The sequence below is a fragment of the Streptomyces sp. NPDC107559 genome (genome assembly GCF_055657365.1).
Genome location: NZ_JBVKBD010000018.1, coordinates 109,490 through 156,956, shown reverse-complemented (window position 1 = coordinate 156,956; position 47,467 = coordinate 109,490). Strand labels below are relative to the sequence as shown.

The window sequence follows — 47,467 nt, the reverse complement described above, 5'->3', positions numbered from 1 at the left end:
CGGGCCCGGCGCCCGTCGCCGAGCCGCCGTCCGACGCCGAGGCCCTCTCGGGCGCGCTCGACAGTCTGCGCCTCGTGCTGGACAACCTGGCCGACGTCGTCGGCCGCCGCTGAACAACGGTCCGCCCCCGCCTGTTCCACGGGGCCTCGGGATTCATCATCCGGGGCGGACACCATGCGTTCCACCACCACGGTGCGCAGCAGCCCACGTATCCCAGGGGGGATCATGAACGACAACACCGCCAGCCGGAAGCCCATCTACAAGCGCAAGGGCTTCTGGGTCGGCGTCGCCGTCCTCGCGGTCATCGGGACCGTCGCCAACAACAGCAAGGACACGGTCAGCCCCGACACCGAGGCCAAGCCCGCCGTGACGGTCACCGCGACCCCGTCGGCCGCCGACGCCTTCGACCAGCTGCAGAAGGACAACAAGCAGGGCCAGGACGACCTGCAGAAGGAGATCGACGAGGCCTCGGAGGCGGCCGAGGCCGCCAGCAGCGACGTGCCGGACGTGGTCGGCATGACCAACGCGGAGGCGATCCCCGCCCTGCACGCGGCGGGCTTCATGGCCAACGAGGAGGACGCCTCGGGCCAGGACCGCTGGGCCATCGACAACTCCAACTGGAAGGTGTGCCGCCAGGTGCCCGGCCCCGGCAACCACCCGGCCACCCTGCGCGTCGCGATCTACTCCGTGAAGCTCGACGAGTCCTGCTGACCCTGTAACACCCCCGACGGCCGCGCCCACCACAATGGGCGCGGCCGCTGTTTCCCGCCTAGGAGAACCATGAGCACCCAGACCCTGCCCGACCGCGTCACCCGCGTCCTGGGCGCCGCCGACGTCCCGGCCGCGAACATCGTCGAGGACGAGAGCTTGGACGCCGGATTCCGCGTCGCCGCCGCCGGGTTCTACATCGCCGCGAGCGGCCGGAAGTACGTCAACGTCGCCATCTTCGGCTGCAGCGATCTCGCCGACGCGCCCCGGCAGGCCGAGCGGGACGGCATCATGCAGACCGCACGCGCCGCCCTCGCCACCGACGGCCTCACTGTCCGGGTCAACGAGTACGGCCACATGACTGTCCTGGAGGCCTGACCATGTCCCTGCCCGAGAACCTGAAGAAGGGCGACCCGCTCGTCCTCGACTCGGACGATTCCAGGAGGGAGCCCCGGCGCGTCACCGTCTCCCGGGTCGGCCGCGCCTGGGTGTACGTCTGCTACGAGGGCCACACGAGCGAGGCCAGCGAACCGTTCAGCCGCACCACCGGCGTCTCCAAGGAGAACCACGGCTATGCCCGGCGCCTGATCACGCCGGAGCAGCACGCGGAAGCGACGGAGCGCGAGCAGCTGCTGGCCGACCTGAAGGAGGCCGGGGTCGACATCGACCACCGGCATCGCGACACGATCCCTCTGGCCAAGCTGCGCGGCCTGCTGGCCGTCATGAAGGAGGACGACCGTGCCTAAGCTCGACGGCTCCGGCTGGCGCTACGACGCGAGCTACGAGAAGGTCCCTGGCTTCCTGGAGGGAACCGCCTACCAGCCTCACGACCGGGACTACCACTTCGACCACGAGGGCATCCAGCACCAGGGCGACCTCGGCCAGTGTGAGTCGTGCGCGAGCAGCCGGAAGCTGACGTGACGCCGTGACTGACCATCCGGTCTGCGGCTCCACGAGGTGCACCCGGCGGCCGCACAAGCACGGAGACCACGAGAACGAGGCTGGCGACAGCTGGCCGAGCTACGAAGGGGAGTACGACGAGATGCTGAAGCTGACGACCGGCGACCTGCGCGAGCTGCTGGCGAGCCAGGCCATGGAGCCGGTGCTGTACGTGGCCCGGGACGAGGACACCGGCGAGCTGGTCCGGCTGGAGGTGGCCCCCCAGGCCCATGTGGACGATGGCGACATCATCGTCCGTCAGCACGAGCTGGTCGACGCGCTGGGCGGCCCGAACCACCCGGACGGCGTGACCCAGAACGCCCTGGAGCACGCCCTGGAGCCCTACCAGGCCGAGATCGACGCCATGGAGGAGAACAGCGAGGTCGGCGACGGCCCGGACGGCGTGTACGACGGCGAGATCCGCTGACAATCCTGCCTGCAGGTGGCCCGCCCCTTCACCGGGGCGGGCCTTCGTGTTTCCCGAACTCGTAGACACGCAACACGTGATGCCCTAGAGTGAAGCCACGCCTAGAGATGAGGAGCACCGCATCGTGAGCATCGACTTGACCGCCTTCGCCGAGCTGGCCGCCGCCGAGCCGGAGTGGCGGCACCGCGAGGGTCGCGAGCAGATCGCCCCGGACCGCTGGGGCAAGGACCACTGGAGCCTTCTCGGCTACGTCGAGGGCGTCGAGGTCGACCACAAGGGGCGCATCGACTGGCGCCGCCTGACCCTGTCGGCCCGGAACTGGCCGATGCTGTGGACCGCGCGAGACAACGGTTACGCCCTGGGCCGCTTCACCTCCGATTTCGGCAGCGAGGACGCGGCCGACAAGTATGGCCTGCGCCTGCGGCGCGTCAACGACGAGCCGGTCACGCTGTACGGGCACTGCGAGGCCGACGCCCTGATGGACATGGTCGACGCCGGACTCGTCACCATCACCATGCCGGGGGTGAGCGAGGACGGCGCGTACTTCCTGAAGCCGAACGGCCGCCCGCTCGACGGCGAGGACGACCCCCGGCCGGGCCTGATGACCGGCCTCACCGAGTGGCGCCTGATGCCGTGGGCCCGCTTCCGGCTCACCGAGAAGGGGCGCGCCGTCGCCAACGAGCTCCGCGCCCACAAGGCCAAGGACGGCGCCACCTGGTCGAACTTCGAGCCGACCACGCTGGATGGACGCTGATGTTCATCGTCCCCATCCCCGAAGGCTGGGAAGCGGCCGAGCACGGCTGGAAGCCCGCCACGACGAAGATCGAAGGATCGGGAGAGTACTGGCTGCGGTACGCGGTGCCGCTGCGGTTCCCGGCGTCGCTGGCCATCTTCCGCAGCCCGGCGACCGGTCAGCTGGTGGCCTGGTATGGGCCGCTGGCCACGCAGGACGCCGACAAGCTCCCTCAGCGCGTGCTGTTCGCCGAGATCGGCATCACCCCGGCCGACTGGAGCCCGGAAGACCGGCGGCCGGAGAGCCAGCGGTCGGAAGCGGCCGAGTTCGAGGAGCTGCTGGAGGGCAGCAGCCTGGGTGCGCCGCAGGCGAAGGCGCTCCGGGAGTCCACCCCCATCCCTCCCGAGGTGAAGAAGCGTCTGGAGCAGGCGCGGAACGGCAAGTAAAAAACGGATTTCCATTAATCCATCGACGGCCGCGCCCTGACCGCCATTGGGCGCGGCCGTCGTTCACCCCCTGATCCGCAGCAGGAGGTATCCCATGTCCCAGATGACCGCCAGTGTCGAGCCGCTCGTCCGGCTCGGCGGCACGATCCGCCTGACCGCCCGGCGCAGCGACGGCTGCAAGATCGAGCTGGAGCTGACCCGGGGCGCTACGCGGGGGCACGTCACCCGCGCCGTGACTGGCGAGGACGGCCGCCTGGTGTCCGTCGAGGCGCGCTCGTGGCCGCTGAGCGGCGTGGAGCCGCCGCTGGCCGCCAAGGTCGCCGACGCAATCCAGATCGCCGAGAACCGGCTCACCGAGGACGTCTCGCGCTAGCCTCGAACTGCCCCGCCAGGCACTCACTGTTCCGACTCACCGCCAGGAGTCCTCATGGCCAAGAAGATCTCTACCCGCAGACTGACCACCCCCGAGCGCCAGGCCATCCTGCACGCAGAGGGCGTCCACGGCCGGGTCAACGCCTCCAGCTTCTCCGTCCGCCAGGACATGCGGGAGAAGGGGTACGCCGAGTTCACGAACCGGGGCCTGTACCTGACCGATTTCGGCTGGCAGCTGCGCGCCAAGCTGAAGGAGGAGCACAAGCCCTTCTGCGTCGCGGACGTGCCGTGGTCGAAGGTCGAGGAGATCACCGACCTGTACCTGCTGGCCGGGGTGGACATCGACGAGATCTCCCGGCGCACCCGGATAACCGGTGACGATGTCCGCGCCGTGCTCGCCTTCCGTCAGGTCCTGGTCCTGCCCGACGCAGCCTGATCCACCCTTCCTCCACTGCATGGCGTCGAGTGATGCGATACGGTGGAACGCTTGTCATACGTCACCCCCTGGAGCCCGCCATGCGTTTGTCCGATCTGAAGCCGCGAGAGTTGTACGCCACGAAGGCACAGCGCCGGGAGGCCGCTCGCCGGTCCACCGGCCCTGCGTTCCTGCTGGACACGCGACTGTGGGACCTGACGCCGGTCTCCGGGGGGCAGACGATCATGCCCGCGCCGCCGGACACCCGGTCGGCGATGCTGAACCGCGACACCGGCGCCCGCCGAGGCCTGCTCGTCGTCCAGGCGACCCCTCTTGCCGCCGCCACCAAGGGGTTCGACGAGCAGGCGGTGGCCGAGGATCTGGCCTCCCTCGGCCCGGAGAAGACCATCGAGAAGTTCTCCCGCCTCGTCCGGCGCGACGCCATCGAGCGGACCCTGGACGAGCTGCGCGAGGAACTGCCCTCGAATCTCATGGTCAACGTGGTGCTGCTGGACTCCCTCATCCATCACTGGGAGTCCGCAGCGCAGTACCGGTGCCCCGAGGTCACCTGTACGGAGAAGGTCGGTCTCGACTCGGCCAGCCGGGTGCGGCCCCACGACAACAAGCGCGGTAAGCGGTGCGCGGCCAGCATGGCGTACATGCCCGTCGAGGCCCAGAAGATCAGCCGCATCACCCCGTAGACACGCGACACGTGATGCCATAGAGTGGGGTCACCGCCAAGGGAACGAAGGGGAACACCTTGACCACCGACCGCACCACCACCGACTACGACGGCATGAGCGACGAGGAGCTGTGGGACAGCCCTCTCGGCCACCGCCTGCGCCGCTACGCCGACAAGCTGCTCGCCGCCGAGTACGACCGCATCTTGCTGGTGGCCAAGCGCAAGTGGCAGCAGGACAACGCCAGTGGCGTCAACATCGCCAGGGACACCCTGTCGGCCGACGGCACCCTGGAGGAGCGCAACGACGGCGGAGACGGCGACCCGTGGGCCTACTGGAGGAGCCCCGAGATCCTGGGCCTGCAGGAAGTCATCAAGGGCACTGACGGCACCCCGGCCGCCGCCCAGGCGGCCGCCAAGGCCTACATCGCCAGCCTTCAGGGCGAGGAGCGCCCGGCGGTCGATGAGTCCCAGGGCGACGGCGAGGAGCCGGAGGCCACGCCCCTGGACGTCGCGGGAGCCTTGAGCTACCTCCTCACCGGCCACGCGTTCTCCGACAAGGGCCCGTTCGCCATCCACGACGCCGACGGCTTCCACGACGAGCCGTACGTGATGCTGTCCCTCGACTCCCTGCGCAAGATCCTGGACGAGATCCCCCGGAGCCGGTGGTGACGATCGTGGGCACCGCATCGCCCGCTCCCACCGTCACCATCCAGGTCCTCGGCCTTCCCGTCACCCTGCGCGAAGTCAGTCGGCGTTGTCTCCAGGGGGGTAGCCGTGCTGACCTGGTGCTGTACCACGTCTTCCTCGCGGACACCCACATCGGAGAACTCGACTCCGACTGGGTGCTCAGAGAGGACGGCTCCCGGTCCACCGAGAAGGAGTTCCTCGGCGCCTACCCCGGGAGTCGGGACTTCGGTCCGAGCGGCCGCCGCATCGACGTCCTCGAAGACCTCGTGCGCCATCATCTGATGCAACAGCGCGACGACCTGCGCGCCGAGCGCGCCCGGCTGGAAGCCGACAAAGAGGCTGCGCTGCAGGCACTGTTCGAGATCCAGCGACGGATTACCGACGCGGACGCCTGCCTCGACTCCATCACCACCACGCTGAAGGAGAGCTGACCCATGAAGAAGTCCGACCTCGACGCCTGGAAGAACGGCGAGCGGCTGGGCAGGTTCGGGCGATGAGCAAGTACACCGACGACCTGGCCGAGGGGCTCAAGCTCGACAACGTGATCGACATCGCCCGGCGCTACAAGTGCCCCGTGATCTCCTTCCACACCGCGCACATGCACGCCATGGGCCGAAGGGACCACCGGACCGAGGTCTACATCTGCCCTGAGGACAAGCCGGGGTACAGGGTCAAGACCCTGCGTGCTACGCCGAGGGGGCACCTGAAGGACAGCCGTGACGACAACCTGGAGCTGGCGCAGAGCTGGGTCGCTGACCACTTCGGCATCGCCAAGGAGGACTGGGTGCCCACCGGCCTGCCCAACTCCTGGATGCCCGGGGAGGCGAAGGAGCGCATGACGGCCGATCTGAAGGCTTGGCGTACGGAGCAGCAGGCCAAGAAGGAGAGCGACCAGTGAAGATCCCCGTCGCCTTCCTGATCACCTACGCCAACGGCCACACCGTGGTCCAGTCCGGAGAGGACGTCCTGGAGCAGACCTCGTCCAACGTCTCGCACGGCTTCGCAACCCGTCGGGACCTGGACTGGGGCGCCTTCGAGCTGACGTCCACCGAGGACGGCCGCACCCGCCGGTACGAGCCGGTCACCGAGGAGGCGCCGAGCCACCGGCGCTTCCGCGAGACGGTCACCGACGACGGTCTCGACTTCAAGGACCTCGGCATCGTGCCCGCCAGCTCGGCCGCCCGGCACTGCGCCCGGGTCGTCAACCGGGACATGGGCAGCCTGTGGTACCTCACCAGCGGCGCCATGGTCGTCCTCTTCAGCAGGTTCAACGTCCTGCGCTACGAGCCGGTGGCCTGACATGTCGGAGCAGTACGCCGCGATGCTGGCCTCGGAGCACAAGCAGGGCCTGCACTACGACACCCCGCACAAGATGTGCAGGGAGTGCCACCCGGCCGAGGCCGAGCTGCTCGGCCAGCTGGAGACGCCTCCGATGAACATCCGTATCGACGTGGACGCCGCAGCGATCAACATGCGCTGGACGAACGAAGCGCCCGACGGGGAGTTCGTCTTCCGCACCCTGAAGGAGGCCAAGGCCCGCGCACTGAGTTCCGCCATCTCGGAGCGGGACGCCTGGGCCGACTGCGTTCGGCACATCCGCAGCTTCACCCTGGACGAGATCGCCGAGTCCTGGGACTGACCGGCCGGGCAGCCCGCCAACTGCCCTGCCTCGTCACTTACTTACAACTCCATCAGCCCCCCTCGACCCGCCACGAGGAGAACATCGTCATGAGCATCACCATGTCTCGGCCCGCCCTTGCGGTCGCGCTGGGAACTCTCACCACCTCCTTCCTGCTCGGCACGGCCAACCCGGCCGAGGCCGCCACGCTCAAGCAGCGGGCCCTGAACATCGCCGCCGCCCAGAAGGGCAAGCCGTACCAGTGGGGTGCGGCGGGCCCGAACCGCTTCGACTGCTCGGGGCTCATCTCGTACTCGTACCTGAAGGCCGGGAAGAAGATCCCGCGCACCGCGCAGGCCCAGTACAACGCCAGCCGCCACATCAGCCGCAGCGCCCTCCAGAAGGGCGACCTGATCTTCATCAGCGACGGGCACGTCTACCACGTCGGGATGTACGCCGGGTACTGGTCCGGCAGGACCTGGATGTGGAACGCCAACCGGGGCAAGTACCGGGGGTACAAGGTCGTGCTGGCCCCCCTCGACGAGTACGTGAACCGCAGCTCCCACGCGCTCTTCGGCCAGGTGAAGTGATGCTGGCGACCGCTAGCGCCTACCTGCGCCTGAACCCCATCACCCGCCGCGCCGAGGTCATCCACGGCTCCCAGGTCGACTTCATCCTCACCGAGGTCTTCGAGGACGGCGCCGTCCAGCAGCAGGCTGGCGGCGGCTTCATCACCATCGAGCAGCCCGGGGACTTCGAGGACTCCGAGATCAAGGAGCCGGTCGCCACCCAGTACGTGCCGCTCGCCGAGAACCAGGACATGCGCAAGCTCGCCGACTCGTACCTGCACTGGGCCGCGCCCGACGGCGGCAAGCCGGTCCCGCAGACGGAGCCCATGAGCGGCAAGAGTCTGGTGTTCCTCGCCCATCGTGCGCCGGGGAAGTTCTACGTCACTCGTCGCGGTGAGGTCGTGCACCTGCAGCGGGGGCGAATCGTCGAGCAGTTCAAGCCGCTGTCGGCCGCCGATATGGCCCAGGCCGCGTAGAGTGTCCCCCGGAGCCCCGCCCCTAGCATCAGGGGGCGGGGCTTCCGTCATGTCCGGCTCTGGCCTGCAAAAGTCACTGAGTGTCAGTTTCTTGCATATGCCTGGACCGGCGGGTACGCGCGTGTAGAGTGATGAGCGCAGGCCCGCCAGCCCGCAAGATCAACTTTCTTCAATCTCCACCCGCCAGGAGATCATCCATGCCTTCATCTGAGTGCGCTGTGCCCTCGAAGCCGCGCGTGTCCGTCGAGCCCCGCAAGGAACTGGTCGACGACTACACCTTCACTCCGGACCTCGCGCGCGAGTGGCTGGGGCTGACTCAGGATGAGATGAGGACCCTGGTGCGGAGGTCCCGGCGGAACCGGGATCGTGGCCTTGTCGGCCCCCTGGAGCTGGTCAACGGTGGACAGAGCTTCACCCTGCGCTCCGTGTTCGACTACCGCCGCTACCTGACGGCAGCCATCACTCTCTGAACCTCCAGAAAGAGGGCAACCCGCCATGCCCGCACAGCCGCAAGACCTGTTCGCCGTACGTGATGACCTGAACCTCCCGGAGAGGGCGACCCACCGTCTCGTGGCCATCGCCGCGATCGACGACATCTCCGCCCGGGACCGGCCGCAGTGGCAGTGGACTCACCGACAGCTGGCTCATCTGATGGGCGTCTCCCAGCCGTTCGTGTCGCTGGTCGACGGCTACCTCGACTACCGGCGCAACCAGCGCAAGATCGGGACCGAGAAGGGCATCCGGCCTCACGGTTCCCGTCACGCGCAGCTGTTCCTGTACGGGAAGGAAGACCACCCGCTGGACATCCTGAATCTGGGTACCAGCGGCGACAAGGTCGAGCAGATGGCGAAGCTCCTGAAAGAGGCCACTGCACGCAAGGTCCGCGTCGAGCCCGATGCCGTCCTGGACGTCGAGCGGACGCTGGGCCGGATGTGCGGCGAGCCCTGGCAGACGATCGTCGACACCGCCCGGCGCCAGAAGGCCGCCCGCGACAACATCACTCCCCTTCACACCACCACCACCACCGCCATGGGGGTCAAGGCAGCATGACTGACACCGCCACTTCCACCAGCCGCATCCTCTCCGAGGGGATGACGGTCACCCTCTCCTACTCGCCGCCGGGCACCTCCCTTACCTACAGGAAGCACTTCCGGGGGCTGACCGACGCCGACCTCGTCGTCGTCACCGCCGCTCTCGCCGCGCGCCGGGTCTCCGATCCGGAGCTCCACGAGGCCGACATGGCTCATCTGCGGCAGTCGCGCGAGCGGCAGCTGCAGTGGTACTCCGACCATCTGGCGGAGGGCCTTTCGGAGGGCATGGGCCGCTGGTTCAGGTGGGCGCCCCGTCGGGTCCGCCAACGCGCGCTCGCTCTCGTCATGGACTGCGTGCGGGACTTCACGGCCACTCTGGTCAGCGAGCTGATCGCCCTGCACGCCGAGATCAACCGTACGGACGCGCGGCTGCGTGCCCAGCGCCTGCGCCCCGCTCCGCCCGCCGAGCCCCAGGTCCCCTGCCGCTGCTGCGAGGCGACGTTCGAGCGGGCCGACTTCCTGCCCGAGGGGTGGACGGCGGACGACGACGGGTGGCCGCGCTGCCCGAAGCACCGGGTCGCCGCGATGGTGAAGGAGTCGGCGAAGTGAGGTACACGGCTGGTGCGATCGTCGGCGGGGCGACCGCCGGGATCGCCGATTACGCGGGCATGGGCATGGGAGTTGCCTGTCTGCTCGGTGTCCTGGCGGCCGTCGCGGTGTGGTGCCGCGTGGCGGACGCACTGTGGGACCTGGTCTGGCTCATCTTCGCCTGGGCGCTCGGCGGGGGTGACGACTGATGCGCAGGTTCGTCGGCGCCGCCGCCGGTATATCCACCGGCGTCGCCGCCTGGATCGTCAAGGACGCCAGTGCTGGCGTCTTCGTCGGGACGCTCGTCTCGATCACCGTCTGGTTCTGGGCCTGGGGCAACATGCCGGGAGCGCGTCGTGGCTAAGGCTGTCAACAAGGTGTGCTCGCGCTGCGGTGTCGTCCACTTCGAGGTGGAGACCGAGCGGGAGGGCGATCTGGTGTTCTTCCAGGTCGTGGTGACGAAGTGGCCCTGTACGGAGCCGGTCACCCGCGAGCGCCCCCGGCTGGCCGACGTGGTAGCCACGGAGCTCGTCGGCAGCGCGGCCGCGTAGAGCCTGTCCCGCTGCCGGTCGGCGGCCCCATGGGGTGGAGAAAGGGGCCACCACATGCTCGCCGACTGGCAGATCGAAGAACGTATCGAAGCGGGAGATCTTGACATCTCTCCGTTCGACCCGGAGCGGGTCCAGCCCGCTTCGGTGGACTTGCTGCTCGATCAGTACGTACGCACTCTCGCTGGGCCGAAGTGGGCCGAGATCGACGTCGCGGACATCAGGCCTCGGCACACCACGCTCGGTGAGATCGGCGAGGACGGCTGGCTGCTGGATCCCGGGGGCTTCCTCCTCGCCTGCACCGTCGAGCGCGTGACTCTGCCGCCGGACCTGGCGGCCAGGGTCGAAGGCAAGAGCTCTCTGGGCCGGTTGGGGCTGACCGTTCATGTGACGGCGGGCTTCATCGACCCGGGGTTCAGTGGGCAGATCACGCTGGAGATCGCCAACCTGTCCGGCAGGCCGATTCGGCTCCGGCGGCTGATGCCGATCGCCCAGCTCTGTCTGATCCCCATGTCGGCCGTTCCCTCGCGGCCGTACGGGCACGCAGGCAACCACTACCAGAACCAGTTCGGTCCTACCGAATCGCGCTACGAAATGCGTTGATCTTTGCGTTTCGTTACGGGTTTTCTCTGGTCTGGCAGTGGTTGTCAGTGGCCGCCACCACAATGCAACTCACCGCCACCGTAAGGAGAACACCATGGCGAAGCGGAGGCCCTTTCAGCCTCTCCCGGACACGGTCTGGTACAGCGGAGGACGGATGAAGTCGTCCGACGTCCTCCAGACGATCCGGGAGCGCCTGACGCAGGATCCGTTCGTGCACTGGAGGGAGTTCACCCCCTCCGACAGCCCGAACTGGTGGTGGGGGTTCGACACCGCCTGGCACACGCCGGACGGCGCCCGGGTCAAGGCCCGGCTGGAGCTGCAGCCGGACAGGACGGTCGTGGGCCTCATGGGGCTGAGTAAGGCTTCGCTGGACGCCGGAATGGTGGGTGTCGAGGTGGCCTGGAGGCTGACGGCCGAGGCCGACAGTCCCTGGGACCTGAACTGGCCGTCGCCGATGGCCGTCTTCGGCGGCACGCGTCCGTACGACTGGGTCACCGGGTCCCTGCCTCTGATCGACTACTCCATGACCTCGAACGCGCCTGCGGAGCACTACCAGGAGATGTTCTCGTCGCTGTCGGCGGCCTCCTGGTACATCACGGTCATCACCCACGACAAGCGGCCGTTCGAGGAGGTGGAGACCGAGAAGGAGCCCACGCTCATCAAGTACCTGCCGCCCTCCCTGTCCGGGCGGGTGCTGGAGGTGCGTGTCTTCGGGAACCAGGACCAGCTCGTCAACACCCCGAGCGTGCTGCCGGACAGCAGGCTGCGGCTGATCCGGGGCGGCGCGCTGATCCTGCCGACGGCCCCGCGCCAGGAGTCGTGGTCCTGTGGCGACTACTCCGTCCGGCGTCCCCCGGGCGGCGACATGGACCAGCTCCTGAAGGAGACGGCCGAGGCCGTCGTCCGGTACGCGGCGATGCAGCCGCACCTCGGCGCCGAGGCCCGCTGGTGCGTGAACGACCTGCGGGAGAACTGGGTGCTGCCGGAGATCCAGGTGGCGCCCACGCGGGTCCTGGAGGAGAAGGACCGGGCCATAGGTCGTGCCCAGGAACTGCAGCAGGCGCTGGACGACCTGCGGGGCGTCCTGGACGAAGAGCGGGCGGTGGCCGAGCAGACCCAGGAGGCCCGGGACGCCGCCGAGAAGGCCCTGCAGGAGATGCGGGCGCATCCTCTGGCCCGGCAGGCGAAGGAGGCCGTGCAGCAGGCCCAGGAGGCGTGGAGGTCGGCCAAGGCGTCCGACAGCGAGGTGGAGCGGCTCACCGGTGAGGTGGGGTGGCTTCGCCGTCAGCTGGCGCAGGTGCCGGGCCGGTCGTACGGAGAGCAGGTGCCGGAACCGGCGAAGGGGCCGGAGAACTGGCAGGAGCTGCTGGAGCTGGCGCCGGAGCTGCTGGAGCATGTGCAGATCCTGGACTGCGTGCAGGACTCACTGCAGAAGCTGTACGGGCACGCGTCGTCGGCGTCGTGGATGCGCCGGACGTGGGAGACGCTGGAGGCGCTGGACGCCTACGTCGCGGCGAAGAAGGTGGAGGGCTCGCAGGTGCTGCCCCACTTCGCGACGTACCTGGAGTGGCCGCAGGCGAAGACCCTGATCCCGAGGACCTGGTTCCGTCCCTCCGAGGTGAGCCTGGAGCGCACTGGCAGCAGCTTCAAGCGGACCCGGATGTTCGAGGTGCCGGGCCTGGGCGAGGTGTTCATGGGGGCGCACGTGCGGATCGGGCAGGGCAATCACGGCGCGCCCCGGCTGCACTTCTACGACGACACCTGCGGACCCACCGGGAAGATCCACGTCGGATACATCGGCCCGCACCTGCCGAACTGGAAGGGCCACTGATCTAGTCCCTCTTCCTGTCTCACCCCTCCTTCGGCCCCCTCAAGGGGCGGAAGGAGGGGTGATTTGCATGTACGACGCTCGACACGACGCGCCGGACGACCTGTGGACGGACGAGTCCTGGGCCGCCGAGGAATCCACGCGCGAGCCGATGCGTCCTGCTGCGCGCGGCGCACGCCGCAACCCCTCCCGCGAAGACCGTTCCGTACGCCGCCGGATGCGCCGCGCGGGCGCGCAGGAGGAGAACAGCATGCCCAGCCCTGATCGCACCGAGCTGCTCACGCGGATCGAGCGTGCCGCATCGTTCGACGAGCAGCTCAAGCTCGTCTCCCAGCTCCACGAGTTCGACCGTGCCGCACGGCGCACCGCCGCGCTGGACCGCGAGGCGGACCTGGCCGACACCTCGATCCGTGAGGCGTTCACGCCGGTCGTCTCCGTGACCGCGCGGGGTACCGGCGCGTCCGACTGGCTGGACACCGAGGTCGCGGACGCTCCGTTCGACCACGGCCAGCTCATCGCGCAGGCCGCGCTGTGGTTCGGCGGGGTGCCGGACTTCGTCAAGGCCGACAGCGAGGAGTTCACGGAGCAGGCCGTCGGCAAGGCCCGTCAGGTCGCCGCGAGCCTGGGTACGCAGGCGCGGACGGCCGAGGACGTCTTCGTCGGCTACGCGACGTTCCTGCGGGCGCAGGCCGTCACGGTGGAGGCCGCGTCGGGCCTGGACCAGGTCCAGCAGACGACCGCGCCGGACGGTGTGACGAACAAGCCGACCCCGCTGCCTCCGGACGTGTTCGACAACTTCGCGCCTCCGGTCGCCGACATCAACACCGGCGTCAGCGGTACGGAGACCTCCAGCGCGGCCCCGGCGATCCAGATGTCGCAGCAGGGCGGCGGGAACTCCAGCCCGGAGGTGCCCGGCGGCCACGACTCCAGCGGTCAGCTGACCGGCCCCGGCGCCGAGCCGTCCCTGTCCGGCGGTGGCGGCAGCTCCTCGCCGGAGCAGGCGGGCGGTCACTCCATCTCCGGGGGCGTCCCGGCCCAGGGCGGCAACAACGCGCCTGCGCAGGCCGATCCGGCGCAGGAGGAGACCGAGCAGACCCAGGAGGCCGGTGACGTCTCCCAGCGGCCGAAGACGGCCGCCTCGGGCCTGGAGCAGGTCCAGCAGTCGGTCGACGTCCACGACCAGCAGCACGCGACGCCGCTGCCGACCACGGTGGCGTTCCCGTGGACGCTGGACGAGGGCGGCGAGGCCCACGGCATGACCGGCGACGCCAAGTACGACCAGGGCGGGCAGGTCTCCTCCGGCCACCAGGCGCACGCCTCCATGCAGCGCCGGGCCGACCAGTGGACGCAGCCCCACCAGTTCGCCCAGCCGAACGTCGCCAACTCGCCTGCGACCACGCCGCCCAGGAACGTCGGCGAGGCCGGGAACGGGGCGGCCGACGCCCGCAACCCCGAGGCGCAGCCGTCGTTCGGTGACGCGCACGCCGCTCCGGCGTACACCCAGGGCTACACCTCCGCTGCTCCGGCCGCGCCCGCTCAGGACGTGCCGGTGTCGATGGGCGGGGACAACGGCACGGGCCGGATGCACCCGGCGTTCGCCTCGCGCAAGGTCGCCTCGCGCGAGGACATGGCGCACCCGGACTTCCGGCGCGGCTACAAGTACGCGGCCCGCTGGATGGAGGGCACCCCGGTGGTCCGGCCCGGCTCGCCGGAGCTGGAGGCCGGTATCTACGCCGGGTTCACCGACAACCCGCACAGCCGTGGCGCGTGGCTGTCGGCGCACGCCGCGCTGGCCAAGGTCGAGCCGTCTCTGGGCCGCCGGATCGCGGCGCACCGGGAGCTGACCCACCGGGTGGCGGCCGCGCAGGCCCTGCCGACCGACGGCACCTACCTGCACATCGAGGCTGCCACCGGCATCGACCTGGACACCACCAACCCCTCGACGTCGCCGTCGCCGTCCGGTGACACCCCGATCAACGGCCCCGGCCGTCCCGGGCCTCTCGCGGGCGGCATGGACGCGGCCGCCCCGGCCGGTGCCTCCCCCTACAACGGAGCCGAGCCGATGGGGCAGCCGGTCGTGCCGTCCTCGGCGTCCGTGCCGCAGGGCCAGAAGGTCACCGTGCCCGACTCCGGCATGGCGTCCGCGTACAACTCCGGATCCGGCCTGTCCCCGACGACGGCCGCGTTCCGCCGGACGGTCCAGGCGGGCCTCCTCTCCGAGAGGAGCGGCCAGTGAGCACCGATCAGGTCCTGGACGACCTGGAGGAGGCGTGGGGGCGCCTCGCCTACGCCAGCCGCAAGGCCGAGGCGAGCGAGCGCATCGTCGTCCTGCGCCGTGAGGACGGCAGCGAGCAGTCCCTGTTCCTGTCCACCGACCCCGACGAGCCGCCGCGCTACCTCGAACGCACCGGCGAGGCCATCAAGGCCCAGGCGGAGCTGCTGGAAGAGCCCGAGCGCTGCCTGGGCCTGCTGCGCGCGGCCGAGCGCGAGAACGGCCTGCTCCTCCCGGAGGCCGTCGAGGCCATCCGGCGCCATCTCACGGACAGCGGGCGCCAGGCACCCGAGGTCGAGCTGTGGGAGATCTACGAGAAGAAGGGCGCCTGAGCCTCATGGACATCGCATCCCTGATGTGGGACGAGACCGGCCGCGACATCGACCACGAGCGTCGTGAGCTGTCCCGTACGGCGGCGCTGGCCGACGCGGAGCGTATGGTCGGCCAGTTCCTCTACCAGGCGTCCAACGACGTCGACCTGATCAACCGTCTGGCGCTGGCGGACCCGCAGCTGCAGGCCATCGCCACTCAGCGCCTGTACCCGCTGGCCGACCTGACCGGCGACCTGACCGAGCGCTGGCAGCTGCTGTCCCAGGCCCGTACGGCGACCGCGCAGAAGACGGCCGCCCAGCGGAAGGTGACGGCCGCCGCCGAGCAGGCCATGGACACGGTCGCGGCGAGCCTGGCCGCCGTGGCGGCCGAGCAGAACCCGAACGTGCCGATGGTCGAGTGCCTGCGGCTGGCCACCGAGGCCGTCCGCAAGCACGCCGATGCCTACCCGCTGGCGTACGAGTCGTTCCCCCACTCGCACGACGGCCCGATCACCGACCGGGTCAAGAACTTCACGCCGGGCCCGATGCCGAAGGGGCTCCCGGAGAGCGCGACCGGTCTGGCGGGCGACCCGGGAGCCAGCGGCGGCTCCGGCACGTTCGACTCGGTGCACCACCGCCTGGACGAGATGGAGAGGGGTCTGGCGTCCGCCGCGACCCTGGAGCCGACGATGGCCGGGTTCTACGAGCGGCTGAAGAACTGGTGGCACGGCCCGAGCCAGGAGGCCGCTCCGGCCGCTCCGGCGACGCACCCGGCCCCGGCTGCCGAGGAGCGCGCCCCGTATATCGCGCCGACGAACAACGCGGCCTCCGATCACGTCGATGACGCGGTCGAGCGTCACCACGACCAGCAGGGCCGCCGCGAGTTCGACGACATCATGAACCGGCTCAACAGCGACCAGGCCGAGATGAACCACAAGTGGGACACCCCGGCCCGGGACCGGTTCGAGCACCCGGAGCAGGTCGCCAACTACCTGCAGGGCGAGAACGACCGGCATGCCGACGACATGGGGCACCGTCTGGACGAGCTGGGGCGCACCCCTTCGAGCATTCCGTTCTCCCACGCGGAGCCGGGCGAGCGCGGGACGGGTGAGCCGCCGGTGCGGTCGGCGGTGACCGACTTCTCCCACCCCGGCACCGGAGCGCCCGCCGGTGGCCAGCAGTCGCTGCCGACCGACCCGGCCGGGCACGGCTTCTCCCACCGCGCCAGCCTCGACCACTCCCTGTTCGACTAGGAGCAGCCATGGACCCGAACCTGGCCTGGGGAGTCATCCTCGGCACCGCGTTCCTCTACGAGATGTACGGCGTCTTCAACGGCAAGCTGGGCGACACGCTCTCCGAGCGGGTCCGGGCCTGGTTCCACACCAGCACCAAACCCGGCAAGGCGGCCTTCGTGATCGCCTGGCTGGGCCTGACGGCCTGGTTCATCCCGCACATCATCTTCGGAGGTCAGTAGGTGTTCATCTACTCGGCCACCGTGGAGAAGGTGGTGGACGGCGACACCCTGGACCTCCTGCTGGACCTGGGGTTCGGGGTGTCCGTCCGGCAGCGGGTGCGCCTGCTCGGCATCAATGCTGCCGAGCACGGCACCGAACTCGGCGACAAGGCCACCGCGTTCGCGAAGGCGTGGGTGGCCGAGCACGGGCCGGTGTTCACCGTGCGGACCCAGAAGGACAAGCGGGAGAAGTACGGCCGCTACCTGGCGACGGTCCTCGCGGACACCGCCGAGCTGGGCCAGGCGCTGATCGACGCCGGGCTTGCGGTGGCCTACGACGGTGTGGGACCGAGGCCGGTCCCGGTCGCATAGGCTTTCTGCTACGCAACGCCCCTTCGGTTCGGGCCCGGAGGGGCGTCGTGCTGTCCGGGCCCGCTCGCGCCGCCGTAGGGGGTGGAGGTGAGCGGTATGACGCTGCGCGTAGTGGTGGCGCATCAGTCCGGCGACGGGATCACGATCGCGCACTGCCCGTTCTGTGGATCGGGGCAGGTCATCGGCCGCTCGGACGGCAACACGGAGTGCTCTTTCTGCAATCAGTCGTTCCTGGTGCGGGTGCAGCCGATGTACTCGGCTTTCCCGCAGTCGATCGACGGGATGCCGGTGCAGATCCCCGGGATGCCGCCCCCGTCCATGCCCGGGATGCCGCCGGGCGGTGACCCCAACGACCCGAACGCGATGCCGCCGGGTGCGGAGGGGCCGCCCGGGGCCGAGGGCGGTGAGGACGGCGGCGGGCCTCCGTTCGGTGGCGACGGGAGTGACTCGGGCTCCGACGGCGGTGGTTCGGACGACTCCGGCGGCGACGAGGACTCCGGCGGCGGCAACCCGTTCGGGAAGAAGGAGTCCGTCTACCGCGCCACCGGCGGCCGGACGCTGGGCCGGGCCGACTATGTCGACTACCTCGCCGGGCTCCTGGGAGGTCAGCGGTGAGCATCCCCATCAAGGTCCTGGTGACGCTGGAGCTGGACGGCGTCGTCTACGTCACCGGTGAGGTGGCGCAGCTCCCCGAGGGCCAGGAGGCTCGCGCGGCCGAGCTGGCGTCCTACGGCTACGCGACGGCGTCCGTGGCCGAGCCGGTGAAGGCCCGGCGCACCCGCAAGTCGTCCGCCTGATCTGTGCTGGCCCTGTCTGTGGCGGCCCGCCCACACCCAAGGGGTGAGCCACCACAGGAGGATTCATGGCACAGCGGGCCGCGAGCGGGCCGAACTACGACGGCGAGCAGTCGAGGATCGACCGGCTGTTCCGCCGGTTCTCGTCGCGGCCGGGCGAGTCGGGCGAAGAGGCGGAGATGCGCGCCAACCGGCGCGTGGCTCGCCGCAAGACGGGGGCGGCCGGGTTCACGGGCGGCGGCCATGCCGGTCCGGCGGTGGACTTCGCCACGGTGCGGCCGCGTGACCCGCTGTTCTATTGGCGGCAGAACAACCTGCCGTTCCAGTTCGACGATCCGGCGCAGATGGCGCGGATGCGGGCGTACTGCCGACTTCTTTACATCTCGCACCCGCTGGTCGGCTCCTGCGTGGACATCTACTCGAAGTACCCGCTGCTGGGTCTGAAGATGACCTGCAAGGACGAGCGGCTCACCGAGTTCTACACCGACCACTTCCTCGCCGAGGACGGCCTGGACTACCAGAAGTTCCTGGTCAAGATGGGCCGGGAGTACTGGACGGTCGGTGAGGCGTGGCCGCTGGGGACGTTCAACGAGGACCTCGGTGTCTGGGACGACGAGGAGCTGCTGAACCCTGACGACGTCGAGGTGCAGCCGAGCCCGTTCCTGCGCGAGCCCCGCTTCCTGATCCGGCTCCCGCAGAACATGAAGGAGCTGATCCGTACCCGGCAGCCTGCCTGGGAGTACGAGAAGCTCATCGCGGCGTACCCGGAGCTGACGTACTACGCCGACGACAACGCGCTGATGCCGGTGTCGAACATCCTGCTGCGGCAGATGAAGTTCGAGGCCGACACCTTCAACCCCCGGGGCATCCCGCTGCTGTACCGGGCGATGCGCTCCCTGGTCCAGGAAGAGATGCTCAACTCGGCCGTCGACTCGATCGCCGACCGGCTGTACACCCCGCTCATCCACGCCAAGCTCGGCGCCAGCGCGTCGGACCTCGGTACGAACGTGCCGTGGATCCCGACGATGGACGACCTCGCCGACTTCGAGGAGGCCGTGGACGCGGCCCTGGCGGGCGACTTCCGCATCATCATGACCCACTTCGCGGTCGAGATGGAGTCGGTGCTGGGCAAGGAGGACATCCCCGACCTCTCCGGTGACTTCGAGCGGATCGAGGGCCGGGTCCTGCAGACCTTCGGCCTGTCCAAGACGATGCTGGCCGGTGCGTCCTCCGGTGAGACGTACGCGGCCGACGCCCTCAACCGCGACCTGGTCACGCAGATGCTGACCAACTACCAGGGGTACATCAAGTCCCACTACCGCCAGCGGGCGCTCGTCGTCGCCGAGGCCCAGGAGCACTTCGATTACGAAGAGCGAAACGGCAAGCGGTACGTGAGGATGGAGGAGGTCTACGAGATCGACGAGGAGACCGGCGAGGGCCGGATCGTCGAGCAGCCGAAGCTCCTCATCCCTGACCTGCAGTTCAAGACGATGTCGCTGCAGGACGAGTCCGCGCAGAATGAGTTCTTCGAGGCGCTGCGCGAGGCCGGTGTGCCGATCTCGATGAAGACCCGTTTGCACAACGTGAACATCGACTTCGACGAGGAGATCGAGAAGTCGAGGGACGAGGCCGTCGATCTGGCGGTGGCCGAGCAGGAGACCCGCAAGGCCATCTACGTCGCGCTCAAGGACAAGGGCCTGCCGATCCCGAGCGACCTGCGGGGCGACTTCGAGCCGCGTGCGCTGCCCGAGGACCAGGACATGATGCAGATGCCGACGCCGCCGCTGCGCATCCCGATCCTCGGCATGGACCCCATCAGCACCTCGCCGACGATCGCGCCGACCATGCAGGACTTGTCCGCGATGCCCGCCGACGGCGGCGTGGCCGACCCCACCGGTGTGGCGGAGCCGGTCGACGCCGACCAGGGCGCGGGCGGCGCGGAGCAGCGGCCGGACGAGTCCGACGAGGCGCGCGCCGACATGCCCAAGCAGTCCGCATACGCGGCCCGGCCCGCGCCGGATGACCCGACGGGCCTGTTCCTGAACCACGAGCGGATGAAGGCCCTGGCCGACACGCACCGGCCGAAGCTCAAGGTCGACCCCAAGCCGGACGCCGAGGACGAGTCGTCGGAGCCCGAGGCGATCCAGCGCAAGCAGGCTGTCGGCCTCTACCAGGGCCCGCGTCACGTCGGTATGCGCCGCCACATCAAGGAGACCAAGATCAACGAGGAGCTGCAGGCATGACGTTCACTCTGGTCCCGGTCACCCGGACCTACCTCGACGAATCGAACGCCCCCCGCACCGGAACGGTCCGGCTGCAGCTTGTCGGTGTGCTCTCCAACGCTGGAGAGATCGCCGACCGAAGCCCTCACACGGCGACGCTGGACGGCGCCGGGAAGATCTCCCTGAGTGTGCAGGCCACCAACGACCCGGGCACGCTCCCGGCCGGGGGCGGCACCTACGAGGTCACCGAGACGCTGTCCGGGCTGGCCACGCAGACGTACTACATCGCCGTGCCGTACGACGCCGTCTTGGTCGACCTGGCCACTGCGCCCCGGCTGGCCGAGGCTCTCGCGCCGGGCAACTTCTTCCAGCCGGTCAACCAGCGTGGCCTGCCGGGCGGTTACGCGGGCCTGGACGGCTCCGGCCGCGTTCCCTACAGCCAGCTGCCCACCGACGTCGGCTCCGGCGGCGGTGGTGGCGGTGGGACCACGCCGATCAGCGGCGACAACACCGACATCCAGGCGCTGGGCACCCGGGCGGCCGGAGCCAGCGGCAAGGCGGCCGACGCCCGGCACGTCCACCCGATGCCGCTGCTGCACCAGGTGGGGCTGCCGACGGCGAACGTCCCCCTGAACGGCAAGCGGATCACCGGCGCGGCCAACGGCGTGGACCCGCAGGACTACGCCACGGTGGCCCAGCTCGGGCAGTCCGTCCTGGGGTGGCTCAACGTCAAGGACCAGCTGTACGGGGCCAAGGGTGACGGCACCACGGACGACACCACGGCGATCCAGGCCGCGATCGACGCCTGCCCGGCCGGTGGCGTCGTCTACCTGCCTCAGGGCGTGTACCGGACCTCGGCGACGCTGTCTGTGAAGCCGGGCGTCGTCGTCCAGGGCACGCACGCCAACCTGATGTCGGGGCCTGGCCTCACCGACCCGGGCTGCTACATCCAGCCGCTGGCCAGTTTCACCGGCACCGCGCTGATCACCTTCAAGGACCAGGCTTCCGGCGGGTACCCGAGCATCTCTGCCGAGCAGCGGCTGAACGACCTGATGCTCGACGGTTCCACGCTGGACGGCACCAAGCCGGTCGACGGCATCTACGCGGCCGGGAACGTGCAGAACGTCGTGCTGCGCAACGTGACGATCCGGCGGATGTCGAACAACGGCATCGTCACGGCCGGGGTCGTCAACGTCTTCCCGTACAGCTGGCGCATGCACTCGGTGATGGTCGACAACTGCCGGGGCAACGGCATCCTGATCACCCGCATGAGCGACCTGACGATGGTCGACGTCCAGGTGATCGGCTGCTGGGCGAGCGGCTTCAAGCTGACGAACGTCGCGAACTCCACGCTGTCCGCCTGCCGGGCGGAGTGGAACGGCAACCACGGCTTCTGGATCACCGGCAGCTGGGGCAACGGCGCCGGGTCCGGCGGTGCGATCCTGTCGGCCTGCTCCACCGACCGCAACGGCTGGAACGGCGTCCTCGTGGACGGCACCGGCAACGGGCCGGTCACCCTCAGCGCGCTCACCACGCGCCGCGACGGCCGTAACGGCGGCTCCGGCGGCGGAGGCTACGCGGGCCTGGCCGTCAGGTCGGCCAGCCTGCCGGTCGTCGCCGACGGTGTCACCTGCTACCCCGGCCCCGACGACGACGGCACCGGCGCGCCGTCCCCCGACTACGGCGCCGTGGTTTCCGGCAGCACCAGCGTCGTCCTGCACGCCGCCTACCTCCACGGCTTCCTGGACGGCCTCAACGACGACGGCACCAACACCTCCCTGCACGTCGCCTCGGGCAGCACGCTGGTCAGCGGAGCGACCACCAGCCCGACCCGCACCGTCAAGCCGGGCGTGGTGGACTGGCTCAACGCCAAGGACCCCAAGTACGGAGCCAAGGGCAACGGCATCGCCGACGACACGGCCGCCCTGCAGGCCGTGGTCAACGCGGCGGCCGCCGCCAAGACGACCGTCTACCTGCCGTCGGGCACCTACCTGGTCAGCGCGCCGATCGTCCTCCCGGCCGGTCAGGGCTACTCGATCGTCGGCTCCGGCTGGGGCACGTCGGTGAAGCTCAAGGCGGCCTCGAACTGCTACGTCTTCGCCATGACGGGCGCCGACACCCGGGTGACCGTCCGCGACCTGACCATCGACGGCAACAGCCTGGAACAGGGCGTCTCGGGCACATCCGGCGGCCTGGACGGCTCCGGCGCGGTCGCCTGCCGCATCGACAACGTGCACTTCATCGCCTGCCGGGACAACGGCCTGTACCTCGGCGGGATGACCGGCGGCGCCTTCGGCCACAACAACCGGGTCGTCGGCTGCCTGTTCGACCAGTCGATGACGTCGACCGGCCCCGGTCGCGGCATCCAGATGAACAGCAGCGACGAGAACCAGATCATCGGCTGTGACTTCGAGTACCTGGGCGGGTCCGGCGGGTCCGGTTCCACCGCCGCGTCGATGATCTTCGATCAGGCGGGCACGCAGTTCATCACGAGCTGCAATTTCGTCAACGGCGGCCATGACGTCGTCGGCGTCCGCGTCCAGGACGCCAAGTCGACGAAGATCGTCAGCTGCAACTTCGACGGCCTGGCCGGTACCGGCATCTTCCTCGCCGCGCAGCGGTGCATCGTCACCAACAACTCGATCTTCTCGGTCGGTCACGCGGGGACGGCGGGCGCCGCGTCCGGCATCCACCTGGAGTACGCGAGCGCCGACAACATCATCGAGAACAACGTCATCGCCTCGGACCCCACCAACGGCGTCTCGCGGGGCGCGATCCGGGAGGCCTCCGACGGCGGGGGCGGCCACAACAACATCAGCCACAACACGATCGTCACCAACGGCACCTGGAGCTACGGGGCCCTGGACCTGTCCGGGACCGGCTCGCTGGTGCGCAGCAACATGGGCGGCGGCGCGCTGGGCCGTGGGCGGGCGATGCCCGGCTGCCGGTACGTGGCGTCCTCGACGGCCCCTGCGGCGGACCAGATCATCGCGGACTGGGTCTGCGACGGCACGGCCGACAACGTGGAGATCCAGGCCGCGATCGACGCGGTGCAGGCCGAGGGCGGCGGCGTGGTGCTGCTGTCGCCGGGCAACTTCAACATCGCCGCGTCGGTGACGATCAACGGCACGCTGGACGAGAACAACCCCAAGACGGTCACGGTCCGGGGCTGCGGCCCGCAGGTCACCGAGCTGACGGTGGCCGCGAACGTCGTGGGCATCCTGATCAGCAACTGGGCCCAGGTCAACCTCGACAACTTCGGGATGTTCATCTCCGGCTCGGGCATCGGCATCAAGTCGGTCGGCGTGAACAACGTCGCCAACTCCAACAACATCTCGTTCTGGCACAGCGCCTGGAGCAACCTGCGCTTCAACGGCGGCTTCGTCGCCACCGACACGGTGTGGGCCATGGAGCTCGGCATGCCGTGGCGCTCGACCTTCGACAACATCGAGGTCGAGGGCTGCCGCAACGGCATCAAGATCATCAACAACTCCAGCATCCAGAACGCGGGCGACTGCATCTTCAGCCGGTTCTTCGTCGAGATCGTCGGCACCGGCGGCTACGCCCTGTACGTCGATTCGCAGACCGGCAACATGAACCAGAACACCTGGGTGGACTTCGAGGCCGGGGCGAACTCCACCGGCTGCACCGGCATCTACCTGGGCGGCACCGCCGGTACCGCGAGCCAGAAATTCATCGGCAACCTCAACCTGGAGCAGTTCCAGGTCCTGATCAACGTTGCCAACGGCAACTCCAACGTCTTCGACTGCAACTACATCACCGCCGACACCGGACAGGCGGGCAACAAGGCGTTCGTCACCGGCGCGAGCGCCTACAACAACACCTTCCGGTCGTCGTGGGTGCAGGTCGCCACCGGCGACTCCCTGGTGATCATCGAGGACAACAACAGCAACGACTCGATCCCGAACTACTACGAGAAGATCTGCATCCACAACGCGACCGGCGGCAACATCACCTGGACGCAGGCGGACACTTCGATCTTCCGGGACATCGTCGCCTTCAACTCCGGCACCATCCAGGCCGGTCTGCTGCAGCTGCCGCAGGCGCTCAAGGAGCTGGCGACCGCCACCAACCGGACCTCGACGTCCACGACCCTGGCCGACATCTCCGGCCTGGGGCCGTGGGTCTACCCGGGCACCTACCTGGTCGAGGTGGAGGGCTTCGCCCAGACCTCCGCGACCACGGCGTACCCGGTCTTCTCCCTCGGCGGCTCCGCCACCTGGGGCACGGGCAGCGGCGTGACCCTGGAGGTCGGCACCTCGCCGACCGCCGTGGCCATCGCCCGGTCCACCGCCAACGACGGCCTCTCCGGCAACGCCTCGATCTCTGCGACCGCCACGGACGTCCTCGTGCGCGCCCGGGGCACCGTCGTCATCACCGCCGCTGGCACCCTGCGCCTGCGCTGGAAGGCCGCAGCCGCCGGAACGATCACGCTCCAGCCCGGCGCCTACATCCGGGTGAAGAAGATCCTGTAGCGCCCGCCCCGGGGCCCCTGCTGTCCGGCCGGGGCCCCGGGACCCAAGGGGTGAGATCTCACCACCCCTTGGGAGGGCACCCCGTGACCACGACCCCCGACTGGCGCCGCCTGGTCGACCACGTCCAGTCCATACCTGAGAAGATCTACGAGACCTGGAACAGCCGCGACGGCTGGGACAACCACACCATCTTCGGCAAGGAGTATGGGTGGGACGGGGTCGCCTGGTGCGCGATCTTCGGCTGGGACATGTACCACGACGTCGGCCTCGACGCGATCGTCCCCAAGACCGCGTCCGTCGCGGGCTTCACCGCCTGGGCCAAGCAGCAGGGCCAGTGGTCCGAGTACCCGTCCGTCGGCGCCATGGTGAACCTGTCCAACTCGGGCCACACCGAGGTCGTCGTCGGCTTCGACGAGACCTGGGTGTACACCAAGGGCGGCAACTCGATCAAGACCGGGTCCGAGGACAACGGGCAGGGCAACGGCGTCTGGAGCCACGTCACCGCCCGCCGCGCCACCAAGGTCGTCGGCTACTTCGCCCCGCACTTCCCCGACAACGTCTGCCCGCCCACGGCTGACCCCGCCGACCCGCGCGGCGGCAAGGCGGTCGCCTCCTGGCGCTGGGCGCCGCTGGAGGTCCCCAAGCCGCCTTCGGTCCCGACCACCCCGACCCCGAGCAAGCCGAAGTGCCCGGACTTCCCCGGCCGCGAGTACTTCAAGCTCGGCGCGAGGAACAAGTACGCGCTGCAGCTCCAGAAGTGGCTGGCCAAGGGCAACTGGGGCCCGAAGTACGTCGTCGGCCCGTCCGACACCATGACGCAGAAGGACCTCGACAAGGTCAAGGCGCTGCAGCAGCACTTCCTGTCGGCGCTCGGCCCGGCCGACGGCGGCGTCGGCCCGAAGACGTGGCAGTACGCCTTCGAAGTCGCGAACGGGCTGCGCAAGAAGTGACACTCGCTGTGAAGGCCCGGGTCGTGATCGCCACGATCCGGGCCTTCGCCCTGTCTGCGGCTTGTGCGATCACCTTCAAGAGGTGAAGCCCCCCCCACACCACCACCCGATTGCAGGAGTTGCGCCCATGAGCCAGACCGACCCCGCGACGTTGGGCGACCTGTGGCGGATGATCGAGCGCGACTCGAATCTCACCCGCGCAGAGGTCAGGCGCGAGATAGACGACGTGAAGGACCGCCTGCAGAGCTTCGTGACGCGCGACCACTTCGAGGCCGAGAAGCGCCTCCTGGAGACCCGCATCGACCACCTGGAGGAGGTCGTCAAGCGCTGGGAGGAAGAGGCTGACGAGCAACTCCGGTCGAGCGCCGCACAGGCCGACTCCCGCAGGCAGAGCCGCCGCGAGTTCGTCTACAAGGGGATCATCCCAGTCCTCGCCCTCATCATCGCGGCCGTCTCCATCATCGCCTCCCGCTGAAGCGCCCTTGCTGTCGCCCCACCGGCGGCGAGCCCCAAGAGCTGAAGGAATCAGGCCGTTGAGGGAGGCGCCGGTGGGCGGCAAGTTCGAGCGCAGCGAGCGTCTGGAGCACCAGACGCTGGGGGTGCAGCGGCTCGCCGTGCACTCCGAGGACTACTGGGAGTACAAGCCCGAGCAGCGCGTGCAGACGATCGACGGTGTGACCGGTGTCGTCAAGCACGTCGAGGACGGTCCCGTCCCCGGCTTCGAGGAGTACGAGGTCGTCCTGGACCGAGGACTCGGCGGAGGCCGGTACACGGCCTCCCAGCTCAGCCCGGCGCCAATCACGGCCGAGGCCATGGAGCAGACGGCGGCCGTCGACTACCCCGAGCTGTCGCAGATCCTCGTCGAGCGGCCGGACCCGGCCCGCCAGTACGTCACGGCGGGCAAGAACCCCTTCGCCGACAACGACGAGGACGACGACTCCGACGACGCCCCCGACGACTCCTCTGACGACTCCTCTGACGACGGGGACGACTCCGACGAGGACGACGAGAAGTCCAGCAAGGACGACTCAAGCTCCTCGGACGGTGACGACGAGGACGACGACTCCGACGACGCGCCGCCGTGGGCGAAGAAGGCCTCCTCGCTCTTCTCCGACCTGGTCGTGAAAGCGGCCGCCGATATAGACTTCCGCTTCCACATCACGGCCGCCTGGCGCGACGTGGTGGCCAAGGCCAAGCGGATCCGCTCCGAGGGCCGCCTGCGCGTCACCCTGGCCTCCGACGGCTACGTCTTCGGCGAGGTCAAGGGCGACCACCACGTCTACGAGACCGGCCTGCAGCGCCTGCCCGGCAAGACGGCCGCGCACTCCTGGTCCTGCGGCTGCAAGTGGGGCGCCTACCACTGGGGCGCCGACGACGACTTCTCCCGGTTCGCCGGGCGCATGTGCTCCCACGCGCTGGCTCTGCAGTACGAGGCCCAGTCGAGGGGCATGTTCGGCCGAGAGGTCCACGTGGACGAGCACAAGCCCACCTGGGTGCCGCGCAACCTCGTGGTCCGCTACGACATCGACGCCGACCAGAACCGGCTCGCGCCGTCCACAGCCGCCGCGCGGCCGACCGGCTCCGCCGCGCCGCTCTCTCTCGTCGCTCGGGCGGCCGTGGCCGCCGGTGAGGACCGGGAGGAGCTGCTGCTGGCGCTGAGCGTAGCGGGCATCCGGCCGCTGGCCATCGCCGACTCGCCGTTCGGGGAACCGGCGGGGACGTCGTACCTGCTGCCCAAGACGCCGGGCGCCACGGCGCCGAGGAAGCCCTGGGAGAACCCGGCGTCGGCCGGGCCGCTCTCGGGTGCGGACCCGGCGGGCTGGAACCGTCAGCTCCCGCTGCAGTCGTACGCGGCCCACGGCGGCCTGGAGGCGGCGCTGTTCGAGCCCGGTGGTACGGAGGCGGAGCTGCACGACGAGCCGGAGGGGGCGCTGCCCTCGACGGACGGCTCGGTGCCGACGGACGAGGCATCGGACCTGACGCCGTCGATGACGGCGGGCCTCAAGCGGCAGGCGCTGAAGGACTTCTCTCTCGCTGAGCAGCAGGCGCTGATCAACGAGGGCGAGGGGGTGCGGGCGGCGAACCTTGACCGCCTGGACATCAAGGGGACCCACTACGCCGACCTGGAGCACGTCCTGGCGGCACAGGAGGATGACACCACATGGCTGGCCTGATGAACGACGACGTCGAGCCCGTCGCCGAGACGGAGGGCGACGACGTCGACCCGAAGTGCCCCTTCCGAGGTGACAGCCAGCGCTTCACCTGGTCGCGTGACCTGCAGATCGGCCAGTTGCAGGAGGAGATCACCGAGGCGCTCGGGCCGGACGTCCGGCTCGCGGCGTTCTTCTCGCTCGATGCCCAGGATGCGCCGGTCGCGGTCAGCGCGCAGACTCCGGTGACGCTGTACGTCACGCCGTCGTCGGCGGATCTGGCGGGCGTGAAGCAAGTGCTGGCCGCGCACAGGCCGGATCCGTACTTCGGGATGACGGACGACGAGAAGGCGGGCGCGCAGTTGCGGGAGAAGATCGCCTCGGGTCAGACGCTGACTCCGGAGGAGACGACGGCGGCCCTGCAGATGCTGCTCGCCGGGTGAAAAACTAAAAACCGTTGAGCCGTCTTTCCATTGAAAGGCGGCTCAACGGCGTTACGCGTGCAGCGTCGAGGTGAAGCGCCGGTTGATCAGATCCATCTGCAGCGAGCTCTGCATGGCGTGCCCGACCGGCAGCAGCTTCGAGGTGGTCGTGAACAGGTCCTCCGTCGCCTGCAGGAGGACCTCGAACTCGCGCTGATCCCTGCAGGGCTCCTCGTAGCCCTTTTTCCGCTGGATGGCGGTGTGGAGGAGATAGGCGGTCACCGAGTACGAAGGCAGGCCGAGCTCGCGAGTGACTGTCTCGACCCGCCCGCGCAGGTCGGTGGGTACGTAGGGGGCGAGGTGGAGAGAGGCGTCGTGGATCTCCTGGATCCGCTTACGCAGGCGCAGGTCGAGGTGCTTCCAGTTCCAGAAGTCGTACAGGCGGTCCAGGAGATCGCGGGTGCGGGTGGGGCGGCGGTGGGGGACCTGGTCGTCGTAGATCACCTCGGGGACCGCCCGGGTCAGGGTGAGCCACAGCGGGCGCAGGTCGTTGATGGCGGCGTGGGCCTTGACGAGGTGGTCCATGCGCTCCAGCATCGGGGCCGCCGCGCCGCCGACGATGAGGAGGACGGCGCTGACGAGAGCGAAGTCGGAGGTGACGTCCACGAAATTGTCGCCGCCGAGGAAGGGTTTGCCGAAGAGGCGGGTGATCAGGTAGCTGGAACGCAAGACGCCGTAGAACGTGCCGATGTTGCATCCCAGCGACATGGCCTGCATGCCGCCCTTGAAGGCGCCCTTGGCTGACGGCTCGCGCGCCGTGGCGGAGCATGTCATGGAGGCGCAGACCAGGCCGAAGACCAGGTAGGAGTAGAAGAGCAGCATCTGCAGACTGCCCCAGAGGTGCCCGGCCTGGACGAAGATGAAGTCCGAGTCCTCCTGGTTGCCGGTACGCCGCTGGGCGAACGGAAAGAGGGCGACCACCGCGACGACGACGAGCCAGCTGACGATGCGCCGGGGGTTGCTGCTGATGACCATCCGGTAGCGGGGCTCGCGTCTGCCGTCCATGCGTCCGGGCACGACACTGGTGATCCAGCGCAGGAGTCCGGCGGTGGCGGCGATCCCGAAGATGTGCTTGGTCAGGACGGCGACGTCGTCTACGCCGGTGACCTCGTACAAGAAGTCCCCGACTGACTGGATCTTTGCCAGCATCACCAGGTCCAGGGAGCAGAAGAAGACCCAGAGCGGGCGGCTCCGCGAGTTGCGGAGCGCGGCCGGAAAGCGTCGCAGGACTTCCAGAGTCAGGAGGGCGGCGGCTATCCAGGCGGGCAGGTCAGGTGTGGCGGTCACCGTTACTCATCTCGGTCAGAGGTCGAGGCTCTCTCTCATGTTCGCCTCCAGGAGGGTGGCCTTGCGGGGGCCGTTCTGGGCCAGCCAGGCCTCGGCGAAGTAGCCGAATTTCTCGGCCTCCCGTTCGCGGTCCTCGCTGCTTGTGCCGTCGGCGCGGCACAGGACTCCGGCGGAGGCGAGGGCGTCCGCGAGGAGGCCCGATGTACTGGTGCAGGCCCCCATCAGGAGGCGCATGACGCTGGTGAGGTTGAGCCGGTCCGGCTCATCTCCATTGACCATGTGGCCAAGTTCGTGCCCTAGGACGTGGTTGTACGGTATGCCCGATATGGCAGGATGGGCCCAGACGAGGTCGGTGTCCGGCGTAGGGAACCACATGCCGCTCGGGCCGTTCGGCGAAGCCACCACGGGGTCACGGCTGAGGATGAGCTTGCGACCGCGCACCTGCTCCACGTACGCGCGCAGCAGGTCCTCGGTGGTCCAGGGAGACGCGGGGAGCACCAGTCTCGTCAGCGCTCGATCCCAAGTCCCCTTCAGACCATGCCGGTTCCGCATCACACCCATCCAAGCCCCCGCTGATCACTAAGTCGGCCTCTTGACGCCACTCAGCGTAAGGCACGGGGCTGACAATGGAACTATCCGGTCTCCGCTTCGGGAGCCGCCCGTAGGGCCATCAGGGCCAGGCGGAAGATGCTCTCCACCTGCGTGGGGTCCTTCTCCGAACCTCCTCGCAGCAGGGCGCCGATCAACTCCATGCCCTGCGTGCCCTCTGGGTCACTCTCCGTGGGCTTGTCGAGCGCCTGGGCGGCCGTGACAACTTGCATGCCGAGCTGGATGAGTTCCACTTCCCTCTCGATCTTGCGCGTCTTGTCCGTGGCGTCGGCGCCGATGCGCCAGAAGTCCGTCTCGACGCGGAAGAAGAGGCTGAGGGCCTCGACGACCCCCCACTTCACGTCCTGCTTCTTCCCGTCGCGCAGATCGGACAGGTACAGGCGGTTGACGACATCGGACTCGCCACGAATCCTTTCGCACGCGCGTTCGATGTCGACCATACTGGCGCCGGAGGCCCGCAACTCCCCCGTGGTCCGCAAAATCTTCTCTTCGCGGTACAACCTTGAGGCCTCGCGGGCGATCTCACTGATGTCGTACGGCTTGCCGTCAGCGGGGTTGAGCTTCAAGCCGCGCAGCAGGCGGAACTTGCGGCCTAGAGGCATCGGATCCCCTCCTCCTCATGTCGAGATGAAAAAAGTCGACCCATGCAGGGGATCCTAGCGCTGGTGCGAAGTTTCCATACACCTGGGGCTCCAGAGCAATCCGAGGTGCATGGAAAGTTGACAGCACGCCCACCTGGCGTCATACGATCACTCCAACGGACTGACTGGCCATTAAGTAGACGGGGGTGATCGGACATGAGCACAACCATGACGACCACCCTCCTGTCTGGGCGGTCCTGCGGGTCGACAAGGGGCGAAGTGTCCCTCGACCCGAGGAGTTCAGGTGCTCACTCCCACCGCCGTCATCAGGACGGTCGTTCCGGCGATCGTCGGCGCCATTCTGGCGTTCTTCGCTTCGCACAACATCGCCGTCAGCACGGAGTGGCAGGACTGGCTGACCGCCGGTCTGTCGATGGGCCTCACCGGCCTGTACTACGTGCTGGCCTCTCTGCTGCAGTCGCGCTGGCCTCTCGCGGGTCTGCTCCTCGGTTCCACTGCCAGGCCGACCTACACGGGAAGGCACCGCAAGGCCAGCGCCACCGATCCGACGACCGCCACGTCGGATACCCCTCCGGAAGACCAGCCGTAGACCGCCATCTGCAGCGCTGATGTAGACCGGAGCTGAGCCCCGGCCGACCACACTTCCTCACCCAGGAAGGTCGGCCGGGGCTCTCTGTTTTTGCAGGTCTACGGGCGTCACACCGTGTCCGGCGACGCATTCACTGAACCGTAGCGGCAAATTCTAAATAAGTCTATTTGTCGTCAATAGCACTGAGTGCCGATGTCGACAAGCGGTGAGCGCCTCCCGCATTGTGCCGAACCGTCGGACTCCTGCTGCCCTGCTTCATAAGGTCTCCACACCTCCTTATCCAATCCGTTGCCTGCGGCGACGAAGGGGACGCCTTCCTGTTCGGCACACCTCGACCCTCCCCAAGGGACGAGGGCGCACCACGCGCCGCCGCCCGCCAGGAGGGGACCCCGGTGCTGAAGTTCGCCACGGCCCAGATCATCGCCGCCAGCCTCGGCGACCAGCAGCGCGTCACCAAGGCGGCTCACCGTGCGGTGTTCCAGTACGAGGCGCGCCCCGGCTACCTGTACGTACGCAGCCGGGCGATCAGCTCAAGGTGCAACGACAATTTTGACGAGTTCCCCGCCGAGGAGATCGAGAAGTCGTTCCGGACCTTCGTGGGCAAGCCGGTCTTCGTCAACCACGTCAACGACAACCACCGCAGGGCACGGGGTGTCATCATCGACGCCGCCCTCCACCGGGATCGTAACCCCGACGGCTCGCCGGACACGTGGGCCGAGGTCCTCATGGAGATCGACGCCACGCGGTTCCCGAAGCTGGCGCGGGCGATCCTGGCCGGGCACATCGACCGGACCTCCATGGGCTGCGACGTCGAGCGCTCCGTGTGCTCCGCCTGCGGGAACGAGGCCCGCACCCCGGCCGACTACTGCTCCCACATCCCCCACCTGAAGGGCAAGCGGATCTTCCGCGCCTCGATGGGCGGGAAGAAGGTCGGCGAGCTGGTTCGCGAGACCTGCTACGGCCTCTCGTTCTTCGAGAACTCGGTGCTCGTCGAGCCCCCGGCCGACCCCACCGCGCACTTCCTGGGCGTCGACTCCTCCGGCCTCGCCAGGGCCGCCTCCAAGACGGCCGCCTCCGACTACTCCCAGTTCGAGGACAGCGACGACCTGGAGGCCGACGACGACGGCGAGCACGAGGCCCCCAAGCCGAAGCCCGCCCACCCGGCCGAGCACGCCAAGCCCGCTGTGCCTCCCGTCCCGTTCGAGGGGACCCCGCAGGACTCGAAGCGGCGCGAGGACGCGGTGTCGCGTTCGAAGCCCTTCACGCCGCTGAAGCCGAGCCTCAACGGCCTGCAGGCGACGGCCGCCACGGTGCCCGAGCTGGACGAGTACGGCACCCCGAAGCCGAAGCGCGGCCAGCCGTACGAGAACGCCTCGGACCACCCGTGGTTCAAGCAGGTCCCGATGGACCACCACAACATCGTCAAGCACTGGGACCAGGCCACTGACGAGGAGAAGGACTCGGGCATGCGCTGGTACGGCGACGCGCACCACGTCGCCAAGGCCATCGCCAAGCTGCACCCGGGCATCACCGACGACGCGGAGGCCGCGCACAAGGGTGCCGGTGTCCTGTCGGCGTACAGCCCGCGCACGAACTGGCCGATGAACATGTTCAACGCGGCCCACTCCTTCCACCGGCAGGCGGCCGTCCGGCCGCTCAAGGACGACCCGGACAAGCCTGCGCACGTCGTCACCATGGGCATGCACGCCGACAAGGCTCAGCGCATCATGGACGGCGAGCACCACCAGCCGGTCCTGAAAGCCCCGAAGACCCAGGACTTCGCGCACCTCATCGAGCACGGCGGGTACGAGCCGCAGACCGACGAGGAGAAGGCGTCCGGCGCAGAGCGGCGGATGAGCGGCCGCGTGGTCGTGGACCGGCACGCGATGTCCGTGGCGGCCGGGCGCCGGATCACCGACGTCGAGAACGACGCGCACTCGGGCTTCCCGGGCTCCAGCGGCAAGCACGCCCGGCACTACTACGAGCACCCCGCCGGTCTCTACCGTCAGGCCGCCGCCGCCATCTCCGAGAAGGAGGGCAAGCCGGTCGGCGCGCACCAGGTGCAGGCCGTGACCTGGCTGGTGCGCCAGCGGCTCAACACGGCCGAGGACCAGGCCAACGTCAACGCCAACGCCAAGAACCTGGGCTCGGGGCGGAACAAGGCCGAGGAGAACATCAAGGGCCACTGGAAGGACTTCGCGGGCCAGCACACGCCGGAGCTGAAGGAGCAGGGCAACTCCCACGTGGCCAGGCTCATTGACGCCACGTTCATCAACCACGACGGTACGATCCGGGTCGAGGCGTACGGAGAGATCAAGGCCCCGGCCGACGTCGACACGCTCCGCGAGGAGAACTGCCCGGTCTGCGGCGACAAGGACACCTTCGACGGTATCCAGTGCCAGATCTGCGGATTCATCAACCCTCCGGAGCAGTTCCGCGACCCGGACCTGGACAAGGCCAAGCAGCTCGATCTGCGCAAGCAGATCGTCGACCCGCAGCTGATCGACAACAACGGCGAGCTGCAGCGGGTGGGCGACGACGGCACCGGCATGCCCCAGGAGGGCGACGAGGAGCTGGGCCCCGACGGCCAGCCGCTGGACGAGGACGACCCGCAGATGGTCGACCCCGAGCAGCTCGACGAGAACGGTCTGCCGCCGTCCCCGTTCGGCGACCAGGCGCTCGACGGCACCCAGCAGAACGGTCCGGCCGTCTCGGACCGCAACGGCGACGGCATGATCCAGCCGGACGAGATCGACCCCGACGGCAACGTCAACGCGCAGCCGGACCTGATCGACCCGGGCATGGGTGGCCAGGCCGCGCCGCGTGATCTGCCCGGCTGGGCCAAGGACCACACCGGCCTGCCGTTCTACGAGGGGCCGGACATGCCTCTGCGGCCCGACGAGCCGGATGGGCCGGGGGCGCAGCTCGAAGAGGACGGCAACCTCAACGACCGGGGCATGCCGATGCCGGTGTCCGTCGGCGACGACCTCTCCCAGGGCATGCAGGTTCCGCAGGAGATGATCCTGGCTCACCCCTCCGACTTCGTCGGCGACGAGACCGACAAGCCGCACTGGTCCTGGAACCGGGACGTGTCCGGCAACGGTCCGGAACCCGGGCAGCCGCAGCAGCAGGAGCCCGGAGATCCGGAGGACCCGCGCCGTCGCCGTGTCGGTGTGGCGGCCCCGCGCACGCCCAAGGACGGCCAGCCCAGCGACGGCGTGCCCGACCTGGAGTGCCCGAAGTGCGGGTTCGGTGCGGATGCGACCTCGCCGCAGACCCAGGACATGGGCAACGCGCAGGGCGCGACCGACGGCATCGTCGCCGGTGACGTCTGCCCGAACTGCAGCAAGGCCCAGCTGCTGACCCCTGGAGAGCTGGAGGGCAAGTCTTCTGTGCCTCCGCCTGCTGTCCCGCAGCTCTCTCACGCCTGAAGCGGTGAAGACCGCCCACGGCAGACGTCGTGAGCCCCGCAGGCTTTGAAGGAGTGTCCAGTATGAGCCGACCGCTCATGGCAGCGCTGCAGGCCCAGCAGCTCGTCATCGACGAGCTGCGCCAGAAGCGCGCGGCCGACCAGGCGGCGCTGGCCGTCCAGGGACGTCAGATCGCGCTGATCGCCCGGCTGGCCGGTGTCACCAACGAGGTCGAGGCCCTCTCCAAGACGGCCGACATTGCCAACCCGGCCCAGCCGATCCCGGACGGACCGGAGCAGCCCGCGTCGGAGTCGACCGAGCAGGCCGCGACTCCCGCGACGAACGACGACGTGCGCTCGCCGGGCCAGACCGGCAACTCGACCACCGGTGTCCCGGCGGCCGCGACCGACACCGCGCTCACCCCGGGCGGCACCCTCCCGGCCGAGCCGTACGGGAACCTGCAGGACGTCACCTCGCCGGTCTCCGGCGTCAACACCGGTGAGATCCCGCTGGACGAGACCCGTATCGAGACCGACGTCCGCGTCGGCGACCCGGCCCAGTGGGACGTCGCGTTCCCCTGGACGATGAGCGAGAACAAGTCCAACCAGAACCCGGTGAGCACCGGCGAGATGGCCGGTGCCAGCGGCGGTCCGTCGCGCACGCACGCCTGCCTGCGCCTGGCGCGGCTGCAGATCCAGGCCGGTATCGCCTCCGGCGACGACCTCAGCGTCTCCGCGCGCCTGGAGGCCGACGCCAGCCTCACGGACGACCTGATCAACCGTGAGATCGGCACCCTGGACCGCGTCATGAAGGCCGCGTCCGCCCGCACCGCGCCCTCGGGGGCCCGTGTCGCGGCCCGCAGCGCGGAGCGGGTTGCGCCGTCCCTGGCGGCCCAGGCGACGGCCTCGGCGGCCCCGTTCATGGGCGGCGACGAGGTCTCCGACCTGTTCGACTGACCCGTTGAATGCACGAGGCCCGGCGGTTTTCGCCGGGCCTTTTGCATGTCCCCAGAAATTCCTTCTGGTTGAGCCCTGTCTCACCCCCTATTGCCCGCGCCTAGGGGGTGAAGAAGGCCTGCCGGATCTCGGCGGCCAGCCGAGACCCACTGGAGGGCGGAACACATGATCCGCGTGCGGGCAAACCTGGCCCACATCAAGCGCACCCTGCGCCCGCTTTACGCCTGGACCCAGGCAACCCCGAAGTCGGTGTTCCTGGACCCGGCGTGGGACCGCAGCGTCAACATCTGGCCTGGAATGGTCCTCGCGCAGACCGCAGGCGAGACCGTCAGCCTCATCGGCGCCGGTGGCATGCCCTACGGCCTGGCCGGTGACTACATCGGCGGCGACGGCTTCGACCCGCTGCTCGACGTCGGCGTGAACGCGACCTCCGTGTGGGTCCTGGGTGCGGACTCCGAGTTCGAGGTCCTCTCCCCGGCGTTCGACGACACCCAGACCTGGACCGAGCCCACCGGCACCACCGAGAAGCTCGTCTACGCGATCACCGCCGGTACCGGCCGAGGCAAGCTCGCGCTCGCCACGAACGGCGCTGTGGCCACCGCGATCTCGACGCAGGCGGTCGGCCGCCTGCTCAAGGTCAACTCCCCGTCCAAGATCACCATCGGCGGCCTGCGCTAAGCGCCCGAGCCGAGCGAGAGGACTCCACTCACCATGACCGCAGCGCCCGCCGCAACCGGCCACGTCCGCACCGCGAAGAAGTCCGACGACTACGTCGCCGAGATTCTCGCGCGTCGCGAGCAGCGTGGCGGCCAGCCGCTCTCCTTCGAGGCCAAGCGTCAGCGCCTCCAGGCCGTCGCCTCCGACTCCGTCAACGGCATCAAGCGCCTTGGCGTGGGCATGATCGGCCCGATCCAGCTCAAGCTGCGCTACCAGGGCATCACGCGCAACGTCCTCGTCGAGGACCCGTGCACGCCCGGTACGCCGGTCGAGTACGACGTCTGGGACGACCTCGGACAGGCGTACATCATGTCCGGCACGGACGGCGAGGTTCGCATCACGCCGTTCGAAGGCAAGCGCATCCAGGTGCGGTTCTTCCGCATCGCGAGCCGTCCGGCCATCCGCAAGGAAGACCTGCTCTACCTGCGCATCAACGCGGTCGAGCAGGCCCAGGACGAGACCAAGCAGTCGATCCTCAAGCAGGAGGACAGCCGCCTCGTCACCATCCTGCAGGCCGCGATCTCGGACTACGCGGGCCGGGCCGACCACACGGTCACCCCGAACCACGTGATCACGGAGGCGTCGGGCTACCTGACGCCGGGCTCGCTGTACTCGGCCGTGTCCATGACGGACATGCACGAGCTGCAGTCCAGCCGCATCCTGATCAACCCGATGGACTACCGGGACATGTACCGGTGGGACATCAACCAGACCGGCTGGGCGTTCAAGGACAGGGTCGTCGCGGGTGAGACGATCACCTCGTTCGGCGAGTTCCAGATCCAGCGCTCGATCGTGATCCCCCAGAACACGATCTTCCTGACGCCGGACCCCCAGTTCCTGGGCGTTTTCCCCGTCCTCTACTCTCTGGACGTCGAGGAAAACCACCGCGTCGAGTCCTTCTGGAAGGGCTGGGTGTTCGACGAGATGGTGTCGATGCTCATCCTCAACCCTCGCGGTCTGGCGAAGATCGTCAAGAGCTGACCGGACGAGGTACGCTCACCGAAGGCCCCCTCCATCTGCAGTGGAGGGGGCCTTCGGCATGCCCACGGGTAGGGGGCGTAACCACCGCCATGGCGGGTTCATGGCCTTCCAGCCCGTGGGCATTTTCGGCTGGTGGCACTCGTGAACCCTGGGCCCCCGAAGGGGTCCAGGGTCACCGCCGGGCGTTGCGCTCGGTGTTCTGTCTGGCGGGTGACATATTCTCACCTTGACACATTCAGGCCGTAGTTGGAACCCCACCATCCGTAATTCTTCCCTTGAATGACAAATTCAGCCACGGCCACTGTCTCCAGCCACGCCCGCACCCCTAGGGGGTGAGGAGGGTTTGTGGTGGGCCCTCTGCGCGGCTCCGTTCTCCGGCCGCCAGCCTCAACCCCCGGGTTCCCCCTTCCCGGGGGTTGAGTGCTGTCTGGGGTGGTGCGGGCCCCCTCAAGGGATGACGGAGGATCCGTCCCTTGATCGAGGAGGCACCATGCCTGTCCAGCAGCTCCAGGTTTCCAACCCGTCGAAGGGTGTCACGGTCGTCACCCCGGACCCGGACAAGCCGAAGTCGTACCTGCGCTTCGAGGCGAAGGGCGACGAGGCGGGCGGTGACGTCCAGTTCGTCTCCCGCGAGACCGCGCTGCTGGCGCCGTTCGTGCGCGCGATCCGCAACGGGACGCTGGTCATCGACGACGACATCTCCGCAGACTCGGAGCTGCTGCGCGTACTCGGCAACGTCAAGGAGCACCAGCCGGAGGACCAGAAGCCGCTTACCGCGATCCGTGTGGTCAGCGAGTGGAGCGAGTCCGACGAGTCCTACAAGGCCGTCGACAAGCCCCTCCGTGTCGTCATCGAACCCCTCTTCAAGGCGTGAGTCATATGAGCATGAGCGATCACGAGCGGGCGCTGCTGGTCGTCGGCACGCTCGACACCTCCGGTGTCGGCGGCAGTCCGTACGCGCGGCTGGACCAGGTGGCCGTGGCCTTCGGCGCGGAGGTTCACGAAGAGCCTGTCAAGGAGGAGTCCGAGCCGGAGCAGAAGGCGGCCGAAAACGTCCCCTCCGAGCCCTCCGCGCGCACCACCAAGCGCCCCCCGGCCAAGAAGGCGCAGACCTCCGCGTCTGCTGAGAAGTAAAGGAGCGGGCTGTGGCCGCAACTGACCAGACTGGCACCTACCAGACCGACGGGTCGATCGGCACCAAGGGCCAGCCGGGTGCTGCTCCCAGCCCGGTCTCGCAGCCCGAAACCAACGGCGCGGGTGTCGTTGACGCACGAGGCTGGGCGCCTACAGCGACCGGCATCTCGGCCACCCGGGAGACGACCGTCTCGACGGTGGTCGACAGGCAGCAGCCGTACAAGGCTCCGTCGGCTCCTCCGGCGGCCTCGAACGCGGACACGACCAAGACGGACTCGCCGGTCGGCAACGGCCTCACCCAGCTCATCAATCCGGCGCTGTGGCTGTCCGGTACCACGGACACGGCAGCGTTCGGTGCCGTCCCGGCGGGCACCACGACCGTCCCGGTCGCCCCGGCCGCGCCCACGGCCGTCGCCGGTGACCGCTACATCCAGGTGTCCTGGACGCCGGTGTCCAACCCGGGGGCGGACGCCAAGGTCACCCAGTACGTCATCGAGTCGGACACCGGCGGTCACTTCTACGCCGCCGCCAACGTGACCACCTGGCGGTTCGAGAACGTCAAGGGCGGCCAGGGCTACAAGTTCCGCGTCGCGGCCTCGAACCGCAACGGTGACGGCCCGTACGGCCCGTTCTCGGCGGTCGCCGTCGTCCCCACCAACGAGGACGAGGTCCGCCCGGTGGCGCTGGCGGCCGACAACGCCGCGAACCCGATCTACAACCAGGACGGCACGATCAAGCCGGGCTCGTACGGGGCGCCGACCGCGCCTGGCAAGCCCACGGTGGCGGCCGGTGCCACGACCACCGCCAACGTCACCTGGACGGCGCCGAGCACCGGCCAGCCGTCCGGCGGCTACGACGTCACCGCGTCCACGGGCCAGAAGGTCCACGTCGGCCCGGCTCTCCTGACGGCCAACGTTCCCGGCCTGACCCTGACCAACGTGATCACCTTCACGGTCACCGCGATCGGCCAGCTGCAGAACACCACTTCACCCGCGTCCAACGCGTACACCGTGGTCTGAGTTTCAGCTGGCTTGAGCGGCCCCGTCCCACGACTCCGGGACGGGGCCGCTTGCTGTTCACGACCATCCCGCCGCCCCCAAGGGGCGAAGGCGACACGAGGAGAGGGCGGCGATGTCCGGTACGACACCACGGCTGGGGCTGAAGACGTACGACCAGTCCGACCCGTTCCTGCGCCAGGACTTCAACGACAACAGCGGACGTCTGGACGCCTATCCCGGCGACTACATCTGCACGTCCGGGACGCGGCCTGCCTGGGGCGGTTCCCAGACCGGCATGCGGATCTTCGAGACCGACACCCGGCGCGAGCTGATGTGGACCGGCACCGCCTGGCGCGAGATCCTCAGCGCCCCTGCGGCGTGGCCGGGCTGGGTGCGGCCCGAGGTCGCGATGGGCAAGGACACCCACGTCTACTACAAGATGGCCACGTTCAACGTGAACCGGCCGGGCGCACTGGCGATCTGGCTGGAGGCCGAGGTCCAGTGCCAGTCGATCTACACCGCGAACATGTCCCTGCGGCCGCAGCTGGACGGCTCGGACTGCCAGATCGGCACGACGTCGTCGTACATGCGCGTGCCGCAGATCCAGACCTCCGGCGGCGGCTGGTCCAGGTCCTGGATGATGGGCGCGATCGGCCTGCGCAACGTCGGCGTGGGATCGCACAACTTCGGCGTGCACTTCTTCACCACGCCTGACTCGACGACCGCCAACGTGTCGGTGCGCCTGACGTCGGTGCGCGGCATCGCGCTGCTGGTCAACTCGCAGGACACCTGATGTCGGCCGACGAGTACACCGACCGGGCCTACGTCTCGCGCTACGCGGCGGCGGACTTCGGCCTGCAGGTCATGCGCGAGGGAGTGCCGGGCGACGCCGACGGCGACGTCACGGTGGCGCTCCTGCACGACGACGACGCGCAGACATCGGTGTTCTCCCGGACCGCCGACCACCCGGGCGTCGGCCAGTACACGGTGCGCCTGTCGTCCAAGGAGACGGCCGCTCCCGGCCCGTACGTCCTGGTGTGGACGTACCAGGTGGCCGGGTCGGACGAGGAGTGGCGGTACTGGCTGGAGGTCGGCAAGGCCTCCCCGGAGTACGACCGGCTGGCCGACTCGATGAAGGGCGTGATCGAGCAGACATGGAACCGGTTCAGCGACCTGTTCGACTACGCCACCGAAGGCCCGCACCTGCAGTCGTACGTCCAGTCGAACTTCGGCCGCAACCGCCTCGCACAGCTGCTGCGGATCGCGGTCGGCCGTCTCAACACGGCCGCCCAGCCGTACCAGACGTACACGATCGACGGTGACGGCGGCGCCAGCTTCCCGGTGCAGCAGTGGGGCTCCCTGCTGGAGTCCGCGCTGTACGTGGAGTGCCTGCGGCACCTGATGCGCTCCTACGTGGAGCAGCCCGAGGTCCAGTCCGGCTCCGGCGTCTCGCGGCTGGACCGGCGGGACTACATGGACCGCTGGGGCGTCATCCTGCAGGGCGAGCAGGAGGTCCTGAAGTCCCAGCTCGACACCTTCAAGATCGCCCACATGGGGCTCGGCACCGCCCGGGTCCTCGTCTCCGGCGGCGCGTACGGACGGTGGGGACCGACCCGGCTGCCGCTGTCCGAGGCTGCGAGGCCTCGCTGGCTCACCCGGTTCTACTGATCGGCAAGGAGGGGCCATGTCCGGTGGCGCCCAAGAAGGTCCTGCTCCGTCTGTCGAGTTCGACCTGGGAGTTCTCGACCCGGGCCAGGTGGTGGTCGTTCACCGCCCCTGCGCTCAGGGCGCGCTCGTCCAGTCCCTCTACTGCGCCGAGAAGTTCCGCATCCTCCACATCTGCCCTGGCCCCTCTGCCTGATCGGAGAACCCCATGTACAGCGTCACCCTCAAGGCCGGTCTGAAGGACGTCGTGCTGCCCAACGGCAACCGCTACCAGGGCGGCGACGTCGTCATCCTGTCCGCCGAGCACTACGGCACGATGCCGGTGGCCACGAGGACGGCTGTGTTCTCCGCCCAGACCGTCGTGATCGTCCCGGCGACCTGATGAAGTCGACCCGGGGGACGTACGTCCGCAGCCAGCAGAACTGGGCCGTCGAGCAGGAGCGCCAGCGGCACGATCAGGCGCTGTGGATGATGGGCGAGAACACCCTCTTCTGCCTGATGTGGACGGCCCGGGACTACGACAACGGGCTCATCGGCCTGTGTACCGTGTGCGCCTCAGACCGCATCTCCAAGGCCTACGGGCAGGCGACGCGGAACAAGTGCCCATCCTGCTTCGGCACGCGCTTCGAGGGCGGCTACAGGGCTCTCATCGTCCGGCCCGCGATCTTCACGGACGCCGACGACGGCCAGTCCTTCACGGCCCGGGGCGTCGTCTCGCCGCAGGAGGTCCACCTGGAGACCACCTCGGACTTCCGTGTCCACGGCGGCGACTTCGCCATGCGCGCCACCGGCGAGCGCCTGCAGCTGCGCACCCCGCAGCGCACCACGCTGCGCACCGGCTTCGGTGTCCCGCACCAGCGCGACTCGGGCACGGCGTACAACTTGACCCGGGCGGCCGTCGAGGACGAGGACTCCGTGGCCTACACGATCCCGCCGAACACCAACGACCTCATCACCATCTTGTCCCGTTCTGGGTCAACTCCTCCCAGTTTCGCCGACATTGAAGTTATTAGGGCTCCGCTGATCCCGCTGTACGAGCGAGACTGAGCCCGCCACACCACCACACCAAGGGGTACCGCCATGCCCGAGACCACTGAGATCACCTACCGCTCCGACGTCACCGTCGAGCTGGTCAAGCACGGAGCCTGCGACGCCGACGTGCTGTTCGCCGCCCGCGTCTCGACCCTCGGCGAGCAGTCGCTGGAGGAGCTGGTCAAGGACCAGCCCGAGCGCTCCAAGGGCCTGATCAACTACCTGATGCGGGACCGGCACGGCAGCCCGTTCGAGCACAACTCCATGACCTTCTTCGTGCAGGCACCGATCTTCGTCTTCCGCGAGTTCATGCGCCACAGGGTTGGATTCAGCTACAACGAGGAGTCCGGGAGGTACCGCGAGCTGCAGCCGGTGTTCTACATCCCGGGCCCGGACCGCAAGCTCCAGCAGGAGGGCAAGCCTGGGCAGTACACCTTCGTCGAGGGGACGGAGGAGCAGAAGGCCGAGGTCGAAGGTCTACTGAAGGAGAACTCCAACGAGTGCTACTGGATGTACAGGACACTCCTGGACGCCGGAGTGGCGAAGGAAGTCGCGAGGATGGCGCTCCCTGTCAACGTCTTCTCGTCGATGTACGTCACCTGCAACGCGCGCTCCCTGATGCACTTCCTCGGCCTGCGTACGACGCACCCGGATGCGAAGGTGCCCTCGTTCCCGCAGCGGGAGATCGAGATGGTGGCCGAGCAGATGGAGGCCGCCTGGGCCGAGCTGATGCCGCTCACCTACGCCTCCTTCAACGCCAACGGTCGCGTCGCGCCGTAGGATCGCCGCTGGACGAGATGCGCCCGGGGTGGGGACCTTCGGGCGCTTTCTCGTGTCCGGCCTTTCTCCGCCGCCCTCAAGGGGTGAGCAGAGGAGGCGCGCGTGCTTGTCGAGGTCCCGGAGGTCCACCTCGTCACCCATCCCGACCGCATGATCATGGTCGAGAAAGGGCTGTCTCCGAGGCGTGCCCGCGCCGCCGCGCTGGAGGCCGTACGCCAGGCCCGGCGCCGAATGCCAAAGCTCACCGGCGGCGCCGCGCGCGGGCTCCAGCCGCTGTACGGCAAGGGCTACTTCGGGCTCTCCTGGTCCACCCAGGTCGTCTGGTACCAGGACCACGGCACCAAGCCGTTCACGATGCGCTCGCTGGCCGGGAAGGTCATCCCGATGTGGATCGACGACCCCACAGGCCAGGAGCGGCGGGACAACCCGAAGGCCAAGACGCGCACCACCGAGTCCGGCAAGATCCAGGTCCTGATCTTCCGGCGCGCAGCGAAGATCGGTGAGCGGAAGAAGGTCTACCGCAAGGACCCGAAGACCGGCCTGAAGATCCTGGTCTCCGACAGTCCGGCCCACTACCCGGGCGCGCCGGGCCGTATCGGCTGGCGTGAGGCCAAGCAGCCTTGGACGCGGCCGGGGAAGCGGCCAGGGGCCATCCACCCGGGCAACGTCGGCGTCTGGTGGCGGCACCCGGGCCTGAAGCCCCGGAGTTTTTTGAATACCTCCATGACCCTGGCGGCGCAGAAGAACGGCCTGCTGGCCGAGCGGGTCTACGTCGCCGACCGGGGCTGGAGAAACAACGTCCGCCTGCACGGCGAGGAGTTCCGCTGATGTACATCACCCGGGTGAAGACCCTCGGTATCGAGGCCCTGAGTGCGGCCTTCGACGGTCAGTACCCCGTGCCGGAGTTCCGGGGGCTGCACTGCTCGCTGGAGTACCCGGTCGAGAAGTCGTCGTTCCCCGAGGTCTGGGTGCGCTACAGCGACACCGGCCCGCTCAGGCAGGCTGGCGTCTCGCACGTCGAGGACACCGACTCGGCCGGTAGCCGGGTGGCTCCGTACACCCGGTTCCGGTTCTCGGGGTCCTGGGAGTTCGTCGTCGTCGCGCTGACCAGCGTGGAGCGGGACCGGGTGTACGACGAGCTGGTGGCGACGATCGCCTGGTCCGGGTTCGACTCGCTGCGCGGCCGGTTCCGGCAGTACCTGGCGGACAACGACCTGATCGACCTGACGGTCCGTACGGACGAGATCGAGTCGACCGGCGAGTCGGCGGAGCCGGGCACGCCGTGGGGCACCGACGAGGTGGTCTACGAGCGGACGCTGGCGATCGACCTGATCGGGGACTTCACACCGGACCCGGAGACCGGCCTGATCGTCCCGCTGTCGAAGATCGTGATCACGCCGACCGCCGATCTCGCCCTGGACGACATCAGCGACAGCGGCTTCGACTCCTGGCACTGATGCTGTCCCGGCGTCGGTCAGCAGCCCAAGGGGTGACAGCTGACCGACGCGACTGGTGGGTGGCATGCCCGACATCTCCTCTGCGACGTACACGCCGCCCGGCGTCTACGTCAGCGACGAATCGACTCCCACGGTCACCCCGCGCGGCGTGTCAACCACGACCGTCACGGTGATCGGCCCGGCCCTGGGTTACCAGACGACCAGCGAGGTCGTCACCGTCTTCTCCGCTTCGGGGACCGCGCTGGAGCAGCGCGGCGTGTACATCACGGCCGTGACGGGCCCGCCCGCCATCGCGGCGCCCGTGGTGACGACCCTGGCGGGCACGGCCCTGGTCTACAACGAGGACTACACCTTCGTGGTGACCGCCGGGTCCGGCGGTGCGGCCACGGCGATCACCTCGATCAAGCGCCTGTCGTCGGACTCCGGTGACCTGACTCTGCCCTCTCCGAAGGGCGTGAAGGACGGCGACCAGATCCGGGTGACGTACGCGTTCACCAACGCGACGTACTACGAGCCGACCGAGTTCGAGGACTACGACCAGGTCGTGGCCGCGTACGGACAGGCCATGGTGACGACGGCGCCGACGAGCCCGACCGCGTCGCAGGTCGCCTCGGCGCTCACCCTGGCGGCGAAGATCGCCCTGGAGAACGGCGCGGCCAGCGTCCTGTGCGTCGCGACGAACCCGGCGGCCGGGGACTTCCGGGCGCAGCTGCAGGCGGCATACGCCAAGCTGTCGGCGGACTACCGGGCGCAGATCCTGGTGCCCCTGCTCGTGGACGGTGTGTACAACGCGCACACGCCGACGAACGTCGCGAACCTGCTGGCCGACGTCAAGAACCACTGTGAGACGGCGGCCGCCGACGGCTACGGGCGTATGGCGTTCACCGGCCTGGCCACGACCTACGACAACACGACCGGTCAGGACCAGCTGGCGCTGGCGCAGAGCAGCAAGCGGCTGGTGCTGTGCTACCCGAACCGGCTGCTGGCCTTCAACAGCGCGGTGAACGCCTCCACGGAGATCGACGGCTTCTACCTGGCGGCCGCGATGGCCGGTCGGCTGGCGCGCAACGCGGTCGCGCGCGGGCTGACGAACCAGTCGCTGACGTCGTTCACGGGCCTGCCTGCGACGATCGCGCAGGCCATGACCCGGACCTTCAAGAACAACCTCTCGAAGTCCGGCGTGAACGTCGCGGAGATCAACCAGAACGGCCAGCTGATCGCCCGGCACGGCGTGTCGACGAACATGGGCTCGCTCCTGACGCAGGAGATCTCGCTGACCCGTATCGGCGACGTCCTGCTCCAGATGATCCAGGTCGGCATGTCCAACGCCGGGCTCATCGGTGAGCCGATCACGGCCGAGACCACGATCAACGTCAAGTCGGCGCTGATCGGCCTGCTGGAGCAGGCGGTCTCCGACGACATCATCGTCTCCTACGCCAACGCGCAGGTACGCCAGCAGACGGACCCGTCGGTGATCGAGGGGACCTTCAGCTACAAGCCGCCTATCCCGATGAACTACGTCGTCGTCAAGTTCGCCGTGGACCTCACGACCGGCGACACCACGAACGCGACGGACGAGAACGCCTGAGCCCGCGCAGCAGGCGCTGTGACGGGCCCCTGCTGCGCTTTATGGAGGACCCCCGGTGTGAGGGCGCCGGGGGTCCTCTGCTGTCCGCAGCCGCCCATCCCGCACCAGTGGGTGAGACCTACGGATGGGGTGGTGAGCAATGCCTGCAGGCAAGGTCCGCGTTACCGGCTCCGGCTACAGCACGTTCGTGTACGCCGGTAAGCCGATCGCGTTCCTCAACAGCGTCGAGGATTCCGGGCAGCGTGCCTGGTCGGACAAGGGGCAGGCGTACGCGTTCATCCAGCCCCTGGGGTCCCGTACGCCGGTGGAGATCGCGACGTCCCGCGTCCTGGGCGGCGGCACGCTGCAGCTGACGATCCAGGAGCTGTGGAACCAGGCGATCTGGGAGCAGATGGCCGGTCTGTCCGGTACGAACAACATCGTCGAGATTTTCGACCGGCTGGCGGCGTCGCCGAACTACGTCACCGCGCAGACGATCATCAAGCCGCCGGGCACGGAGTCCACCCCGTCGAAGTGGCGCGGCAAGATCTACCACAACGTCACGATTGTGGACATCGCCGACGGCGACACTCTGACGGTCGGCGGCCTGGACGTCGCCAAGCCGATCGTCGCCGCCTACACCCACACCACACGGCTGCGCTGAGCAGGAGCGGACGATGACGGACACCTACGGCACCTTCGACCCGGCCGCCCGGCCGGGTCGTAAGGCCGCCACGCCGGAGGCCAAGCCGACCCTGCGGGCCGAGGACGGTACGGAGCTGCCCGGCTTCGACGAGCGCTACACCGAGGCGTTCGAGGGGCTCGCCTTCCTCGGCTCGCTGACCGAGAGTTTTTCCTGGCTCGGTCACGAGTTCGTGATCCGCACCCTCGGCGTGGACGAGCAGCTTGCCGTCGCCCAGGTCACCTCCAAGTACAAGGACGGCGGCGAGCAGCTCGCCTACGTCGCGGCCGTGGTGGCTCTGTGCGTGGTGACGGTCGACGGCGAGGAGCTGCCCACGCCGATGGGTGAGGACCAGCAGCTGGCCGAGTGGGCGCACCGGCGGTTCGCGTACGTCAAGGCCAACTGGTTCCAGCCGACGATCAATGAGGTTTTCCAACGCTACCTGCGGCTGGAGGACACGGTCGCCCAGGTCATCGAGGCCATGGGAAAAGCGTTCGCCCCGGCCGCATAGATCCGTGGCTGGAGCGTCGTCTTCGGCTGGCTGAGCGGCGGGGGCTGCTGTCGGGGCGGCACCTGTCTCGGGTGCAGCAGTTCGGCCTGGAGCTGCTCATCCTCGCGGACGGCTGGGAGGCGGCCGAGCGGGAGCTGGAGCGGTCGCGAAGGGACGCGGAGGCGTTCCAGGACCAGCTGAAGTTCGCGATGGTCTCGGCTGGCGTCGAACCGACGGAGCTGTGGCCGAAGGACGCGTCCGACGTTCCGGCGGGCGCGGACGAGGACGTCGACTACGACTACTCCGCCGTCAACTGGCAGCAGGGGTCGACCGACGACT

Annotated in this window: 60 protein-coding genes (1 of these 60 only partly in view); 57 read left to right on the top strand and 3 right to left on the bottom strand. The window is 68.8% G+C overall.

The window, feature by feature from the left end; genetic code table 11:
• Window positions 1-225: 225 nt before the first annotated feature.
• The 38 genes from ACZ7OY_RS36375 to ACZ7OY_RS36190 all read left to right on the top strand — a co-directional run bounded on the left by ACZ7OY_RS36375 (window position 226) and on the right by ACZ7OY_RS36190 (window position 28,133).
• A complete protein-coding gene (locus ACZ7OY_RS36375) occupies window positions 226-711 on the top strand; it encodes a PASTA domain-containing protein (protein ID WP_472249846.1) in 486 nt (161 codons plus the stop codon).
• A 69-nt stretch (window positions 712-780) separates the two neighbouring features.
• The gene (locus ACZ7OY_RS36370) at window positions 781-1,086 is read left to right on the top strand and encodes a hypothetical protein (RefSeq protein ID WP_472249845.1); all 306 of its coding nucleotides are present in this window, start codon (window positions 781-783) and stop codon (window positions 1,084-1,086) included.
• A 2-nt stretch (window positions 1,087-1,088) separates the two neighbouring features.
• On the top strand, window positions 1,089-1,454 hold the full coding sequence (locus ACZ7OY_RS36365) for a beta barrel domain-containing protein (RefSeq protein ID WP_472249844.1): 366 nt from the start codon (window positions 1,089-1,091) through the stop codon (window positions 1,452-1,454).
• Window positions 1,447-1,629 carry a hypothetical protein gene (locus ACZ7OY_RS36360; protein ID WP_472249843.1) on the top strand — a complete coding sequence of 61 codons (183 nt, stop codon included), beginning with the start codon at window positions 1,447-1,449 and terminating at the stop codon, window positions 1,627-1,629. Before ACZ7OY_RS36365 ends, ACZ7OY_RS36360 begins: the two co-directional genes overlap by 8 nt.
• Window positions 1,630-1,633: 4 nt before the next feature.
• Window positions 1,634-2,074 (top strand): hypothetical protein, encoded by a 441-nt coding sequence (locus ACZ7OY_RS36355; protein WP_472249842.1) that lies wholly within the window; start codon window positions 1,634-1,636, stop codon window positions 2,072-2,074.
• 124 nt (window positions 2,075-2,198) lie between these two features.
• Window positions 2,199-2,828 carry a hypothetical protein gene (locus tag ACZ7OY_RS36350; RefSeq protein WP_472249841.1) on the top strand — a complete coding sequence of 210 codons (630 nt, stop codon included), beginning with the start codon at window positions 2,199-2,201 and terminating at the stop codon, window positions 2,826-2,828.
• Entirely contained in the window at window positions 2,828-3,253 is a 426-nt protein-coding gene (locus ACZ7OY_RS36345; RefSeq protein ID WP_472249840.1) for a hypothetical protein, read from the top strand. Before ACZ7OY_RS36350 ends, ACZ7OY_RS36345 begins: the two co-directional genes overlap by 1 nt.
• 94 nt (window positions 3,254-3,347) lie before the next feature.
• Window positions 3,348-3,626 (top strand): hypothetical protein, encoded by a 279-nt coding sequence (locus ACZ7OY_RS36340; RefSeq protein ID WP_472249839.1) that lies wholly within the window; start codon window positions 3,348-3,350, stop codon window positions 3,624-3,626.
• Window positions 3,627-3,680: 54 nt separating this feature from the next.
• Entirely contained in the window at window positions 3,681-4,061 is a 381-nt protein-coding gene (locus ACZ7OY_RS36335; protein WP_472249838.1) for a hypothetical protein, read from the top strand.
• A gap of 80 nt (window positions 4,062-4,141) precedes the next feature.
• Window positions 4,142-4,741: a hypothetical protein gene (locus tag ACZ7OY_RS36330; RefSeq protein ID WP_472249837.1), complete on the top strand. Its 600-nt coding sequence runs from the start codon at window positions 4,142-4,144 to the stop codon at window positions 4,739-4,741.
• Between the two features lie 59 nt (window positions 4,742-4,800).
• A complete protein-coding gene (locus tag ACZ7OY_RS36325) occupies window positions 4,801-5,391 on the top strand; it encodes a hypothetical protein (RefSeq protein ID WP_472249836.1) in 591 nt (196 codons plus the stop codon).
• A gap of 5 nt (window positions 5,392-5,396) precedes the next feature.
• Window positions 5,397-5,840 (top strand): hypothetical protein, encoded by a 444-nt coding sequence (locus ACZ7OY_RS36320; RefSeq protein ID WP_472249835.1) that lies wholly within the window; start codon window positions 5,397-5,399, stop codon window positions 5,838-5,840.
• A 62-nt stretch (window positions 5,841-5,902) separates the two neighbouring features.
• Window positions 5,903-6,307, top strand: a complete 405-nt coding sequence (locus ACZ7OY_RS36315; protein WP_472249834.1) for a hypothetical protein — start codon at window positions 5,903-5,905, stop codon at window positions 6,305-6,307.
• Window positions 6,304-6,708: a hypothetical protein gene (locus ACZ7OY_RS36310; protein ID WP_472249833.1), complete on the top strand. Its 405-nt coding sequence runs from the start codon at window positions 6,304-6,306 to the stop codon at window positions 6,706-6,708. The genes ACZ7OY_RS36315 and ACZ7OY_RS36310 overlap by 4 nt, the downstream gene beginning before the upstream one ends.
• 1 nt (window position 6,709) lies before the next feature.
• Window positions 6,710-7,048, top strand: a complete 339-nt coding sequence (locus ACZ7OY_RS36305; RefSeq protein WP_472249832.1) for a hypothetical protein — start codon at window positions 6,710-6,712, stop codon at window positions 7,046-7,048.
• Window positions 7,049-7,137: 89 nt separating this feature from the next.
• Window positions 7,138-7,617: a C40 family peptidase gene (locus tag ACZ7OY_RS36300; protein WP_472249831.1), complete on the top strand. Its 480-nt coding sequence runs from the start codon at window positions 7,138-7,140 to the stop codon at window positions 7,615-7,617.
• Window positions 7,617-8,072 (top strand): hypothetical protein, encoded by a 456-nt coding sequence (locus ACZ7OY_RS36295; RefSeq protein WP_472249830.1) that lies wholly within the window; start codon window positions 7,617-7,619, stop codon window positions 8,070-8,072. Before ACZ7OY_RS36300 ends, ACZ7OY_RS36295 begins: the two co-directional genes overlap by 1 nt.
• Window positions 8,073-8,269: 197 nt before the next feature.
• Window positions 8,270-8,542, top strand: a complete 273-nt coding sequence (locus tag ACZ7OY_RS36290) for a hypothetical protein (protein WP_472249829.1) — start codon at window positions 8,270-8,272, stop codon at window positions 8,540-8,542.
• 25 nt (window positions 8,543-8,567) lie between these two features.
• A complete protein-coding gene (locus tag ACZ7OY_RS36285) occupies window positions 8,568-9,122 on the top strand; it encodes a hypothetical protein (protein WP_472249828.1) in 555 nt (184 codons plus the stop codon).
• Entirely contained in the window at window positions 9,119-9,712 is a 594-nt protein-coding gene (locus ACZ7OY_RS36280; RefSeq protein ID WP_472249827.1) for a hypothetical protein, read from the top strand. Before ACZ7OY_RS36285 ends, ACZ7OY_RS36280 begins: the two co-directional genes overlap by 4 nt.
• Complete coding sequence (locus ACZ7OY_RS36275; protein WP_472249826.1) at window positions 9,709-9,900, top strand: hypothetical protein; 192 nt, start codon at window positions 9,709-9,711, stop codon at window positions 9,898-9,900. The genes ACZ7OY_RS36280 and ACZ7OY_RS36275 overlap by 4 nt, the downstream gene beginning before the upstream one ends.
• Window positions 9,900-10,055, top strand: coding sequence for a hypothetical protein (locus ACZ7OY_RS36270; protein ID WP_472249825.1), 156 nt, complete (start codon window positions 9,900-9,902; stop codon window positions 10,053-10,055). The genes ACZ7OY_RS36275 and ACZ7OY_RS36270 overlap by 1 nt, the downstream gene beginning before the upstream one ends.
• The gene (locus tag ACZ7OY_RS36265; RefSeq protein ID WP_472249824.1) at window positions 10,048-10,242 is read left to right on the top strand and encodes a hypothetical protein; all 195 of its coding nucleotides are present in this window, start codon (window positions 10,048-10,050) and stop codon (window positions 10,240-10,242) included. The genes ACZ7OY_RS36270 and ACZ7OY_RS36265 overlap by 8 nt, the downstream gene beginning before the upstream one ends.
• 54 nt (window positions 10,243-10,296) lie before the next feature.
• Complete coding sequence (gene dcd / locus ACZ7OY_RS36260; RefSeq protein ID WP_472249823.1) at window positions 10,297-10,842, top strand: dCTP deaminase; 546 nt, start codon at window positions 10,297-10,299, stop codon at window positions 10,840-10,842.
• A 154-nt stretch (window positions 10,843-10,996) separates the two neighbouring features.
• Window positions 10,997-12,673 carry a hypothetical protein gene (locus ACZ7OY_RS36255; RefSeq protein ID WP_472249822.1) on the top strand — a complete coding sequence of 559 codons (1,677 nt, stop codon included), beginning with the start codon at window positions 10,997-10,999 and terminating at the stop codon, window positions 12,671-12,673.
• 67 nt (window positions 12,674-12,740) lie between these two features.
• A complete protein-coding gene (locus tag ACZ7OY_RS36250; RefSeq protein WP_472249821.1) occupies window positions 12,741-14,906 on the top strand; it encodes a hypothetical protein in 2,166 nt (721 codons plus the stop codon).
• Window positions 14,903-15,274, top strand: a complete 372-nt coding sequence (locus ACZ7OY_RS36245) for a hypothetical protein (protein ID WP_472249820.1) — start codon at window positions 14,903-14,905, stop codon at window positions 15,272-15,274. The genes ACZ7OY_RS36250 and ACZ7OY_RS36245 overlap by 4 nt, the downstream gene beginning before the upstream one ends.
• Window positions 15,275-15,279: 5 nt before the next feature.
• A complete protein-coding gene (locus ACZ7OY_RS36240; RefSeq protein ID WP_472249819.1) occupies window positions 15,280-16,506 on the top strand; it encodes a hypothetical protein in 1,227 nt (408 codons plus the stop codon).
• 8 nt (window positions 16,507-16,514) lie between these two features.
• The gene (locus ACZ7OY_RS36235) at window positions 16,515-16,727 is read left to right on the top strand and encodes a hypothetical protein (protein ID WP_472249818.1); all 213 of its coding nucleotides are present in this window, start codon (window positions 16,515-16,517) and stop codon (window positions 16,725-16,727) included.
• Window positions 16,728-17,078: a thermonuclease family protein gene (locus tag ACZ7OY_RS36230; RefSeq protein WP_472249817.1), complete on the top strand. Its 351-nt coding sequence runs from the start codon at window positions 16,728-16,730 to the stop codon at window positions 17,076-17,078. It begins immediately after the preceding gene.
• A gap of 96 nt (window positions 17,079-17,174) precedes the next feature.
• Entirely contained in the window at window positions 17,175-17,693 is a 519-nt protein-coding gene (locus ACZ7OY_RS36225) for a hypothetical protein (RefSeq protein ID WP_472249816.1), read from the top strand.
• The gene (locus ACZ7OY_RS36220; protein ID WP_472249815.1) at window positions 17,690-17,875 is read left to right on the top strand and encodes a hypothetical protein; all 186 of its coding nucleotides are present in this window, start codon (window positions 17,690-17,692) and stop codon (window positions 17,873-17,875) included. Before ACZ7OY_RS36225 ends, ACZ7OY_RS36220 begins: the two co-directional genes overlap by 4 nt.
• A gap of 65 nt (window positions 17,876-17,940) precedes the next feature.
• Entirely contained in the window at window positions 17,941-20,115 is a 2,175-nt protein-coding gene (locus ACZ7OY_RS36215) for a hypothetical protein (RefSeq protein ID WP_472249814.1), read from the top strand.
• The gene (locus tag ACZ7OY_RS36210) at window positions 20,112-24,590 is read left to right on the top strand and encodes a glycosyl hydrolase family 28-related protein (RefSeq protein WP_472249813.1); all 4,479 of its coding nucleotides are present in this window, start codon (window positions 20,112-20,114) and stop codon (window positions 24,588-24,590) included. Before ACZ7OY_RS36215 ends, ACZ7OY_RS36210 begins: the two co-directional genes overlap by 4 nt.
• A gap of 83 nt (window positions 24,591-24,673) precedes the next feature.
• Entirely contained in the window at window positions 24,674-25,540 is an 867-nt protein-coding gene (locus ACZ7OY_RS36205) for a hypothetical protein (protein ID WP_472249812.1), read from the top strand.
• A 127-nt stretch (window positions 25,541-25,667) separates the two neighbouring features.
• Window positions 25,668-26,015, top strand: a complete 348-nt coding sequence (locus ACZ7OY_RS36200) for a hypothetical protein (RefSeq protein WP_472249811.1) — start codon at window positions 25,668-25,670, stop codon at window positions 26,013-26,015.
• A 58-nt stretch (window positions 26,016-26,073) separates the two neighbouring features.
• Complete coding sequence (locus ACZ7OY_RS36195) at window positions 26,074-27,714, top strand: hypothetical protein (RefSeq protein ID WP_472249810.1); 1,641 nt, start codon at window positions 26,074-26,076, stop codon at window positions 27,712-27,714.
• Complete coding sequence (locus ACZ7OY_RS36190) at window positions 27,702-28,133, top strand: hypothetical protein (RefSeq protein WP_472249809.1); 432 nt, start codon at window positions 27,702-27,704, stop codon at window positions 28,131-28,133. The genes ACZ7OY_RS36195 and ACZ7OY_RS36190 overlap by 13 nt, the downstream gene beginning before the upstream one ends.
• A gap of 51 nt (window positions 28,134-28,184) precedes the next feature.
• Here the strand turns inward: ACZ7OY_RS36190 and ACZ7OY_RS36185 are convergent, their stop codons facing one another.
• From ACZ7OY_RS36185 to ACZ7OY_RS36175, 3 genes are all read right to left on the bottom strand, one after another.
• On the bottom strand, window positions 28,185-29,459 hold the full coding sequence (locus ACZ7OY_RS36185; protein ID WP_472249808.1) for an MAB_1171c family putative transporter: 1,275 nt from the start codon (window positions 29,457-29,459) through the stop codon (window positions 28,185-28,187).
• Window positions 29,460-29,474: 15 nt separating this feature from the next.
• Window positions 29,475-29,957 carry a hypothetical protein gene (locus ACZ7OY_RS36180; protein WP_472249807.1) on the bottom strand — a complete coding sequence of 161 codons (483 nt, stop codon included), beginning with the start codon at window positions 29,955-29,957 and terminating at the stop codon, window positions 29,475-29,477.
• A 134-nt stretch (window positions 29,958-30,091) separates the two neighbouring features.
• A complete protein-coding gene (locus tag ACZ7OY_RS36175) occupies window positions 30,092-30,670 on the bottom strand; it encodes a hypothetical protein (protein ID WP_472249806.1) in 579 nt (192 codons plus the stop codon).
• Between the two features lie 283 nt (window positions 30,671-30,953).
• Here ACZ7OY_RS36175 and ACZ7OY_RS36170 point away from each other — a divergent pair, with 283 nt between their 5' ends.
• From ACZ7OY_RS36170 to ACZ7OY_RS36080, 19 genes are all read left to right on the top strand, one after another.
• Complete coding sequence (locus ACZ7OY_RS36170) at window positions 30,954-31,259, top strand: hypothetical protein (RefSeq protein ID WP_472249805.1); 306 nt, start codon at window positions 30,954-30,956, stop codon at window positions 31,257-31,259.
• 392 nt (window positions 31,260-31,651) lie between these two features.
• Window positions 31,652-34,690 carry a DUF7178 family protein gene (locus tag ACZ7OY_RS36165; protein WP_472249804.1) on the top strand — a complete coding sequence of 1,013 codons (3,039 nt, stop codon included), beginning with the start codon at window positions 31,652-31,654 and terminating at the stop codon, window positions 34,688-34,690.
• Between the two features lie 62 nt (window positions 34,691-34,752).
• Complete coding sequence (locus ACZ7OY_RS36160; protein WP_472249803.1) at window positions 34,753-35,625, top strand: hypothetical protein; 873 nt, start codon at window positions 34,753-34,755, stop codon at window positions 35,623-35,625.
• A 174-nt stretch (window positions 35,626-35,799) separates the two neighbouring features.
• Window positions 35,800-36,303: a hypothetical protein gene (locus ACZ7OY_RS36155; RefSeq protein WP_472249802.1), complete on the top strand. Its 504-nt coding sequence runs from the start codon at window positions 35,800-35,802 to the stop codon at window positions 36,301-36,303.
• A gap of 33 nt (window positions 36,304-36,336) precedes the next feature.
• Entirely contained in the window at window positions 36,337-37,323 is a 987-nt protein-coding gene (locus ACZ7OY_RS36150; protein WP_472249801.1) for an HK97-fold major capsid protein, read from the top strand.
• A gap of 490 nt (window positions 37,324-37,813) precedes the next feature.
• Window positions 37,814-38,197 (top strand): hypothetical protein, encoded by a 384-nt coding sequence (locus ACZ7OY_RS36145; protein WP_472249800.1) that lies wholly within the window; start codon window positions 37,814-37,816, stop codon window positions 38,195-38,197.
• A gap of 11 nt (window positions 38,198-38,208) precedes the next feature.
• The gene (locus tag ACZ7OY_RS36140; RefSeq protein ID WP_472249799.1) at window positions 38,209-38,457 is read left to right on the top strand and encodes a hypothetical protein; all 249 of its coding nucleotides are present in this window, start codon (window positions 38,209-38,211) and stop codon (window positions 38,455-38,457) included.
• Between the two features lie 11 nt (window positions 38,458-38,468).
• Window positions 38,469-39,476 carry a fibronectin type III domain-containing protein gene (locus ACZ7OY_RS36135; protein WP_472249798.1) on the top strand — a complete coding sequence of 336 codons (1,008 nt, stop codon included), beginning with the start codon at window positions 38,469-38,471 and terminating at the stop codon, window positions 39,474-39,476.
• 112 nt (window positions 39,477-39,588) lie between these two features.
• Window positions 39,589-40,248: a hypothetical protein gene (locus ACZ7OY_RS36130; protein WP_472249797.1), complete on the top strand. Its 660-nt coding sequence runs from the start codon at window positions 39,589-39,591 to the stop codon at window positions 40,246-40,248.
• Window positions 40,248-41,123: a hypothetical protein gene (locus ACZ7OY_RS36125; protein ID WP_472249796.1), complete on the top strand. Its 876-nt coding sequence runs from the start codon at window positions 40,248-40,250 to the stop codon at window positions 41,121-41,123. Before ACZ7OY_RS36130 ends, ACZ7OY_RS36125 begins: the two co-directional genes overlap by 1 nt.
• A 205-nt stretch (window positions 41,124-41,328) precedes the next feature.
• Complete coding sequence (locus ACZ7OY_RS36120; protein WP_472249795.1) at window positions 41,329-41,502, top strand: hypothetical protein; 174 nt, start codon at window positions 41,329-41,331, stop codon at window positions 41,500-41,502.
• Window positions 41,502-42,167: a hypothetical protein gene (locus ACZ7OY_RS36115; protein ID WP_472249794.1), complete on the top strand. Its 666-nt coding sequence runs from the start codon at window positions 41,502-41,504 to the stop codon at window positions 42,165-42,167. Before ACZ7OY_RS36120 ends, ACZ7OY_RS36115 begins: the two co-directional genes overlap by 1 nt.
• 33 nt (window positions 42,168-42,200) lie before the next feature.
• Window positions 42,201-42,932, top strand: coding sequence for an FAD-dependent thymidylate synthase (gene thyX / locus ACZ7OY_RS36110; RefSeq protein ID WP_472249793.1), 732 nt, complete (start codon window positions 42,201-42,203; stop codon window positions 42,930-42,932).
• 102 nt (window positions 42,933-43,034) lie between these two features.
• Window positions 43,035-43,760 (top strand): hypothetical protein, encoded by a 726-nt coding sequence (locus ACZ7OY_RS36105; RefSeq protein ID WP_472249792.1) that lies wholly within the window; start codon window positions 43,035-43,037, stop codon window positions 43,758-43,760.
• Window positions 43,760-44,389, top strand: a complete 630-nt coding sequence (locus tag ACZ7OY_RS36100; RefSeq protein WP_472249791.1) for a hypothetical protein — start codon at window positions 43,760-43,762, stop codon at window positions 44,387-44,389. Before ACZ7OY_RS36105 ends, ACZ7OY_RS36100 begins: the two co-directional genes overlap by 1 nt.
• 64 nt (window positions 44,390-44,453) lie before the next feature.
• Window positions 44,454-45,977, top strand: a complete 1,524-nt coding sequence (locus tag ACZ7OY_RS36095; protein ID WP_472249790.1) for a hypothetical protein — start codon at window positions 44,454-44,456, stop codon at window positions 45,975-45,977.
• A gap of 139 nt (window positions 45,978-46,116) precedes the next feature.
• Entirely contained in the window at window positions 46,117-46,620 is a 504-nt protein-coding gene (locus ACZ7OY_RS36090; RefSeq protein WP_472249789.1) for a hypothetical protein, read from the top strand.
• Window positions 46,621-46,633: 13 nt separating this feature from the next.
• Window positions 46,634-47,149 carry a hypothetical protein gene (locus tag ACZ7OY_RS36085; protein ID WP_472249788.1) on the top strand — a complete coding sequence of 172 codons (516 nt, stop codon included), beginning with the start codon at window positions 46,634-46,636 and terminating at the stop codon, window positions 47,147-47,149.
• Between the two features lie 71 nt (window positions 47,150-47,220).
• Window positions 47,221-47,467, top strand: partial view of a hypothetical protein gene (locus ACZ7OY_RS36080; protein ID WP_472249787.1) — the 5' portion only. The gene runs 122 nt beyond the window's last position; only the first 247 of its 369 coding nucleotides appear in the window; it begins with the start codon at window positions 47,221-47,223; its stop codon lies beyond the right edge, outside the window.

What these genes read in the sequence shown, in the direction of transcription:
- ACZ7OY_RS36375 (WP_472249846.1), top strand. Translation starts at nt 226, where the DNA reads ATGAACGACAACACCGCCAGCCGGAAGCCCATCTACAAGCGCAAGGGC.
- ACZ7OY_RS36370 (WP_472249845.1), top strand. Translation starts at nt 781, where the DNA reads ATGAGCACCCAGACCCTGCCCGACCGCGTCACCCGCGTCCTGGGCGCC.
- ACZ7OY_RS36365 (WP_472249844.1), top strand. Translation starts at nt 1,089, where the DNA reads ATGTCCCTGCCCGAGAACCTGAAGAAGGGCGACCCGCTCGTCCTCGAC.
- ACZ7OY_RS36345 (WP_472249840.1), top strand. Translation starts at nt 2,828, where the DNA reads ATGTTCATCGTCCCCATCCCCGAAGGCTGGGAAGCGGCCGAGCACGGC.
- ACZ7OY_RS36340 (WP_472249839.1), top strand. Translation starts at nt 3,348, where the DNA reads ATGTCCCAGATGACCGCCAGTGTCGAGCCGCTCGTCCGGCTCGGCGGC.
- ACZ7OY_RS36335 (WP_472249838.1), top strand. Translation starts at nt 3,681, where the DNA reads ATGGCCAAGAAGATCTCTACCCGCAGACTGACCACCCCCGAGCGCCAG.
- ACZ7OY_RS36330 (WP_472249837.1), top strand. Translation starts at nt 4,142, where the DNA reads ATGCGTTTGTCCGATCTGAAGCCGCGAGAGTTGTACGCCACGAAGGCA.
- ACZ7OY_RS36315 (WP_472249834.1), top strand. Translation starts at nt 5,903, where the DNA reads ATGAGCAAGTACACCGACGACCTGGCCGAGGGGCTCAAGCTCGACAAC.
- ACZ7OY_RS36305 (WP_472249832.1), top strand. Translation starts at nt 6,710, where the DNA reads ATGTCGGAGCAGTACGCCGCGATGCTGGCCTCGGAGCACAAGCAGGGC.
- ACZ7OY_RS36300 (WP_472249831.1), top strand. Translation starts at nt 7,138, where the DNA reads ATGAGCATCACCATGTCTCGGCCCGCCCTTGCGGTCGCGCTGGGAACT.
- ACZ7OY_RS36295 (WP_472249830.1), top strand. Translation starts at nt 7,617, where the DNA reads ATGCTGGCGACCGCTAGCGCCTACCTGCGCCTGAACCCCATCACCCGC.
- ACZ7OY_RS36290 (WP_472249829.1), top strand. Translation starts at nt 8,270, where the DNA reads ATGCCTTCATCTGAGTGCGCTGTGCCCTCGAAGCCGCGCGTGTCCGTC.
- ACZ7OY_RS36285 (WP_472249828.1), top strand. Translation starts at nt 8,568, where the DNA reads ATGCCCGCACAGCCGCAAGACCTGTTCGCCGTACGTGATGACCTGAAC.
- ACZ7OY_RS36280 (WP_472249827.1), top strand. Translation starts at nt 9,119, where the DNA reads ATGACTGACACCGCCACTTCCACCAGCCGCATCCTCTCCGAGGGGATG.
- ACZ7OY_RS36270 (WP_472249825.1), top strand. Translation starts at nt 9,900, where the DNA reads ATGCGCAGGTTCGTCGGCGCCGCCGCCGGTATATCCACCGGCGTCGCC.
- dcd (WP_472249823.1), top strand. Translation starts at nt 10,297, where the DNA reads ATGCTCGCCGACTGGCAGATCGAAGAACGTATCGAAGCGGGAGATCTT.
- ACZ7OY_RS36255 (WP_472249822.1), top strand. Translation starts at nt 10,997, where the DNA reads ATGAAGTCGTCCGACGTCCTCCAGACGATCCGGGAGCGCCTGACGCAG.
- ACZ7OY_RS36250 (WP_472249821.1), top strand. Translation starts at nt 12,741, where the DNA reads ATGTACGACGCTCGACACGACGCGCCGGACGACCTGTGGACGGACGAG.
- ACZ7OY_RS36240 (WP_472249819.1), top strand. Translation starts at nt 15,280, where the DNA reads ATGGACATCGCATCCCTGATGTGGGACGAGACCGGCCGCGACATCGAC.
- ACZ7OY_RS36235 (WP_472249818.1), top strand. Translation starts at nt 16,515, where the DNA reads ATGGACCCGAACCTGGCCTGGGGAGTCATCCTCGGCACCGCGTTCCTC.
- ACZ7OY_RS36225 (WP_472249816.1), top strand. Translation starts at nt 17,175, where the DNA reads ATGACGCTGCGCGTAGTGGTGGCGCATCAGTCCGGCGACGGGATCACG.
- ACZ7OY_RS36215 (WP_472249814.1), top strand. Translation starts at nt 17,941, where the DNA reads ATGGCACAGCGGGCCGCGAGCGGGCCGAACTACGACGGCGAGCAGTCG.
- ACZ7OY_RS36210 (WP_472249813.1), top strand. Translation starts at nt 20,112, where the DNA reads ATGACGTTCACTCTGGTCCCGGTCACCCGGACCTACCTCGACGAATCG.
- ACZ7OY_RS36200 (WP_472249811.1), top strand. Translation starts at nt 25,668, where the DNA reads ATGAGCCAGACCGACCCCGCGACGTTGGGCGACCTGTGGCGGATGATC.
- ACZ7OY_RS36190 (WP_472249809.1), top strand. Translation starts at nt 27,702, where the DNA reads ATGGCTGGCCTGATGAACGACGACGTCGAGCCCGTCGCCGAGACGGAG.
- ACZ7OY_RS36175 (WP_472249806.1), bottom strand. Translation starts at nt 30,670, where the DNA reads ATGCCTCTAGGCCGCAAGTTCCGCCTGCTGCGCGGCTTGAAGCTCAAC.
- ACZ7OY_RS36160 (WP_472249803.1), top strand. Translation starts at nt 34,753, where the DNA reads ATGAGCCGACCGCTCATGGCAGCGCTGCAGGCCCAGCAGCTCGTCATC.
- ACZ7OY_RS36150 (WP_472249801.1), top strand. Translation starts at nt 36,337, where the DNA reads ATGACCGCAGCGCCCGCCGCAACCGGCCACGTCCGCACCGCGAAGAAG.
- ACZ7OY_RS36145 (WP_472249800.1), top strand. Translation starts at nt 37,814, where the DNA reads ATGCCTGTCCAGCAGCTCCAGGTTTCCAACCCGTCGAAGGGTGTCACG.
- ACZ7OY_RS36140 (WP_472249799.1), top strand. Translation starts at nt 38,209, where the DNA reads ATGAGCGATCACGAGCGGGCGCTGCTGGTCGTCGGCACGCTCGACACC.
- ACZ7OY_RS36130 (WP_472249797.1), top strand. Translation starts at nt 39,589, where the DNA reads ATGTCCGGTACGACACCACGGCTGGGGCTGAAGACGTACGACCAGTCC.
- ACZ7OY_RS36125 (WP_472249796.1), top strand. Translation starts at nt 40,248, where the DNA reads ATGTCGGCCGACGAGTACACCGACCGGGCCTACGTCTCGCGCTACGCG.
- ACZ7OY_RS36120 (WP_472249795.1), top strand. Translation starts at nt 41,329, where the DNA reads ATGTACAGCGTCACCCTCAAGGCCGGTCTGAAGGACGTCGTGCTGCCC.
- ACZ7OY_RS36115 (WP_472249794.1), top strand. Translation starts at nt 41,502, where the DNA reads ATGAAGTCGACCCGGGGGACGTACGTCCGCAGCCAGCAGAACTGGGCC.
- thyX (WP_472249793.1), top strand. Translation starts at nt 42,201, where the DNA reads ATGCCCGAGACCACTGAGATCACCTACCGCTCCGACGTCACCGTCGAG.
- ACZ7OY_RS36100 (WP_472249791.1), top strand. Translation starts at nt 43,760, where the DNA reads ATGTACATCACCCGGGTGAAGACCCTCGGTATCGAGGCCCTGAGTGCG.
- ACZ7OY_RS36095 (WP_472249790.1), top strand. Translation starts at nt 44,454, where the DNA reads ATGCCCGACATCTCCTCTGCGACGTACACGCCGCCCGGCGTCTACGTC.
- ACZ7OY_RS36090 (WP_472249789.1), top strand. Translation starts at nt 46,117, where the DNA reads ATGCCTGCAGGCAAGGTCCGCGTTACCGGCTCCGGCTACAGCACGTTC.
- ACZ7OY_RS36085 (WP_472249788.1), top strand. Translation starts at nt 46,634, where the DNA reads ATGACGGACACCTACGGCACCTTCGACCCGGCCGCCCGGCCGGGTCGT.